General features: G+C 62.5%; 48 protein-coding genes and 2 tRNA genes (2 of these 50 running past the window's edge). 31 read left to right on the forward strand and 19 right to left on the reverse strand.

Annotated elements, in window-relative coordinates; genetic code table 11:
* Positions 1 to 586, reverse strand: partial view of a DNA repair protein RecN gene (recN, locus tag ACNFIC_RS23130; protein ID WP_138221482.1) — the beginning only. 1,088 nt of this gene lie to the left of the window's left edge; only the first 586 of its 1,674 coding nucleotides appear in the window; its start codon is at positions 584 to 586; its stop codon lies off the left edge, out of view.
* 183 nt (positions 587 to 769) lie between these two features.
* Between recN and grpE the strand changes: the two genes are divergently transcribed.
* The 8 genes from grpE (at position 770) to ACNFIC_RS23170 (ending at position 11,227) form a co-directional block, all read left to right on the forward strand.
* Entirely contained in the window at positions 770 to 1,324 is a 555-nt protein-coding gene (gene grpE / locus ACNFIC_RS23135; protein ID WP_138221481.1) for a nucleotide exchange factor GrpE, read from the forward strand.
* Between the two features lie 101 nt (positions 1,325 to 1,425).
* Entirely contained in the window at positions 1,426 to 3,351 is a 1,926-nt protein-coding gene (dnaK, locus tag ACNFIC_RS23140) for a molecular chaperone DnaK (RefSeq protein ID WP_138221480.1), read from the forward strand.
* Positions 3,352 to 3,560: 209 nt separating this feature from the next.
* A complete protein-coding gene (dnaJ, locus tag ACNFIC_RS23145) occupies positions 3,561 to 4,685 on the forward strand; it encodes a molecular chaperone DnaJ (RefSeq protein ID WP_138221479.1) in 1,125 nt (374 codons plus the stop codon).
* A 13-nt stretch (positions 4,686 to 4,698) separates the two neighbouring features.
* Complete coding sequence (gene dapB / locus ACNFIC_RS23150; protein ID WP_416782185.1) at positions 4,699 to 5,505, forward strand: 4-hydroxy-tetrahydrodipicolinate reductase; 807 nt, start codon at positions 4,699 to 4,701, stop codon at positions 5,503 to 5,505.
* Between the two features lie 360 nt (positions 5,506 to 5,865).
* On the forward strand, positions 5,866 to 7,002 hold the full coding sequence (carA, locus tag ACNFIC_RS23155; RefSeq protein ID WP_138221477.1) for a glutamine-hydrolyzing carbamoyl-phosphate synthase small subunit: 1,137 nt from the start codon (positions 5,866 to 5,868) through the stop codon (positions 7,000 to 7,002).
* A 106-nt stretch (positions 7,003 to 7,108) separates the two neighbouring features.
* On the forward strand, positions 7,109 to 10,330 hold the full coding sequence (gene carB, locus ACNFIC_RS23160; RefSeq protein ID WP_138221476.1) for a carbamoyl-phosphate synthase large subunit: 3,222 nt from the start codon (positions 7,109 to 7,111) through the stop codon (positions 10,328 to 10,330).
* Entirely contained in the window at positions 10,327 to 10,809 is a 483-nt protein-coding gene (gene greA / locus ACNFIC_RS23165; protein WP_171031007.1) for a transcription elongation factor GreA, read from the forward strand. Before carB ends, greA begins: the two co-directional genes overlap by 4 nt.
* Positions 10,787 to 11,227 (forward strand): MFS transporter, encoded by a 441-nt coding sequence (locus tag ACNFIC_RS23170; protein ID WP_138221475.1) that lies wholly within the window; start codon positions 10,787 to 10,789, stop codon positions 11,225 to 11,227. The genes greA and ACNFIC_RS23170 overlap by 23 nt, the downstream gene beginning before the upstream one ends.
* A 127-nt stretch (positions 11,228 to 11,354) precedes the next feature.
* Here the strand turns inward: ACNFIC_RS23170 and ACNFIC_RS23175 are convergent, their stop codons facing one another.
* Positions 11,355 to 11,663, reverse strand: coding sequence for a YhbY family RNA-binding protein (locus ACNFIC_RS23175; RefSeq protein ID WP_138221474.1), 309 nt, complete (start codon positions 11,661 to 11,663; stop codon positions 11,355 to 11,357).
* A 102-nt stretch (positions 11,664 to 11,765) separates the two neighbouring features.
* Between ACNFIC_RS23175 and rlmE the strand changes: the two genes are divergently transcribed.
* From rlmE to ACNFIC_RS23255, 16 genes are all read left to right on the forward strand, one after another.
* Positions 11,766 to 12,392, forward strand: coding sequence for a 23S rRNA (uridine(2552)-2'-O)-methyltransferase RlmE (gene rlmE / locus ACNFIC_RS23180; protein ID WP_416782189.1), 627 nt, complete (start codon positions 11,766 to 11,768; stop codon positions 12,390 to 12,392).
* Between the two features lie 201 nt (positions 12,393 to 12,593).
* On the forward strand, positions 12,594 to 14,501 hold the full coding sequence (gene ftsH, locus ACNFIC_RS23185; RefSeq protein ID WP_138221472.1) for an ATP-dependent zinc metalloprotease FtsH: 1,908 nt from the start codon (positions 12,594 to 12,596) through the stop codon (positions 14,499 to 14,501).
* 8 nt (positions 14,502 to 14,509) lie between these two features.
* Entirely contained in the window at positions 14,510 to 15,361 is an 852-nt protein-coding gene (gene folP / locus ACNFIC_RS23190) for a dihydropteroate synthase (protein ID WP_416782191.1), read from the forward strand.
* A gap of 16 nt (positions 15,362 to 15,377) precedes the next feature.
* Complete coding sequence (gene glmM / locus ACNFIC_RS23195; protein ID WP_138221470.1) at positions 15,378 to 16,718, forward strand: phosphoglucosamine mutase; 1,341 nt, start codon at positions 15,378 to 15,380, stop codon at positions 16,716 to 16,718.
* 66 nt (positions 16,719 to 16,784) lie between these two features.
* The gene (gene tpiA / locus ACNFIC_RS23200; protein WP_416782193.1) at positions 16,785 to 17,540 is read left to right on the forward strand and encodes a triose-phosphate isomerase; all 756 of its coding nucleotides are present in this window, start codon (positions 16,785 to 16,787) and stop codon (positions 17,538 to 17,540) included.
* A gap of 4 nt (positions 17,541 to 17,544) precedes the next feature.
* On the forward strand, positions 17,545 to 17,937 hold the full coding sequence (secG, locus tag ACNFIC_RS23205) for a preprotein translocase subunit SecG (protein WP_138221468.1): 393 nt from the start codon (positions 17,545 to 17,547) through the stop codon (positions 17,935 to 17,937).
* A gap of 21 nt (positions 17,938 to 17,958) precedes the next feature.
* A tRNA-Leu gene (locus ACNFIC_RS23210) sits at positions 17,959 to 18,044 on the forward strand.
* Between the two features lie 99 nt (positions 18,045 to 18,143).
* Positions 18,144 to 18,220: transfer RNA gene (locus tag ACNFIC_RS23215), tRNA-Met, on the forward strand.
* 129 nt (positions 18,221 to 18,349) lie between these two features.
* Positions 18,350 to 18,808 carry a ribosome maturation factor RimP gene (gene rimP / locus ACNFIC_RS23220; protein ID WP_171031009.1) on the forward strand — a complete coding sequence of 153 codons (459 nt, stop codon included), beginning with the start codon at positions 18,350 to 18,352 and terminating at the stop codon, positions 18,806 to 18,808.
* A 59-nt stretch (positions 18,809 to 18,867) separates the two neighbouring features.
* Positions 18,868 to 20,349 (forward strand): transcription termination factor NusA, encoded by a 1,482-nt coding sequence (nusA, locus tag ACNFIC_RS23225; protein WP_138221467.1) that lies wholly within the window; start codon positions 18,868 to 18,870, stop codon positions 20,347 to 20,349.
* A gap of 27 nt (positions 20,350 to 20,376) precedes the next feature.
* Positions 20,377 to 22,917 (forward strand): translation initiation factor IF-2, encoded by a 2,541-nt coding sequence (gene infB / locus ACNFIC_RS23230; protein WP_138221466.1) that lies wholly within the window; start codon positions 20,377 to 20,379, stop codon positions 22,915 to 22,917.
* Between the two features lie 117 nt (positions 22,918 to 23,034).
* Positions 23,035 to 23,433 (forward strand): 30S ribosome-binding factor RbfA, encoded by a 399-nt coding sequence (gene rbfA, locus ACNFIC_RS23235; protein ID WP_138221465.1) that lies wholly within the window; start codon positions 23,035 to 23,037, stop codon positions 23,431 to 23,433.
* A gap of 3 nt (positions 23,434 to 23,436) precedes the next feature.
* A complete protein-coding gene (gene truB / locus ACNFIC_RS23240) occupies positions 23,437 to 24,354 on the forward strand; it encodes a tRNA pseudouridine(55) synthase TruB (protein ID WP_138221464.1) in 918 nt (305 codons plus the stop codon).
* Between the two features lie 150 nt (positions 24,355 to 24,504).
* Positions 24,505 to 24,774, forward strand: coding sequence for a 30S ribosomal protein S15 (gene rpsO / locus ACNFIC_RS23245; RefSeq protein ID WP_138221463.1), 270 nt, complete (start codon positions 24,505 to 24,507; stop codon positions 24,772 to 24,774).
* Positions 24,775 to 25,022: 248 nt separating this feature from the next.
* A complete protein-coding gene (gene pnp, locus ACNFIC_RS23250; protein WP_138221462.1) occupies positions 25,023 to 27,128 on the forward strand; it encodes a polyribonucleotide nucleotidyltransferase in 2,106 nt (701 codons plus the stop codon).
* A gap of 345 nt (positions 27,129 to 27,473) precedes the next feature.
* Positions 27,474 to 27,824: a BON domain-containing protein gene (locus ACNFIC_RS23255; RefSeq protein WP_138221461.1), complete on the forward strand. Its 351-nt coding sequence runs from the start codon at positions 27,474 to 27,476 to the stop codon at positions 27,822 to 27,824.
* A gap of 192 nt (positions 27,825 to 28,016) precedes the next feature.
* Here ACNFIC_RS23255 and ACNFIC_RS23260 read toward each other — a convergent pair whose 3' ends face one another.
* The 13 genes from ACNFIC_RS23260 to dksA all read right to left on the reverse strand — a co-directional run bounded on the left by ACNFIC_RS23260 (position 28,017) and on the right by dksA (position 46,683).
* The gene (locus tag ACNFIC_RS23260; protein ID WP_416782196.1) at positions 28,017 to 30,953 is read right to left on the reverse strand and encodes a DUF748 domain-containing protein; all 2,937 of its coding nucleotides are present in this window, start codon (positions 30,951 to 30,953) and stop codon (positions 28,017 to 28,019) included.
* A 79-nt stretch (positions 30,954 to 31,032) separates the two neighbouring features.
* Positions 31,033 to 31,902 carry an oxygenase MpaB family protein gene (locus ACNFIC_RS23265; RefSeq protein ID WP_416782198.1) on the reverse strand — a complete coding sequence of 290 codons (870 nt, stop codon included), beginning with the start codon at positions 31,900 to 31,902 and terminating at the stop codon, positions 31,033 to 31,035.
* Between the two features lie 40 nt (positions 31,903 to 31,942).
* The gene (gene acs / locus ACNFIC_RS23270; protein ID WP_416782200.1) at positions 31,943 to 33,877 is read right to left on the reverse strand and encodes an acetate--CoA ligase; all 1,935 of its coding nucleotides are present in this window, start codon (positions 33,875 to 33,877) and stop codon (positions 31,943 to 31,945) included.
* Positions 33,878 to 34,138: 261 nt separating this feature from the next.
* Entirely contained in the window at positions 34,139 to 35,803 is a 1,665-nt protein-coding gene (pgi, locus tag ACNFIC_RS23275; RefSeq protein ID WP_138221457.1) for a glucose-6-phosphate isomerase, read from the reverse strand.
* A 185-nt stretch (positions 35,804 to 35,988) separates the two neighbouring features.
* The gene (gene panC, locus ACNFIC_RS23280) at positions 35,989 to 36,852 is read right to left on the reverse strand and encodes a pantoate--beta-alanine ligase (RefSeq protein ID WP_138221456.1); all 864 of its coding nucleotides are present in this window, start codon (positions 36,850 to 36,852) and stop codon (positions 35,989 to 35,991) included.
* Entirely contained in the window at positions 36,849 to 37,649 is an 801-nt protein-coding gene (gene panB, locus ACNFIC_RS23285; RefSeq protein ID WP_138221455.1) for a 3-methyl-2-oxobutanoate hydroxymethyltransferase, read from the reverse strand. Before panB ends, panC begins: the two co-directional genes overlap by 4 nt.
* 248 nt (positions 37,650 to 37,897) lie before the next feature.
* On the reverse strand, positions 37,898 to 38,380 hold the full coding sequence (gene folK, locus ACNFIC_RS23290; RefSeq protein WP_138221454.1) for a 2-amino-4-hydroxy-6-hydroxymethyldihydropteridine diphosphokinase: 483 nt from the start codon (positions 38,378 to 38,380) through the stop codon (positions 37,898 to 37,900).
* The gene (locus ACNFIC_RS23295) at positions 38,377 to 39,771 is read right to left on the reverse strand and encodes a polynucleotide adenylyltransferase PcnB (RefSeq protein ID WP_138221453.1); all 1,395 of its coding nucleotides are present in this window, start codon (positions 39,769 to 39,771) and stop codon (positions 38,377 to 38,379) included. Before ACNFIC_RS23295 ends, folK begins: the two co-directional genes overlap by 4 nt.
* Positions 39,772 to 40,524: 753 nt before the next feature.
* Positions 40,525 to 41,973: a sigma-54-dependent transcriptional regulator gene (locus ACNFIC_RS23300; protein ID WP_138221452.1), complete on the reverse strand. Its 1,449-nt coding sequence runs from the start codon at positions 41,971 to 41,973 to the stop codon at positions 40,525 to 40,527.
* Positions 41,974 to 41,977: 4 nt separating this feature from the next.
* On the reverse strand, positions 41,978 to 44,953 hold the full coding sequence (locus ACNFIC_RS23305; RefSeq protein WP_171031006.1) for a sensor histidine kinase: 2,976 nt from the start codon (positions 44,951 to 44,953) through the stop codon (positions 41,978 to 41,980).
* Positions 44,937 to 45,113: a hypothetical protein gene (locus tag ACNFIC_RS23310; protein ID WP_003250005.1), complete on the reverse strand. Its 177-nt coding sequence runs from the start codon at positions 45,111 to 45,113 to the stop codon at positions 44,937 to 44,939. The genes ACNFIC_RS23305 and ACNFIC_RS23310 overlap by 17 nt, the downstream gene beginning before the upstream one ends.
* Positions 45,114 to 45,281: 168 nt before the next feature.
* Positions 45,282 to 46,169 carry a tRNA glutamyl-Q(34) synthetase GluQRS gene (gluQRS, locus tag ACNFIC_RS23315; protein ID WP_416782203.1) on the reverse strand — a complete coding sequence of 296 codons (888 nt, stop codon included), beginning with the start codon at positions 46,167 to 46,169 and terminating at the stop codon, positions 45,282 to 45,284.
* 64 nt (positions 46,170 to 46,233) lie between these two features.
* Positions 46,234 to 46,683, reverse strand: a complete 450-nt coding sequence (gene dksA / locus ACNFIC_RS23320; protein WP_138221449.1) for an RNA polymerase-binding protein DksA — start codon at positions 46,681 to 46,683, stop codon at positions 46,234 to 46,236.
* Between the two features lie 213 nt (positions 46,684 to 46,896).
* Here dksA and ACNFIC_RS23325 point away from each other — a divergent pair, with 213 nt between their 5' ends.
* Positions 46,897 to 48,069, forward strand: coding sequence for a pyridoxal phosphate-dependent aminotransferase (locus tag ACNFIC_RS23325; RefSeq protein ID WP_138221448.1), 1,173 nt, complete (start codon positions 46,897 to 46,899; stop codon positions 48,067 to 48,069).
* Positions 48,069 to 48,782 (forward strand): DNA/RNA nuclease SfsA, encoded by a 714-nt coding sequence (sfsA, locus tag ACNFIC_RS23330; RefSeq protein ID WP_138221447.1) that lies wholly within the window; start codon positions 48,069 to 48,071, stop codon positions 48,780 to 48,782. The genes ACNFIC_RS23325 and sfsA overlap by 1 nt, the downstream gene beginning before the upstream one ends.
* Here the strand turns inward: sfsA and ACNFIC_RS23335 are convergent.
* Positions 48,772 to 49,089 carry a Rieske (2Fe-2S) protein gene (locus tag ACNFIC_RS23335; RefSeq protein ID WP_416782206.1) on the reverse strand — a complete coding sequence of 106 codons (318 nt, stop codon included), beginning with the start codon at positions 49,087 to 49,089 and terminating at the stop codon, positions 48,772 to 48,774. The genes sfsA and ACNFIC_RS23335 overlap by 11 nt on opposite strands.
* Positions 49,090 to 49,233: 144 nt before the next feature.
* On the opposite strand from ACNFIC_RS23335, the gene ACNFIC_RS23340 reads away from it, so the two are divergent.
* Genes ACNFIC_RS23340 through ACNFIC_RS23355 form a run of 4 tightly spaced genes read left to right on the forward strand, consistent with a single transcriptional unit; the run spans position 49,234 to position 52,825 of the window.
* Positions 49,234 to 50,118, forward strand: coding sequence for a heme/hemin ABC transporter substrate-binding protein (locus ACNFIC_RS23340; protein ID WP_138221445.1), 885 nt, complete (start codon positions 49,234 to 49,236; stop codon positions 50,116 to 50,118).
* 50 nt (positions 50,119 to 50,168) lie between these two features.
* Complete coding sequence (locus ACNFIC_RS23345) at positions 50,169 to 51,152, forward strand: FecCD family ABC transporter permease (RefSeq protein WP_416782218.1); 984 nt, start codon at positions 50,169 to 50,171, stop codon at positions 51,150 to 51,152.
* Positions 51,152 to 51,919, forward strand: coding sequence for a heme ABC transporter ATP-binding protein (locus tag ACNFIC_RS23350; RefSeq protein WP_138221443.1), 768 nt, complete (start codon positions 51,152 to 51,154; stop codon positions 51,917 to 51,919). The genes ACNFIC_RS23345 and ACNFIC_RS23350 overlap by 1 nt, the downstream gene beginning before the upstream one ends.
* A gap of 12 nt (positions 51,920 to 51,931) precedes the next feature.
* The gene (locus tag ACNFIC_RS23355; protein WP_416782209.1) at positions 51,932 to 52,825 is read left to right on the forward strand and encodes a ChaN family lipoprotein; all 894 of its coding nucleotides are present in this window, start codon (positions 51,932 to 51,934) and stop codon (positions 52,823 to 52,825) included.
* A 170-nt stretch (positions 52,826 to 52,995) separates the two neighbouring features.
* Here ACNFIC_RS23355 and ACNFIC_RS23360 read toward each other — a convergent pair whose 3' ends face one another.
* From ACNFIC_RS23360 to ACNFIC_RS23370, 3 genes are all read right to left on the reverse strand, one after another.
* Positions 52,996 to 53,274 (reverse strand): TfoX/Sxy family protein, encoded by a 279-nt coding sequence (locus tag ACNFIC_RS23360; RefSeq protein WP_138221441.1) that lies wholly within the window; start codon positions 53,272 to 53,274, stop codon positions 52,996 to 52,998.
* A gap of 163 nt (positions 53,275 to 53,437) precedes the next feature.
* Positions 53,438 to 53,785 carry a pentapeptide repeat-containing protein gene (locus ACNFIC_RS23365; RefSeq protein WP_138221440.1) on the reverse strand — a complete coding sequence of 116 codons (348 nt, stop codon included), beginning with the start codon at positions 53,783 to 53,785 and terminating at the stop codon, positions 53,438 to 53,440.
* Between the two features lie 88 nt (positions 53,786 to 53,873).
* Positions 53,874 to 55,436, reverse strand: a complete 1,563-nt coding sequence (locus tag ACNFIC_RS23370; protein WP_416782212.1) for an AAA family ATPase — start codon at positions 55,434 to 55,436, stop codon at positions 53,874 to 53,876.
* A gap of 118 nt (positions 55,437 to 55,554) precedes the next feature.
* On the opposite strand from ACNFIC_RS23370, the gene mrcB reads away from it, so the two are divergent.
* Positions 55,555 to 57,549: the 5' portion of a penicillin-binding protein 1B gene (gene mrcB / locus ACNFIC_RS23375; RefSeq protein WP_138221438.1), read on the forward strand. It continues 327 nt past the right edge of the window; 1,995 of the gene's 2,322 nt are visible here — the first part of the coding sequence; its start codon is at positions 55,555 to 55,557; its stop codon lies beyond the right edge, outside the window.

Consider the following 57,549-nt stretch of genomic DNA (forward strand, 5'->3'; position numbering starts at 1 on the left):
CTTCGAGCTGGTAGCTCAGCAACTGGTGACGAGCACGTTGCTCGTCGCCAGCGTTGCTCAGGCGCTCGAGCTCCTGGCGCGTCTGGTTCCAGCGCTTGGCGGCCAGTTGTACCTGGCGGGCCAGGTCAATGGCGCCAGCGTATTCGTCCAGCAGGCGGCGGTGCGTGTCGGTTTTCAGCAGCGACTGGTGCTCGTGCTGGCTGTGGATGTCGATCAGCAGTTCGCCCAGTGCCTTGAGGTCGCCCAGCGGGCAGGGCGTGCCGTTGATGTAGCCGCGGCTGCGGCCCTCGGCGGTGATGACTCGGCGCAGGATGCACGGGCCGTCGCTTTCGAGGTCGCGCTCGGCGAGCCAGGTATGGGCCTCGGGGATGTCGATCAGGTCGAACGTGGCGAGGATGTCCGCCTTGTCTGCGCCGGGCCGCACTACGCCGCTGTCGGCGCGATCGCCCAGGGCCAGGCCCAGGGCGTCGAGCATGATCGACTTGCCGGCCCCGGTTTCGCCGGTGATTACCGACATGCCGCGGGCGAGTTCGAGGTCGAGGTGTTCGACGATGGCGTAGTTGCGAATGGACAGGTGCAGCAGCATGAGGGCGGCTCCCGGAAGCTTGGGTCTGGTTATTTATACAGTGGTTTGCAGTTGGCTGACAATGCCCGTCGGGCGAATATGGAAATGCACTTGCCCCCTTGAAGCTGGTTTTTCCGACCCCATATAGCCGGCAAGACATGGCGGGCGTGGCCCGCACCCCAGAAATTGCGAAGGAGAAACCCGATGGCTGACGAACAGCTGGATGAGAAGAACCTGAATGCCGAAGAAGCCGGTGCCGGCACTGCCGATGCTCGCGTTCTGGAGCTCGAGGAGCAGCTGGCCGCGGCCAAGGATCAGTCCCTGCGCGCCGCCGCCGACCTGCAGAACACCCGTCGGCGTGCCGAGCAGGATGTCGAGAAGGCCCACAAGTTCGCCCTGGAGAAGTTTGCGGGCGACCTGCTGCCGGTCATCGACAGCCTTGAGCTGGCCCTGGCCCACTCCAGCGCCGACGACGAGAACGTGAAGAAAATCCGTGAAGGTGTCGAACTGACCCTGAAGATGTTCCAGGACACCCTCAAGCGCTACAACCTCGAAGCCATCGACCCCCATGGTCAGCCGTTCAACCCCGAGCATCACCAGGCCATGGCCATGCAGGAAAACGCCGAGGTCGAGCCGAACAGCGTGTTGAACGTGTTCCAGAAGGGCTACCTGCTCAGCGGTCGTCTGCTGCGCCCCGCGATGGTGGTGGTCAGCAAAGCGCCTGCGGCGCCGCAGCCTTCTATCGATGAAAAGGCTTGAAATCCTTTCGGGCATCCCCATCTAGGTGTCAAGCCTTCAAGTATTACCGCAGTTGGCCAGTGACGCCGCTGTGAACACATTCAAGTTTCGGGAGAGTTAACATGGGCAAAATCATCGGTATCGACCTGGGGACCACCAACTCGTGCGTCTCCATCCTGGAAGACGGCAAGGTCAAGGTCATCGAGAACGCCGAAGGCGCGCGTACCACCCCTTCGATCATCGCCTACGCCAACGATGGCGAGATTCTGGTCGGTCAGTCGGCCAAGCGTCAGGCTGTGACCAACCCGCACAACACCTTGTTCGCGGTCAAGCGTCTGATCGGTCGTCGTTTCGAAGAAGACGTCGTACAGAAAGACATCAAGCTGGTGCCTTACAAAATCGTCAAGGCCAGCAACGGTGACGCTTGGGTTCAAGCCAGCGGCAAGGACATGGCACCGCCGCAGATCAGCGCCGAAGTGCTGAAGAAAATGAAGAAGACCGCCGAAGACTACCTCGGTGAGTCGGTCACCGAAGCGGTCATCACCGTGCCGGCCTACTTCAACGACAGCCAGCGTCAGGCCACCAAGGACGCCGGTCGCATCGCCGGTCTGGACGTCAAGCGCATCATCAACGAGCCGACCGCCGCTGCACTGGCCTATGGCATGGACAAGGCCAAGGGCGACCACACCATCATCGTCTATGACCTCGGTGGTGGTACTTTCGACGTTTCGGTCATCGAAATCGCCGAAGTCGACGGTGAGCACCAGTTCGAAGTACTGGCCACCAACGGCGACACCTTCCTGGGTGGCGAAGACTTCGACATGCGCCTGATCGACTACCTCGTGGACGAGTTCAAGAAAGAGTCCGGCATGGACCTGAAGAACGATCCGCTGGCCCTGCAGCGCCTGAAAGAAGCCGCTGAAAAAGCCAAGATCGAGCTGTCCTCGGCCCAGTCGACCGACGTCAACCTGCCGTACATCACTGCTGACGCAACCGGTCCGAAGCACCTGAACGTGAAGATCTCCCGCGCCAAGCTGGAGTCGCTGGTCGAAGACCTGGTTCAGCGCACCATCGAGCCTTGCCGCATCGCCCTGAAAGACGCCGGCATCGACGCCAGCAAGATCGACGACGTGATCCTGGTCGGTGGCCAGACCCGTATGCCGATGGTGCAGAAGGCCGTGGCTGACTTCTTCGGTAAAGAAGCCCGCAAAGACGTCAACCCGGACGAAGCCGTCGCCATGGGTGCTGCCATCCAGGGCGCCGTTCTGGCCGGTGATGTGAAAGACGTACTGCTGCTGGACGTCAGCCCGCTGACCCTGGGTATCGAAACCATGGGCGGCGTGATGACCCCGCTGATCGAGAAGAACACCACCATCCCGACCAAGAAGTCGCAGGTGTTCTCGACCGCTGACGACAATCAGGGCGCCGTGACCATTCACGTGCTGCAAGGCGAGCGCAAGCAAGCGGCGCAGAACAAGTCGCTGGGCAAGTTCGACCTGGCTGACATTCCGCCAGCGCCGCGCGGTGTGCCACAGATCGAAGTAACCTTCGACATCGACGCCAACGGCATCCTGCACGTCAGCGCGAAGGACAAGGCCACCGGCAAGTCGCAGTCGATCGTGATCAAGGCCAACTCCGGTCTGTCGGACGAGGAAATCGAGCGCATGGTGCGTGACGCCGAGGCCAACGCCGAGGAAGACCGCAAGTTCGAAGAACTGGCTGCTGCTCGTAACCAGGGTGACGCGCTGGTTCACTCGACCCGCAAAATGGTCGCTGATGCCGGTGACAAGGTCACTGCTGAAGAGAAAACCGCGATCGAAGCGGCTGTGGTTGCCCTGGAAGCCGCTGTCAAAGGCGATGACAAGGCCACCATCGACGCCAAGGTCGAGGAGCTGTCCAAGGTCTCGGCGCCGGTTGCCCAGAAGATGTACGCCGAGCAACAGGCTGAGCAGCCGCAGGGCGGCGCCCAGCAGGCCGAGCCTGAAGCCAAGCACGACGACGTGGTTGACGCCGAGTTCGAAGAAGTGAAAGACAACAACAAGCAGTAATCCCTGCCTGTTGTCGGCCAGTTCAGTGGCATTTGCCGCTGAACTGGTAGGATGTCGCCGCGCGGGGGCTTGCTCCCGCGTTGGCGTGTCTGGAACACGAGAATTTTTACAGCATCTGTCTGGGCGCATTCGCGTATGGCGGCAGGTGTTGGCGGCACGGCGCGACAGCTGCGCGCCGGTGCCAAACACCCCAAGAGTGCAAATGACCTATGTCCAAACGTGATTTTTATGAGGTGCTGGGTGTCGAGCGCGGCGCCAGCGAGGGCGACCTCAAGAAGGCCTACCGCCGTCTGGCGATGAAGTACCACCCGGACCGCAACCCGGGCGATAAAGAGTCCGAAGACAAGTTCAAGGAGGCCAACGAGGCCTACGAAGTGCTGTCTGACGCGGGCAAGCGCTCCGCTTACGACCAATACGGTCACGCCGGTGTCGACCCTAGTATGGGTGGCGGCGGTGCTGGCTTCGGCGGTGCCAACTTCTCCGATATTTTCGGTGATGTGTTCAGCGATTTCTTCGGTGGTGGTCGCGGTGGTTCGCGCGGTGGTGCCCAGCGTGGCAGCGACCTGCGCTACACCCTTGAGCTGAACCTCGAAGAGGCTGTGCGCGGTACGACGGTCAGCATCCGCGTACCTACGCTGGTCAACTGCAAGCCGTGCGATGGCTCCGGCGCCAAGAAAGGCTCCACGCCTTCCACGTGCCCGACCTGTGGCGGTATCGGCCAGGTGCGCATGCAGCAAGGCTTCTTCTCGGTGCAACAGACCTGCCCGCGCTGCCATGGCCAGGGCAAGATCATCACCGACCCGTGCACGTCGTGCCACGGTGAAGGTCGTGTCGAGGAATACAAGACCCTCTCGGTCAAGGTGCCAGCGGGTGTCGATACTGGCGACCGCATTCGCTTGTCCGGTGAAGGCGAGGCGGGTGCCCAGGGTGGCCCGACCGGCGACTTGTACGTGGTCATCAGTGTGCGCGAGCACGCGATCTTCCAGCGCGACGGCAAGCACCTGTACTGCGAAGTGCCGATTAGCTACACCGACGCAGCCTTGGGTGGCGAGTTGGAAGTACCGACGCTCGATGGCCGCGTGAAACTGAAAATTCCCGAAGGCACCCAGACCGGCAAGCAGTTCCGTCTGCGCGGCAAGGGTGTGGCGCCGGTGCGTGGCGGCGGTGCGGGCGACCTGCTGTGCCGCGTTGCGGTCGAAACGCCGGTCAACCTCAGCCGTCGCCAGCGCGAGTTGCTCGAAGAGCTGCGCGATTCGCTGGATGGCGACAGTTCCCACTCGCCCAAGGCCAGTGGCTGGTTCGAAGGCGTGAAGCGCTTCTTCGGCGATCTTTGACAAGGAACAGGCTATGCGACGTATTGCAGTGATGGGCGCCGCCGGGCGCATGGGCAAGGTGCTGATCGAGGCGGTTCAGCAGCAGGCGCCGAAGGCCGGCCTGACCGCCGCCATTCATCGCCCCGACAGCACCCTGGTAGGTGCTGACGCCGGTGAGCTGGCAGGTCTTGGGCGAATCGGCGTGCCGATTGTCGATGATCTGGCCAAGGTGGTCGACGAGTTCGACGTGCTGATCGATTTCACGCACCCGTCGGTCACCCTGAAAAACCTCGCGTTCTGCCGCAAGGCTGGCAAGGCGATGGTCATCGGTACCACCGGTTTCAGTGCCGAAGAGAAGCAGTTGCTGGTGGAGGCGGGCAAGGAGATCCCGATCGTCTTCGCGGCCAACTTCAGCGTGGGCGTCAACCTGTGCCTGAAGCTGCTGGATACCGCTGCCCGTGTGCTGGGTGATGAGGTGGACATCGAGATTCTCGAAGCGCATCACCGGCACAAGGTCGATGCGCCATCGGGCACGGCCCTGCGCATGGGGGAAGTGGTGGCCCAGGCGCTGGGGCGTGACCTGCGTGAAGTGGCGGTCTATGGTCGTGAGGGGCAGACGGGTGCTCGTGAACGGCAGACCATCGGCTTCGCTACGGTGCGGGCGGGCGACGTTGTGGGTGATCATACCGTGCTGTTCGCTGCCGAAGGCGAGCGCGTGGAGATCACCCATAAGGCTTCCAGCCGCATGACCTTCGCCAAGGGTGCGGTGCGTGCTGCGCTGTGGCTGGAGGGGCGTGAGCCTGCGCTGTATGACATGCAGGATGTGCTTGAGCTGCACTGATGCCGCCTTGCTGCGCAGCCCCTGTAGGAGCGGCCTTGTGCCGCGAAGGGAGCGCGTAGCGGTCCCAGGATTTGCGCATCACGCAAGATTGCCGGGGCTGCTTCGCAGCCCTTTCGCGACACAAGGCTGGCCGCTCCTACAGGGGCATGTCGCGCAGGCCTGTCGCATTCATGTGTTTTAGAGACACATATGCGGTAGACCCAAAAGGCACTTTTCTGTAAGCTACAGCTTTAGTGTGTCCACTAAAAGCGCGCAGCGAATTGAATTCAGCACATGAAAGCGGGGTGACGTGTCCATACGTCACTCCGCTTTTTTGCAACCTGCGATCGCCCTTTCATGCTTGATTTACGGGAGGTCTTCTTGACAAAGCCAGCCATACTCGCCCTTGCCGACGGCAGTATTTTCCGCGGTGAAGCCATCGGTGCCGACGGTCAGACCGTTGGTGAGGTGGTATTCAACACCGCTATGACCGGCTACCAGGAAATCCTTACAGACCCTTCCTATTCGCAGCAGATCGTCACCCTGACCTACCCGCACATCGGCAACACCGGCACCACGCCGGAAGACGCCGAGTCGAACCGTGTCTGGTCCGCCGGCCTGGTCATTCGTGACCTGCCGCTGCTGGCCAGCAACTGGCGTAACACCCAGTCGCTGCCGGAGTACCTGAAGGCCAATAACGTGGTTGCCATCGCGGGCATCGATACGCGTCGCCTGACCCGTATCCTGCGTGAGAAGGGCGCTCAGAACGGCTGCATCCTGGCCGGTGACGACATCACCGAAGAAGCCGCCATCGCCGCTGCGCGCGCCTTCCCGGGCCTCAAGGGCATGGACCTGGCCAAGGTCGTCTCCACCAAGGAGCGCTACGAGTGGCGCTCCAGCGTGTGGGAGCTGAAAACCGACAGCCACCCGACCATCGACGCTGCCGATCTGCCATACCACGTCGTTGCCTACGACTACGGCGTCAAGCTGAACATCCTGCGCATGCTGGTTGCCCGTGGCTGCCGCGTGACCGTGGTGCCGGCCCAGACGCCAGCCAGCGAAGTGCTGGCGCTGAATCCGGACGGCGTGTTCCTGTCCAACGGCCCTGGTGACCCCGAGCCGTGCGACTACGCGATCCAGGCGATCAAGGACGTGCTCGAGACCGACATTCCGGTCTTCGGTATCTGCCTGGGTCACCAGCTGTTGGCCCTGGCCTCCGGCGCCAAGACCATGAAAATGGGTCACGGCCACCACGGTGCTAACCACCCGGTCCAGGACCTGGACACCGGCGTGGTCATGATCACCAGCCAGAACCACGGTTTCGCTGTCGACGAAGCCACCCTGCCGGGCAATGTCCGCGCCATCCACAAGTCGCTGTTCGACGGCACCCTGCAGGGTATCGAGCGTACCGACAAGAGCGCGTTCAGCTTCCAGGGCCACCCTGAAGCGAGCCCAGGCCCGACCGACGTCGCGCCACTGTTCGATCGTTTCATCGATGCCATGGCCAAGCGCCGCTGAGCATCCTGCATCAAGGCCCCGGGGCGGCCCACGCCGCGCCCGGAAGCGCCTGACCCAGATTGTTCAAGACGGCTTGCCGACTGACCCGCGGATTTGAGTGACAACCATGCCAAAACGTACAGACATTAAAAGCATCCTGATTCTCGGCGCTGGCCCGATCGTGATCGGCCAGGCCTGCGAATTCGACTACTCCGGCGCCCAGGCTTGCAAAGCCCTGCGCGAGGAGGGTTTCCGCGTCATCCTGGTGAACTCCAACCCGGCCACCATCATGACCGACCCGGCCATGGCCGATGCCACCTACATCGAGCCGATCAAGTGGCAGTCGGTGGCCAAGATCATCGAGAAAGAGCGTCCAGACGCTGTCCTGCCGACCATGGGTGGCCAGACCGCGCTGAACTGCGCCCTGGACCTGGAGCGCCACGGCGTTCTGGAAAAGTTCGGCGTCGAAATGATCGGTGCCAATGCCGACACCATCGACAAGGCCGAAGACCGCTCGCGCTTCGACAAGGCCATGAAGGACATCGGCCTGGAGTGCCCGCGCTCCGGTATCGCCCACAGCATGGAAGAGGCCAATGCGGTCCTCGAGAAGCTCGGCTTCCCGTGCATCATCCGTCCGTCCTTCACCATGGGCGGCACCGGTGGTGGTATCGCCTACAACCGTGAAGAATTCGAAGAAATCTGCGCCCGCGGTCTGGACCTGTCGCCGACCAAGGAACTGCTGATCGACGAATCGCTGATCGGCTGGAAGGAATACGAGATGGAGGTGGTCCGCGACAAGAAGGACAACTGCATCATCGTCTGCTCCATCGAAAACTTCGACCCGATGGGCGTGCACACTGGTGACTCGATCACCGTGGCACCGGCACAGACGCTCACCGACAAGGAATACCAGATCATGCGCAACGCCTCGCTGGCGGTGCTGCGTGAGATCGGTGTCGAGACCGGTGGCTCCAACGTGCAGTTCGGTATCTGCCCGAACACTGGTCGCATGGTCGTGATCGAGATGAACCCGCGTGTATCGCGTTCGTCCGCCCTGGCATCGAAAGCCACCGGCTTCCCGATTGCCAAGATCGCTGCCAAGCTGGCGGTCGGCTACACCCTCGACGAGCTGCAGAACGACATCACCGGCGGCCGTACCCCGGCGTCCTTCGAGCCTTCGATCGACTACGTCGTCACCAAGCTGCCACGCTTCGCCTTCGAGAAATTCCCCAAGGCCGACGCCCGCCTGACCACCCAGATGAAATCCGTCGGTGAAGTCATGGCCATCGGCCGGACCTTCCAGGAGTCCCTGCAGAAAGCCCTGCGCGGTCTGGAAGTCGGTGCCTGCGGCCTGGACCCGAAAGTCGACCTGGCCAACCCGGAAGCCGCCAGCATCCTCAAGCGCGAACTGACCGTGCCGGGCGCCGAGCGTATCTGGTATGTCGCCGATGCCATCCGTTCGGGCATGACCATCGAAGCGATCTTCGAACTGACCGGTATCGACCTGTGGTTCCTGGTGCAGATGGAAGATCTGATCAAGGAAGAAGAGAAGGTCAAGACCCTGGCCCTGTCGGCGATCGACAAGGACTACATGCTGCGCCTCAAGCGCAAGGGCTTCTCGGACCAGCGCCTGGCCAAGCTGCTCGGCATCACCGACAAGAACCTGCGTCGCCACCGCCACAAGCTGGAAGTGTTCCCGGTCTACAAGCGCGTCGACACCTGCGCGGCCGAGTTCGCCACCGACACCGCCTACCTCTACTCCACCTATGAGGAAGAGTGCGAGGCCAACCCGTCGACCCGCGACAAGATCATGATCCTGGGTGGCGGCCCGAACCGTATCGGCCAAGGCATCGAGTTCGACTACTGCTGCGTGCACGCAGCCCTGGCGCTGCGTGAAGACGGTTACGAGACCATCATGGTCAACTGCAACCCGGAAACTGTCTCCACCGACTACGACACCTCCGACCGCCTGTACTTCGAGCCGCTGACCCTGGAAGACGTGCTGGAAGTCTGCCGCGTCGAGAAGCCGAAGGGCGTGATCGTCCATTACGGCGGCCAGACCCCGCTGAAACTGGCCCGCGCCCTGGAAGAAGCCGGCGTACCGATCATCGGCACCAGCCCAGACGCTATCGACCGCGCCGAAGACCGCGAGCGTTTCCAGCAGATGGTGCAGCGCCTGAACCTGCTGCAGCCGCCAAACGCCACCGTGCGCAGCGAAGAAGAGGCCATCAATGCCGCAGGCGGCATCGGCTACCCGCTGGTGGTGCGCCCGTCGTACGTGCTCGGTGGTCGCGCCATGGAGATCGTCTACGAGTTGGACGAACTCAAGCGCTACCTGCGTGAAGCGGTTCAGGTCTCCAACGACAGCCCGGTCCTGCTCGACCACTTCCTCAACTGCGCCATCGAGATGGACGTGGATGCGGTCAGCGACGGCACCGACGTGGTGATCGGCGCGATCATGCAGCACATCGAGCAGGCCGGTGTTCACTCCGGTGACTCGGCATGCTCGCTGCCGCCTTACTCGCTGAGTCAGCAGGTGCAGGACGAAGTCCGCGTCCAGGTCAAGAAGATGGCCCTGGAGCTGGGCGTTGTCGGTCTGATGAACGTGCAGCTGGCCTTGCAGGGCGACAAGATCTACGTGATCGAAGTCAACCCGCGCGCCTCGCGTACCGTGCCATTCGTCTCCAAGTGCATCGGCACCTCGCTGGCGATGATCGCCGCGCGCGTCATGGCTGGCAAAACCCTGAAGGAACTGGGCTTCACCCAGGAAATCATCCCGAACTTCTACAGCGTCAAGGAAGCCGTCTTCCCGTTCGCCAAGTTCCCAGGTGTTGACCCGATCCTCGGCCCTGAGATGAAATCCACCGGTGAAGTCATGGGTGTGGGCGACAGCTTCGGTGAAGCGTTCGCCAAGGCCCAGATGGGGGCCAGCGAAGTTCTGCCAAGCGGCGGCACTGCGTTCATCAGCGTGCGTGACGACGACAAGCCACAAGTGGCTGGCGTTGCCCGCGACCTGATCGCCCTGGGCTTCGAAGTAGTCGCCACGGCTGGCACCGCCAAGGTGATCGAAGCGGCCGGCCTGAAAGTGCGTCGTGTGAACAAGGTGACCGAAGGTCGTCCGCATGTGGTCGACATGATCAAGAACGACGAAGTGTCGTTGATCATCAACACCACCGAAGGCCGCCAGTCGATCGCCGACTCGTACTCGATTCGCCGCAATGCGCTGCAACACAAGATTTACTGCACCACCACCATTGCGGCCGGTGAAGCCATCTGCGAAGCGCTGAAGTTCGGTCCTGAGAAGACCGTTCGTCGCCTTCAAGATCTGCATGCAGGACTCAAAGCATGAGCATTACCAAGTACCCGATGACCGTCCAGGGCGCGCGCGCCCTGGAAGAAGAGCATCTGTTCCTGAGCAAGACCGAACGCCCGCGCCTGAGCCAGGCGATTGGTGAAGCCCGCGAGCTGGGCGATCTCAAGGAAAACGCCGAGTACCATGCCGCCCGTGAGGAGCAGGGCATGGTCGAGGCGCGTATCCGCGATATCGAAGGCCGTCTGCAGAACTCGGTGGTGATCGACGTCACCACCATCGCGCACACCGGCAAAGTGATTTTCGGGACCACCGTGGACCTGGAAAACACCGAGACGGGCGAGCAGGTGACCTACCAGATCGTTGGCGAGGACGAGGCCGACATCAAGAAAGGCAAGCTCTCGGCCAGTGCGCCAATCGCACGCGCCATCATTGGCAAGGAAGAGGGCGATACCGTTGTCGTCAAGACGCCAAGCGGCACGGTCGAGTACGAGATTGTCGAAGTCAAGCACATCTGACCGACGCCTGCGGGCGCCTTCGCTCGAGGGTATCCTCTGGCAGCTGGCCCAGGTGTTCTGGGTCGGCGGCCTTTGGGTGTTCCACGTGGGGCTGGTGCCGGCGCTGAAAGTCAGTGGTCTTGCACCGTTGCTGGTGCATGACGTGGCCGCGCAGATCGACCGCTGGTTGATCGGCGTGGCGATGCTCGGGCTATTGACTCAGCTGGCGGTATTGGCGAGGGTCGATGGCCTGACGGCCTGGTGGCGGCAATTTCGCGGCCAGATGCTGTTGCTTGGCTTTGGTGCCTGTGTCGGGTACTACACGCTGCGCTACGGGATTTCCGTAGGGGAGCGTTGGCAGATGTTCTGCTTCCTGGTGTTGGGCTTCTCCGGCATCGTGCTGGTGGCCCAGCCGGTCCCGGTCAGGGCGCGGCGCTAGTCCAGACTTGACGCGACCCTTGTAGGAGCGGCCTTGCGCCGCGAAAGTCAGCCTTGCAGTAGATGCAGCCGGGGCCGCTTGGCGGCCCTCTCGCGGCACAAGGCCGCTCCTACAGGGAGCGTGTCCGTTACTTGTAACGGTGGATATTGGACAGCTGTTTGTTCGGCTGTGGGTTCTTGCGGTAGATCAGCGCTTTCTTGCCGATGGTCTGCACCAGCTCGGCGCGGCCGACCTTGCACAGTTCGGCAATCGCGGCAGCGCGCTCTTCACGGTCTTCGGAACGGATTTCGACCTTGATCAGCTCGTGATCGACCAGCGCCCGTTCCAGTTCGGCGACGACGCCTTCGTTCAAACCATTGCCCGCGACGATCAGAACCGGTTTCAGGTCATGACCAATGGACTTGTATTGCTTCTTCTGCTCGTTGTTGAGCGGCATAATCTGACCCTTTTCGTCTGATTCTGTAAAATTGACGGGCATTTTACCCGAGGGCCTGTGGCTCCGCCCAGTCAATCACGACGCATATCATCGAGGTGCCCCGTGGTACAACGTTCCAAAAGCAGCGCAAACTGGCTGCGCGAGCATTTCAACGACCCCTTCGTCAAACAGGCGCAGAAGGACGGCTACCGTTCGCGCGCCAGCTACAAGCTCCTGGAGATCCAGGAAAAGGACAAGCTGATCCGTCCTGGCATGAGCGTGATCGACCTCGGCGCCGCGCCTGGGGGGTGGTCCCAGGTGACCAGTCGTCTGATTGGTGGGCAGGGCCGTTTGATTGCCTCTGACATCCTGGAGATGGACGCAATCGCCGACGTGACCTTCATCCAGGGCGATTTTACCCAGGACGAAGTGCTCGCCCAGATTCTCCAGGCGGTGGGCGATTCGCACGTGGACCTTGTGATTTCCGACATGGCCCCCAATATGAGTGGTACGCCCGCAGTGGACATACCGCGGGCGATGTTCCTTTGCGAGCTCGCGCTCGACCTGGCAACCCGTGTACTGCGCCCTGGTGGCGACTTCCTGATCAAGATCTTCCAGGGTGAAGGTTTCGATGTGTACCTCAAGGAGGTACGGGGCAAGTTCGACAAGGTGCAGATGCGCAAGCCGTCGTCTTCGCGGGACCGCTCCCGCGAACAGTACCTGCTGGCCCGCGGTTTCAAAGGGGTGTAAGCGGTTTTGCGGGGCGCCCGATAGTTATTTCCAATCGGCTGCCGCGTCAGGATCGTCCGAACTTCGTGTAGTCTAGCTTTCACAAAGGGTTACAGACGGTGCCTGCGGCTGCGTAGGTAATGTAGTAAGTTAGGGCGATGAATATCATGCGAGGCACGGCTGCGTCGTGCGCCGGCCTCAGAGGGTAGCGAATTGAACGACATGGCAAAGAATCTGATCCTGTGGTTGATCATCGCCGCCGTCCTGGTGACGGTGATGAACAACTTCTCCAGCCCTAACGAGCCGCAGACCCTCAACTACTCCGACTTCATCCAGCAGGTCAAGGATGGCAAGGTCGAGCGCGTGACCGTCGACGGCTACATCATTACCGGCAAGCGCACCGACGGCGACAACTTCAAGACCGTGCGTCCTGCCATCACCGACAACGGCCTGATCGGCGACCTGGTCGACAATCACGTTACCGTCGAAGGCAAGCAGCCTGAGCAGCAGAGCATCTGGACGCAACTGCTGGTGGCAAGCTTCCCGATCCTCGTGATTATCGCCGTGTTCATGTTCTTCATGCGCCAGATGCAGGGTGGTGCCGGCGGCAAGGGTGGCCCGATGAGCTTCGGCAAGAGCAAGGCGCGCCTGCTCTCCGAAGACCAGGTCAAGACGACCCTGGCAGATGTTGCCGGTTGCGACGAAGCCAAGGAAGAAGTCGGCGAGTTGGTCGAGTTCCTGCGCGATCCTGGCAAGTTCCAGCGCCTGGGCGGGCGTATTCCGCGTGGCGTGCTGATGGTCGGCCCGCCCGGTACCGGTAAGACCCTGCTGGCCAAGGCCATCGCTGGCGAAGCCAAGGTGCCGTTCTTCACCATTTCCGGCTCCGACTTCGTTGAAATGTTCGTTGGTGTCGGTGCCAGCCGTGTGCGCGACATGTTCGAGCAGGCTAAAAAGCACGCACCGTGCATTATCTTCATTGACGAGATCGACGCCGTTGGTCGCCACCGTGGCGCCGGCATGGGTGGCGGTCACGACGAGCGCGAGCAGACCCTCAACCAGCTGCTGGTCGAAATGGATGGCTTCGAGATGAACGATGGCATCATCGTCATCGCCGCGACCAACCGCCCGGACGTGCTCGACCCAGCGCTGTTGCGTCCAGGTCGTTTCGACCGCCAGGTGGTGGTTGGCCTGCCGGATATCCGTGGTCGCGAGCAGATCCTCAAGGTCCACATGCGTAAGGTCCCGATTGGCGAGAACGTCAACGCTGCTGTGATTGCTCGTGGTACGCCTGGCTTCTCCGGTGCTGACCTGGCCAACCTGGTCAACGAAGCGTCGCTGTTCGCCGCCCGCGCAAGCAAGCGCCTGGTGGAAATGAAGGAGTTCGAGCTGGCCAAGGACAAGATCATGATGGGCGCCGAGCGCAAGACCATGGTCATGTCCGAGAAAGAAAAGCAGAACACGGCTTACCATGAAGCCGGTCATGCCATCGTCGGTCGCATCGTTCCCGAGCACGACCCGGTCTACAAGGTGTCGATCATCCCGCGTGGTCGCGCCCTGGGTGTGACCATGTTCCTGCCCGAGGAAGATCGCTACAGCCTCTCCAAGCGTGCGTTGATCAGCCAGATCTGCTCGTTGTACGGCGGCCGTATCGCCGAAGAAATGACCCTGGGCTTCGATGGCGTCACCACCGGTGCTTCCAACGACATCATGCGCGCCAGCCAGATTGCCCGGAACATGGTCACCAAATGGGGCCTGTCCGAGAAACTCGGTCCGCTGATGTACGCAGAGGAAGAGGGTGAAGTGTTCCTCGGTCGCAGTGCTGCTAGCCAGCACGCCAGTGTATCCGGCGAGACCGCCAAGCTGATCGACTCGGAAGTGCGCGCGATCATCGATCAGTGCTACGCCACCGCCAAGCAGATCCTCACGGACAATCGTGACAAGCTCGACGCGATGGCCGATGCCTTGATGAAGTACGAAACCATCGATGCCGACCAGATCGACGACATCATGGCGGGCCGCACGCCACGCGAGCCGCGCGACTGGGACAATGATGCCGGCACTTCTGGCAATCAGGCTTCTGAGGGTGATCGTCCGGAGTCGCCGATCGGCGGTCCAGCGGCTCAACACTAAGGGCATCTATGACCTCTCAGCAGTACCCGACCCGGTTGCCTTGCGGCAGCCGGGTTCTTGATTTGTCCCGTACCCACGTCATGGGTATTCTCAACATCACCCCCGACTCGTTCTCCGATGGTGGGCGCTTCAGTCAGCGTGACGAAGCCCTGCGGCACGCCGAGGCGATGGTCGAGGCGGGCGCCACGCTGATCGATGTGGGGGGCGAGTCAACCCGCCCGGGCGCGCGGGCAGTGTCCCCTATCGAGGAACTCGAACGCGTCGCGCCTATCGTCGAGGCGATCAACAGTCGCCTGGATGTGATCATCTCCGTCGATACCTCGACGCCCGCAGTCATGCGTGAGTCGGCCCGCCTCGGTGCCGGCTTGATCAATGACGTGCGGGCCTTGGAGCGTGACGGTGCGCTGGATGCGGCAGCCGATACCGGCCTGCCGGTGTGTCTGATGCACATGCGTGGCGAGCCGGGTAACATGCAGGACGACCCGCATTACGATGACGTGACCGTCGAGGTGGGGCGCTATCTGGAACAGCGCATGGCTGCCTGTGCGGCGGCTGGCATTGCTGCCGAGCGCATCATCCTCGACCCGGGTTTCGGGTTTGCCAAGAACCTGGCGCATAACCTGAGCTTGTTCAAGCACATGGAGTCGCTCTATCGACTCGGACGGCCGCTGCTGGTGGGTGTCTCGCGCAAGAGCATGATCGGTCTCACCTTGAATCGCCCGGTCGACCAGCGCCTTTATGGCAGCCTAGCCCTGGCGGCGCTGGCCATGACCAAGGGTGCCAGCATCCTGCGCGTGCACGACGTGGCCGAAACCGCCGACGTGGTGCGCATGATCGCAGCGGTGCAGGGCGCCGAATAAGAACACTGGAGTTCCTATGAGCAGAAAATACTTTGGCACCGATGGTATCCGTGGCCGCGTTGGCCAGTACCCCATCACCCCGGACTTCATGCTGAAACTCGGCTGGGCCGCAGGCATGGCCTTCCGCAAGCAAGGCAATTGCCGCGTACTGGTGGGCAAGGACACGCGAATTTCCGGCTACATGTTCGAGTCCGCCCTGGAGGCGGGCTTGTCCGCAGCAGGCGCCGACGTGATGCTGCTCGGCCCGATGCCGACACCTGCTATCGCCTACCTCACCCGGACCTTCCATGCCGAGGCCGGTATCGTCATCAGTGCTTCGCACAACCCGCACGATGACAACGGCATCAAGTTCTTCTCCGGGAATGGCACCAAGCTGCCCGACGAAGTCGAGCTGATGATCGAGGAACTGCTCGACCAGCCGATGAATGTGGTCGAGTCGAGCAAACTGGGCAAGGTTTCGCGTATCAACGATGCCGCCGGTCGCTACATCGAGTTCTGCAAGAGCAGCGTGCCTACCAGTACTAATTTCGAAGGCCTGAAGATCGTCGTGGACTGTGCCCATGGCGCGACCTACAAGGTCGCCCCGAGCGTGTTTCGCGAGCTGGGTGCCCAGGTCACGGTGCTCAATGCCGCGCCTGATGGGCTGAACATCAACGAGAACTGTGGCTCGACCCATATCGAATCCCTGCAAGCCGCCGTGTTGGTGGGGCATGCTGACCTTGGTATCGCCTTCGATGGCGATGGCGATCGGGTGCTGATGGTCGATCACACCGGCGCTATCGTCGACGGCGACGAACTGCTGTACATCATCGGCCGCGACCTGCACGACCGTGGCAAGTTGCAGGGCGGCGTGGTCGGCACGTTGATGAGCAACCTGGGCCTGGAGCTGGCATTCAAGGAGCTGGATATCCCGTTTGTGCGTGCCAAGGTAGGCGATCGCTATGTGATGGCCGAGCTGCTCGAGCGTGAGTGGTTGCTGGGTGGCGAGAATTCTGGGCATGTAGTGTGCTGCAACCACACCACCACGGGCGATGCGATCATCGCCGCGTTGCAGGTATTGATGGCGCTCAAGCGCCGTGGCGATACCCTGGCCCAGGCTCGTCAGGGGGTGCGCAAGTGCCCGCAGGTGCTGATCAACGTGCGCTTCGAGGCAGGCAAGAGCGATCCGTTGGAAAACCCGCGGGTCAAGCAGGCCAGTGCCCAGGCTACCGAAGATATGGCGGGCCGTGGGCGCGTGTTGTTGCGCAAATCCGGGACCGAGCCGCTGGTGCGGGTAATGGTCGAGGGTGACGACGAAAGCCAGGTGCGTGGCCATGCCGAAGCCCTGGCCAAACTGGTCGCGGAAGTTTGTGCCTGAAAGAGGCTTGCCAGCGCAGATCGGGTTGGGTAAGATCTGCGCCCACTTTGACCGACGAGGTAAAGCATGCGTCGCCCCATGGTAGCTGGTAACTGGAAAATGCACGGTACCCGCGCCAGCGTCGCTGAGCTCACTCGTGGCTTGGGCGAAATGCCCATTCCTGGCGGTATCGAAGTAGCGGTGTTTCCACCGGCCTTGTTCATCAACGAAGTTGTCGATGGGCTCAAAGGCAAGGGAATCATCGTAGGCGCACAGAATTCTGCCGTATTGCCCGAAGAGGGCGCGCTGACAGGTGAAGTTGCACCGAGTCAGTTGGCTGAAGTCGGTTGTAAGTTGGTGTTGATTGGTCACTCTGAGCGTCGCCAGATTATTGGTGAAACCGAGGAAGTGCTGAATCGCAAGTTTGCAGCCGCACAAAAAAGTGGTTTGACGCCAGTGCTCTGTGTAGGGGAAACTCTCGAAGAGCGTGAGGCAGGCAAGACGCTAGAAGTTGTAGGGCGTCAACTAAGCAGTGTTATCGACGCGTTCGGTATCAAGGCTTTTGCCAATGCAGTAATTGCCTATGAGCCTGTATGGGCCATCGGTACAGGTTTGACGGCCTCGCCCCAGCAAGCCCAGGATGTGCATGCAGCCATCCGTAAGCAGCTGGCAGCGCAGGACGCCGAAGTTGCCGGTAACGTGCAGCTTCTCTACGGCGGCAGCGTGAAGGCGGCCAATGCGGCCGAACTGTTCGGCATGCCGGATATCGATGGGGGGCTCATTGGTGGAGCGTCCCTGAACGCAGACGAATTCGGTGCAATTTGTCGCGCCGCAGGAAACTGAACAAATGCTGGAAACAGTCGTAGTTGTTTTTCATCTGTTGGCGGCGTTGGCGCTGGTTGTTATGGTGCTGCTGCAACAGGGTAAAGGTGCGGAAGCAGGTGCATCTTTCGGCGCAGGTGCTTCAAATACTGTGTTCGGAAGCCAAGGTTCCGCTACCTTTTTGAGTAAAGTTACTGCTATACTTGCTGCCACTTTCTTTTTGACTGCACTTGGGTTAGGATACTTCGCCAAGCAGCAGGCTCACCAGCTCACTCAAGCTGGTCTGCCAGATCCAGCAGTGCTGGAAGTCAAAGAGCAAAAGCCGGCAGTCAATGATGATGTACCGGTGCTCCAGCAGCAGAAGAGCGAAGCCACCCAATCCGGTGACGTACCTCCTCCGGCGAAAGAGCAGCAGTAACGGGTTTCAAGAAGTAGTATTGCCGAGGTGGTGGAATTGGTAGACACGCAACCTTGAGGTGGTTGTGCCCATAGGGTGTAGGGGTTCGAGTCCCCTTCTCGGTACCAATTGAAGCATGAAAGCCCGCTTTGAGCGGGCTTTCTTGCAGGTGGAGGTTAGATTGACCCTGTAGGGGGTTCGGTCTTATACTTTCGCCCCAGCTTTGTCGCGGGGTGGAGCAGCTTGGTAGCTCGTCGGGCTCATAACCCGAAGGTCGTTGGTTCAAATCCAGCCCCCGCAACCAGCTTCAGCAGAGCCCCTTTTCAGGGGCTTTTTGCTAGCCGACAGTTTTCGGCGCCGTTGTCCAACGGCGCTTTCAGGGATGGGCGCTTGGCCCATTTTTTATTTGCACAGCATGCACGAGGGGGTTCAGGTGTCGAGCAAGCTAGAACAGTTGCAGGCCTTGTTGGCCCCGGTGGTCGAGGGGCTGGGCTATCAGTGCTGGGGGATCGAATACGTTTCCCAGGGCAAACATTCGGTATTGCGCATCTATATCGATAAGGAAGACGGCATTCTGGTGGACGACTGCGAAGCGGTCAGCCGTCAGGCCAGCGCCATCCTGGATGTGGAAGATCCGATCAGCAGTGAATATACCCTCGAGGTGTCCTCTCCAGGCATGGATCGCCCGCTGTTCACTCTGGAACAGTTTGCCTCGCATGCCGGCGAACAAGTGAAGATCAAGCTGCGCACGCCTTTCGAAGGGCGTCGTAACTTCCAGGGCCTTCTCCGTGGTGTGGAGGAGCAGGATGTGGTGGTCCAGGTGGACAACAACGAGTTCCTGCTGCCGATCGATTCGATCGACAAGGCCAATATTATTCCCAGTTTTGACTGAGACGTGCCGGGCCCGGCGGATGTTTCGGGTCCAATGGCTTGCGCAAGGCGAGGCGTACGATGAGCAAAGAAGTACTGCTGGTTGTTGAATCGGTATCCAACGAGAAAGGTGTACCGCCCGGCGTCATTTTCGAAGCGCTGGAAGTGGCACTGGCTACTGCAACCAAGAAACGTTTTGAAGACGAAGTCGATCTGCGTGTGGAAATCAACCGCCACACCGGTAGCTACGAGACCTTCCGTCGCTGGACCGTGGTCGACGAAAACGACCTGGATGATCCGGCGATCGAGACCTGGCTGGCCAAGATCCAGGATACCCACCCGGATGCCAAAATCGGCGACGTGATCGAAGAAAAGATCGAGTCGATCGAATTCGGTCGTATCGCCGCCCAGACCGCCAAGCAGGTCATCGTGCAGAAGGTTCGCGAAGCCGAGCGTGCCCAGGTGGTCGATGCCTACCGTGAACGCGTGGGCGAGATCATCTCCGGCACCGTGAAGAAGGTCACCCGCGACAACGTCATCGTCGACCTGGGCAACAACGCCGAAGCGTTGCTGGCCCGTGAAGACATCATTGCGCGTGAGACTTTCCGTGTCGGTGTGCGCTTGCGTGCGCTGCTCAAGGAAATCCGCACCGAGAACCGCGGTCCGCAGCTGATCCTGTCGCGTACCGCGCCACAGATGCTGATCGAGCTGTTCCGCATCGAAGTGCCGGAAATCGCTGAAGGTCTCATCGAAGTCATGGCCGCTTCCCGTGATCCGGGATCGCGTGCCAAGATCGCCGTCCGCTCCAAGGACAAACGCATTGACCCGCAAGGCGCCTGCATCGGCATGCGGGGGTCGCGTGTCCAGGCCGTATCCGGTGAGCTGGGTGGTGAGCGTGTGGATATCGTCCTGTGGGACGAGAACCCGGCGCAGTTCGTCATCAACGCCATGTCGCCGGCAGAGGTTGCCGCGATTATCGTTGACGAGGACGCCCATGCGATGGACATCGCCGTTGCCGAAGACAATCTGGCCCAGGCGATTGGCCGTGGCGGTCAGAACGTTCGTCTGGCTAGCCAGCTGACGGCCTGGACCTTGAACGTGATGACCGAGAAGGACATCCAGGCCAAGCAACAGGCTGAAACCGGCGACATCCTGCGCAATTTCATCGAAGAACTGGAAGTCGACGAGGAGCTGGCACAAGTGCTGGTCGACGAAGGCTTCACCAGCCTCGAAGAAATTGCCTACGTACCGTTGGAAGAAATGCTCAACATCGATGGCTTTGACGAGGACATCGTCAATGAGCTGCGCGCTCGTGCCAAGGACCGCTTGTTGACCAAGGCCATCGCTACCGAAGAAAAACTGGCAGACGCCCATCCGGCCGAAGACCTGCTCTCTCTCGAGGGCATGGACAAGGACCTGGCGGCGGAACTGGCGGTGCGCGGCGTGGTTAACCGCGAAGACCTGGCCGAGCAGTCGATCGACGATCTGCTCGACATCGACGGCATCGACGAAGAGCGTGCCGGCAAGTTGATCATGGCCGCCCGAGCCCACTGGTTCGAGTAATTAGGCGCGGCCTGAGGAGAGAAGTGCATGACGCAAGTCACGGTGAAAGAACTGGCCCAAGAGGTCGAGGCACCGGTAGAGCGCCTGCTGCAGCAGATGCGTGAGGCAGGTCTGCCGCACACCGACGCCGGTCAGGTAGTGACCGACAATGAGAAGCAGACCCTGCTGACTCATTTGAAGAGCAGCCACAAAAGCAAGGCGGAAGAGCCGCGCAAGATTACCTTGCAGCGCAAGACCACCAGCACGCTGCGTGTCGCCGGTAGCAAAAGCATCAGCGTAGAAGTACGCAAGAAGAAAGTATTCGTGCAGCGCAGCCCGGAAGAGATCCAGGCCGAGCAGAAGCGCGAGCTGGAAGAGCGCCGCGCCACCGAGAACGCCGAGCGCGAGAAGGCTGACGCCGACGCTCGCCAGCGTGCCGAAGAGCAGGCGCGCCGTCAGGCGGCTGAAGCACCGGCCGCTGCGCCTGCGCCGAAGGCCGAGCCTGCGCCTGCCCCTGCCGCTCCGGTAGTCGAGGCTCCGGTGTCCGAAGACGCCGCAGCCCGTGCTGCCGAGCGCAAGAAGGACGAGACCCGCCGCAACGAAAGCCGCAGCCGTGATGATGATCGTCGCGGTGGTGGCCCGGCAGCCGCTGGTCGCGGCGATGCGCCGCGCATGTCGGTCAAGGTCAAGGTCAAGGAGAAGGAAAAGGCTCCGACTCCACGCGCTGCGCCGCGTACCACCGATGAAGAAAGCGACGGTTTCCGTCGTGGCCGCGGTGGCAAGAGCAAAGCCAAGAAGCGCAACCAGCACGGCTTCCAGAACCCGACCGGTCCAGTCATCCGTGACGTGACCATCGGCGAGACCATCACCGTTTCGGACCTGGCACAGCAGATGTCGGTCAAGGGCGCTGAAGTCGTCAAGTTCATGTTCAAGCTGGGCACCCCGGTGACCATCAACCAGGTTCTGGACCAGGAGACCGCTCAGCTGGTCGCCGAGGAACTGGGCCACAAGGTCACCTTGGTCAGCGATACCGCCCTCGAAGATTCGCTGGCCGAATCGCTGAAGTTCGAAGGCGTGAGCGAATCCCGTGCGCCGGTCGTGACCGTCATGGGCCACGTTGACCACGGTAAGACTTCGCTGCTCGACTACATCCGTCGTGCCAAGGTTGCCGCAGGCGAAGCCGGTGGTATTACCCAGCACATCGGTGCCTACCACGTGGAAACCGACCGCGGCATGGTCACCTTCCTCGACACCCCTGGTCACGCTGCGTTCACCCAGATGCGTGCCCGTGGTGCCAAGGCGACCGACATCGTCATCCTGGTGGTGGCGGCGGACGACGGCGTGATGCCGCAGACCCGCGAAGCCGTTCAGCACGCCAAGGCTGCCGGCGTACCGCTGGTGGTCGCGGTGAACAAGATCGACAAGCCGGGTGCCGACCTCGATCGTATCCGCAACGAACTGTCCGTCGAAGGCGTGACCTCCGAGGACTGGGGTGGTGACACTCCGTTCGTCAAGGTTTCGGCGAAGATGGGTACCGGTGTCGACGAGCTGCTCGAAGCGGTCCTGCTGCAAGCCGAGATCCTTGAACTCAAGGCCACTCCAACCGCGCCTGGCCGTGGTGTCGTGGTCGAGTCGCGCCTGGACAAGGGCCGCGGCCCGGTTGCCACCATCCTGGTTCAGGACGGCACCCTGCGTCAGGGCGACATGGTCCTGGTCGGCTCCAACTATGGCCGCGTGCGCGCCATGCTCGACGAGAACGGCAAGCCTGTGAAGGAAGCTGGCCCGTCGATCCCGGTCGAGATCCTCGGCCTGGATGGCACCCCGGACGCCGGTGACGAGCTGTCGGTAGTGGCTGACGAGAAGAAGGCCCGTGAAGTGGCCCTGTTCCGTCAAGGCAAGTACCGCGAGGTCAAGCTGGCCCGTGCTCACGCTGGCAAGCTGGAAAACATCTTCGAGACCATGGGTCAGGAAGAGAAGAAGACCCTCAACATCGTCCTCAAGACCGATGTGCGTGGTTCGCTCGAAGCGCTGCAGGGCTCGCTCGGCAGCCTGGGCAACGACGAAGTTCAGGTACGCGTGATCGGTGGCGGCGTCGGTGGTATCACCGAAAGCGACGCCAACCTGGCACTGGCCTCGAACGCGGTGCTGTTCGGCTTCAACGTGCGTGCCGATGCCGGTGCGCGCAAGATCGTCGAGCAGGAAGGTCTGGATATGCGTTACTACAACGTGATCTACGACATCATCGAAGACGTCAAGAAGGCCCTGACCGGCATGCTCGGCAGCGATGTTCGCGAGAACATCCTGGGTGTGGCCGAAGTGCGTGACGTGTTCCGCTCGCCGAAGTTCGGTGCCATCGCTGGCTGTATGGTCATCGAGGGTACCGTGTACCGCAACCGTCCGATCCGCGTACTGCGCGAGGACGTGGTGATCTTCGAAGGCGAACTCGAATCGCTGCGTCGCTTCAAGGACGACGCCTCCGAAGTGCGTAACGGCATGGAGTGCGGTATTGGCGTCAAGAGCTACAACGACGTCAAGGTCGGCGACAAGATCGAAGTCTTCGAGAAAGTCCAGGTGGCTCGTACCCTGTAAGGGTGAGCCCGTTGCCAGCCCCCGTAGTAGGGCGGTTGGCAGCGCCTCTGTAGGTAGCGCCCGGTCAGGCCCACAGCTTGACCGGGCGTTTGCCGCTTTAAGTTACAGGTAGCAAGAATGGCAAAAGAATATAGCCGTACCCAACGCATCGGCGATCAGATGCAGCGTGAGCTGTCCGAGCTGATCCGCCGTGAAGTCAAAGACCCGCGTGTCGGCCTGGTGACCATCACCGCCGTAGACGTCAGCCGTGACCTGGGCCACGCCAAGGTGTTCATCACCGTGATGGGCCAGGAAGCTGCCGACGCGGTGCCGCAAACCCTCAAGGCCCTGACCAGCGCCGCCAGTTTCCTGCGCCTGCACCTGGGCCGGGTGATGCAGCTGCGCAGCGTGCCACAACTGCATTTCCACTTCGACGAGAGCGTTAGCCGTGGTGCCCACCTGTCGGCACTGATCGAGCGTGCAGTCGCCGAAGACCGTCTGCACAAGGATGCCGACAAGCCGGACGCCGAGGAGTAAGCGGTGGCCCAGGTCAAACGTATTCGCCGCAACGTCAGCGGCATCATCCTGCTCGACAAGCCGCTGGGCTTCACCTCCAACGCTGCGCTGCAGAAAGTGCGCTGGCTGCTCAACGCGGAAAAGGCCGGCCACACCGGCAGCCTCGATCCGTTGGCCACCGGCGTGCTACCGCTGTGCTTCGGTGAGGCGACCAAGTTCTCGCAGTACTTGCTCGATTCCGACAAGGGCTACGAGACGGTCATGCAGCTTGGCCAGACCACCAGTACCGCAGATGCTGAAGGTGAAGTGCTGCAGACCCGCGAGGTGACCGTTGGTCGCGCCGACATCGAGGCGGTGATTCCGCGTTTTCGCGGTGAAATCCTCCAGGTCCCGCCGATGTACTCGGCCCTCAAGCGCGATGGCCAGCCGCTGTACAAGCTGGCACGTGCAGGAGAGGTAGTGGAGCGCGAGGCGCGTTCTGTTACTATTGGACGCTTGGAACTGCTGGAGTGCGAAGGCACCCGTGCACGCCTGTCGGTAGGTTGCAGCAAAGGCACCTATATCCGCACCCTGGTGGAGGATATCGGTGAGGCGTTGGGTTGTGGTGCCTACGTCGCCGAATTGCGCCGGACCCAGGCAGGCCCCTTCGCGCTGGCACAGACCGTCACGCTCGAAGCGTTGGAGCAAGCCCACGCCGAAGGTGGCAACGAAGCGCTCGATCGCTTCCTGCTGCCCTCTGACAGCGGGTTGCAGGACTGGCCACTGGTGGTATTGTCCGAGCACAGCGCGTTCTACTGGCTGCACGGCCAGGCCGTACGTGCGCCGGATGCGCCGCAGTTCGGCATGGTCCGGGTACAGGATCACAATGCTCGCTTCATCGGTATCGGTGAAGTGAGCGAAGACGGGCGCATTGCGCCACGTCGACTGATTCGGTCGGAATGACCGAAACCGCAGGGCGAGGTCAACGCTTTGCCGTGCGGAATCGAGGATGGCTGTCAGTAGGCACGGTCATTTCTCTTTTTATTAATACAGGGATTCAGTCCCTGGCCTATTGGACCCCGCTCGCGGGATCCGTTTATCAGGAGAAGCCTCATGGCCCTCAGCGTCGAAGAAAAAGCCCAGATCGTTGCAGACTATCAGCAAGCCCAAGGCGACACCGGCAGCCCGGAAGTTCAGGTTGCCCTGCTGACCTTCAACATCAACAAGCTGCAAGGCCACTTCAAGGCCAACGAAAAAGACCACCACTCCCGTCGTGGTCTGATCCGTATGGTCAACCAGCGTCGTAAGCTGCTGGATTACCTGAAGGGCAAAGACGCCACTCGTTACAGCGCCCTGATCGGTCGCCTGGGCCTGCGTCGCTAATAGCGGCTTGGCCAGTGGTGTTGCATGGCGTGTCGCAATCTTCGGGAGTGTTGCCTGGCAACGCTGCCGTTGGACACGCCACGCGATCTGCGAGGTTGGCAGCCTGGTTAGCCGTGCGGTTCATCCGCTCGGCGCCAGGCTCCCAGCCTCGTGTTGTATCTGGACGGTCAATGGAGCCGATACTCCGTTCTGCCCAAGAATTCGCAAGAACCAGTTCCCCCAAGAGCCACTGAAAAAGGTAGGAAACCGTGAACCCGGTAATCAAGACTTTCCAGTTCGGTCAATCGACCGTTACTCTCGAAACGGGCCGCATTGCCCGTCAGGCGACCGGCGCAGTGCTGGTCACCGTCGATAACGACGTCACCGTGCTGGTGACCGTGGTCGGTGCCAAGCAAGCCGATCCGGGCAAGGGCTTCTTCCCGCTGTCCGTGCACTACCAGGAAAAGACCTACGCTGCCGGCAAGATCCCTGGCGGCTTCTTCAAGCGTGAAGGCCGTCCTTCGGAAAAAGAGACCCTGACCTCGCGCCTGATCGACCGTCCGATCCGTCCGCTGTTCCCTGAAGGCTTCATGAACGAAGTGCAGGTCGTCTGCACCGTCGTTTCCACCAGCAAGAAGACCGATCCGGACATCGCTGCGATGATCGGTACCTCGGCGGCCCTGGCGATCTCCGGCATTCCTTTCGAAGGCCCGATCGGCGCTGCCCGCGTTGCCTTCCACGAAAGCACCGGCTACCTGCTGAACCCAACCTACGAGCAACTGCAGGCGTCGAGCCTGGACATGGTCGTTGCCGGTACCGAGTCGGCTGTATTGATGGTTGAATCGGAAGCCCAAGAGCTGACCGAAGACCAGATGCTGGGCGCCGTACTGTTCGCCCACGACGAGTTCCAGGCCGTGATCAAGGCGGTCAAGGAACTGGCTGCCGAAGCCGCCAAGCCGGTCTGGGACTGGAAACCGGCCGTTGCCAACACCGAGCTGTTCAACGCCATCCGCGCGGAGTTCGGCGAGGCTGTTTCCCAGGGCTACACCATCACCGTCAAGGCCGACCGCTATGCGCGCCTGGGCGAGCTGCGCGACCAGGCGGTCGCCAAGTTCTCCGGTGAGGAAGGCCAGCCTTCGGCTGCCGAAGTCAAAGAAATCTTCGGCGAAATCGAATACCGCACCGTTCGCGAAAACATCGTCAACGGCAAGCCGCGTATCGACGGCCGTGACACCAAGACCGTGCGTCCGCTGAACATCGAAGTCGGTGTGCTGCCGAAAACCCACGGTTCGGCCCTGTTCACCCGTGGCGAAACACAGGCGCTGGTGGTGGCTACCCTCGGTACCGCACGTGACGCACAGCTGCTCGACACCCTGGAAGGCGAGAAGAAAGATCCGTTCATGCTGCACTACAACTTCCCGCCGTTCTCGGTGGGCGAGTGTGGTCGCATGGGTGGCGCCGGTCGTCGTGAAATCGGCCACGGCCGTCTGGCCCGTCGTTCGGTCCAGGCCATGCTGCCTGCCGCCGACGTGTTCCCGTACACCATCCGCGTGGTTTCGGAAATCACCGAATCCAACGGTTCCAGCTCCATGGCCTCGGTCTGCGGTGCCTCGCTGGCCCTGATGGACGCGGGCGTACCGATGAAGGCGCCGGTTGCCGGTATCGCCATGGGGCTGGTCAAGGAAGGTGACAAGTTCGCCGTTCTGACCGACATCCTGGGTGATGAAGACCACCTGGGCGACATGGACTTCAAGGTAGCCGGTACCGCCAAGGGCGTCACCGCGCTGCAGATGGACATCAAGATCAACGGCATCACCGAAGAGATCATGGAAATCGCCCTGGGCCAGGCCCTGGAAGCGCGCCTGAACATCCTCGGTCAGATGAACCAGATCATCGGCCAGTCGCGTACCGAGCTGTCGGCCAACGCTCCAACCATGATCGCGATGAAGATCGACACCGACAAGATTCGTGACGTGATCGGCAAAGGCGGCGCTACCATCCGTGCCATCTGCGAAGAAACCAAGGCTTCGATCGACATCGAAGACGACGGTTCGATCAAGATCTTCGGCGAAACCAAAGAAGCGGCGGACGCGGCCAAGCAGCGCATCCTGGGCATCACCGCCGAGGCTGAGATCGGCAAGATCTACGTCGGCAAGGTCGAACGCATCGTCGACTTCGGCGCCTTCGTCAACATCCTGCCGGGCAAGGACGGTCTGGTGCACATCTCCATGCTGAGCGATGCTCGCGTCGAGAAAGTCACCGACGTGCTGAAGGAAGGCCAAGAAGTCGAAGTGCTGGTATTGGACGTGGACAACCGCGGCCGTATCAAGCTGTCGATCAAGGACGTTGCCGCTGCCAAGGCATCGGGCGTCTAAGCCTCCAAAGGCTGCAAAGCAGGACCCTGCGGGGTAATGTGAGTCAGTTAAGCCAATGGGGCCGCTTTGCGGCCCCAACTAATGCAACAAAGGCTTAGCTGACGGGCATTACCCTACGGGGTCCTTTTTTATGCCTGTGTTTTTATCTGGCGGACTTGCATCCTGCACGCAGGAAATTGCCAAGGCTTGCAAAATGCACGATTCGCGCGTGTTCGATTTTAGCGTAAGTCATTGTTTTTAAAGGATTTAAGCGAAGCGGAAAAGCTGGCACAGGCCGTGCAACATCCCTGTTATCTGACGCCATCTACTTTGGCGCAGACCTTTCGAACAACAGGAGTGACTCACATGAAGAAGTTCGCCATTGCTGCCGCTACTGCTACCGCTCTGACCCTGACCATGGCTAACGCGGCATTCGCCCAGCAGTCTACCCAGGCCCCGATGCAACTGGCGGCCGGTGAGGTGACCAAGGCCAAGGAAGCCACCTCGGATACTTGGATCACCACCAAGGTCAAAGCTGATTTGTTGACCGAGAAGGGTATCCCAGGCAGCGACATCAAGGTTGAAACCAACAAAGGTGTGGTGTCCCTCTCCTCTGATGTAGCTGTCACCGATGCACAGAAAGAGATGGCTGTGGCCATCACCAAGAAGATCAAGGGCGTGCAGGCCGTTTCGGCTGATGGCCTGAAGTCCGAATAAGGAATTTCCCGTCGGCCAAAAGGACTTGGCCACCTATTTAGGGCTGCTACGCAGCCCATCGCGACACAAGGCCGCTCCTACACCGACCGCTTAAGCCAATTGCGGACTTTGTAGGAGCGGCCTTGTGCCGTTATGGGGTGGGCAACGGCTCGCTTGACCATTTATCGCCGGGCGTTCCCCGGCGATAAGTGGTTATTCTGCGTCCAGGTGCAGCGGTGTGACGACCCGGCCATCACGCTCGGGCTGGCCGAGTGCGGCGTCGATGAAGTACACCCGGTCGTCTTCCAGCTGGCCCTTGTCGACCAGGTAGTCCTTGATGCTGCTGGCCCGTTCCTGACCAAGGTTGCGTAGCAGAGGAGCACTCTCTGCCCAGGACTTGATGACGGCCTCGCGCAGCTTGGCGCTGCGCTCGTCACGCCCGAGTTTTTCCCATTGGGGTGGCGGCTGCTGTTTCAGGCGGCTGCGGTAGATGCCTTCGAGCATGGCCGGTTTGTCACTGTCTTCGACCACCAGCAGCGAAGGGTTGGCCGGCACTTTGTCGCCACGGCGCTGCAGAATCTTGTACCAGGTGGCCTGGTATTCACGCTCCAGGCGTTGCTCGGCGATCAGTGGGCCGTCACTGGCCTGGGCCGCAGTGCCTTCGATTTCCAGGCGCAGTTGTGGACGCTCCTTTAGCGCAGAAGCCAGTTTGTCCAGGGCGGCCTGGGCATCCGGAGCCAGGTCACTGGAGCCTGGGGCGAACGAGACGGTGCCGAGGTCCTCGGCGCCACCACCGGATACCAGCCCACCGATGAACTTGAACGGCGCCTGCGCCGCGCGCAGCACCAGGTTGCGCAGGGTTTGCCAGACGATTGGCATGACGCTGAATTGCGGGTTGTTCAGGTCGCCGGAAATCGGCAGCTCTATCGAGATCTTGCCCTCGGTATCCTTGAGCAGAGCAATTGCCAGGCGAATCGGCAGGTCCACGGCATCCGGGCTGTCGACCTTTTCACCCAATTGCAACTGCTCGACTACCACCTTGTTCTGTGCCTTGAGCTGGCCGTTGGTGATCAGGTAGTGCAGGTCGAGGTTCAGCCGCCCCTTGCGAATGCGGAAACCCGCGAACTTGCCGGAGTAGGGGGTCAGCGTGGTCAGCTCGACGCGCTTGAAGCTGGTGGCGATATCGAGGCTGGCCAGCGGATTGAACGGGTTCAGTGCACCTTTGATGGTGACCGGTGCATAGCGGTCCACCTTGCCCTTCACATCGACTTTGGCCGGCAGCGGCTTGCGGTTGTCGATGGTGCCGATCTGGCCATTGAGCTGCTGCACGGCGGTGGCGAAGTTCGGGGTCAGGGTCAGGTCGGCGAAGTTGGCCGAACCGTCCTTGATGTCGATCTGCCCGATGTGAATACCCAGCGGCCTGTCCGCGCGCGTGCTCGCCGCAGGCTTGGATTGGGCGGCAGACGCTCCGGCGGGTTGTGGGATCAGCAGGTCATCGACGTTGGTGGTACGGTCTTCGTTGATGATGAAGCGGGCGTAGGGCTGCGACAGGGTAACTTTGTCGATCGACAGCGCGTCGCCATGCACGTACGACAAGCCATCGACGTTGACCTGTTGCCATTTGACAAAGTCGCGGTTCTTGATGGTGTCCAGCGTGTGCAGCTGATTGACCTGGGCCTTGCCGGTAATGGCGAAGGCCAGTGGGGCGGTGTTCTTCAGGTCTACCTTGAGGTCGCTGGAGAGCATGCCGCTGCGCAGCTCCAGGCGGATGAACGGGCTGATATAGGCCTGGGCTACGCGTAGGTCGATGTCACGCGTGGCAACGTCGAGCTTGGCGGTCACCGGGGCCAGGTTGACTTCGCCTGCCGCTTGCAGCTTGCCTTGCCTGCCCACACCGGTATCGAGCTTGAGCTTGAAGGGTGACTGGTTGAGGCTGTCGAAATTCTGCAGGTCCAGGTTGAGTGGACCGACATCCAGTGCCACGGGCTCTTTCTGGCTACGGTCGGCCAGATGGATCAGGTAGTTGCGCGCCTGCACGTCCTTGAGCAGCACCTGCCAGGGTTTGCTCGGCTGCTTGGCGGCTTTTTCCTTGTCGGTTGGTTCGGCGGCGGCGGGCTCGGCCTTTTCCTTCGGCGTGGCCTTGGCCGGTTGGCTGGCGAAGAGCTTCTGCCAATCGAGTTGGCCGTCTTTTTCAAGGGCTGCCCAGGTTTCCAGTTTTTCGCTGCGTACCTTGCCGACGGTCACTAGCTGCTTGGCCAGGTCGATGGAGGTTTCGCTGACATCCAGGCTGGCCAGGCGTGCCAACGGGCGCCCGTCGGGGGCATTGATGGCAAACGGCGCGACGCGCAGCGATACGTTGTCGAGCAACAGCTCGGTTTCTTTGGCGAGGTTGATCTTGTAGTGGCTGTCGAGGCTGAGCATGCCGTCGTCGAGCACCAGCGGCACGGCATCGCGCACATAGGGCCAGAACAGTTTCATCTTGCCATCGGTGATCTTCAGTGTGCCTTCGGAGGCGATCGGCGCCAGACTCAGGGTGCCGGCCCAATCGATGCGCCCGCCATTCGGGCCATTGGCCACCAGGGTCATGTCGGCGTTGTCGTCGGGCAGGGTGCTGAGGTTCTTCAGCTCCAGGTTCAGCGAGTCGTAGAGGAATTCGATGGGCTCGCTCGGGCGCAGGTCTTCGAAGTGCAGGTAGCCTTCGCTGAGCTTGATGCTGCCGATGCGCAGCGGGAAAGGGTCGCTGGGCGGCTCGTCGGCCTTGGGTTCGCTGGCGGGCAGCTTGAACAACTGGGTCAGGTTGAGGCTACCGTCCTTGGCGAACAGCAGCTCTGTACGCGGCTTGTCCAGCTCCACCGCGTCCAGGTGCAAGGCTTTGGTCCACAGGCTGTCCAGGGACAGGTTGGCGTACAGGCGTTCGAAGCCCACCTGTTCCTTGCCCGGCTCGCCGATCTGCAAGCCCCAGAGCGTCAGCTCCAGGCTGAATGGGTTGAGTTCGATGCGTTGCAGGTGGGCAGGCACTGTGGCGTACTGCGCAAGCTGCTGGTTGGCGATGCGCAAGGCGATGCCGGGAAGAATGAGGAAGCCGAGCAGGCTGTACAGGGCCACGAGGGCTAGCAGTGCGCCAACGGCGCGGGTCAATCCTTTGGGCATGTGTCGCATCGTCTGTATCAGGCTGGTGAGCTTGGAGTATGGCACGTTAAACGGGTTCCGCTGAGGCCACCAAAATACCTTATTCAAGGCCCATGCGGCGTCTGGCGCGGTGCGCCGAGCCATCACGCATGGCCCAGCGCAGCAACTGGGCCGTCTGGGCCAGGCCCAGGCGTACCATGCGCCGCTGCAACGGTGCCTGCGTCAGGCCGAGCATCTGTGCGGCCCAGTCCGGCAGCAGGTCGACCCCGGCCTTGAGCATCAGTTTGCCCACTGGCTGCGCCATGCGGCTGGGTGCCGGCGCTTGCAGCAGGATGTCGATCACCTCAAGGCTACGCGCATCGCATTGCAGTTGTGGGCGCATACGCTGCAGATACGCCTCGACTTCAGCGCAGGAGCGCGGCACGTCGCGCGCGCCCAGGCGTTCGGCGATCAGGGCGATTTCGTTGTAGTAAGCGTCCTGCCTGGCGCGCGGCAAGGCGGGGTTGCGATAACGCAGGTGGGCGGCGAGAAAACTGCTGACTTCTGCCACATGCACCCAGGTCAGCAGATCGGGGTCGCTGGCCGCGTACGCGCGCCCATCGGGGGCGATGCCGACTACTTGCAGGTGAATGCTGCGCACCTTGTCGATCAGCCATTCGGCGTCGCGGGTCGAGCCGAAGGTCGTACCGGAGATGAACTGGCTGGTGCGGCGCAGGCGCCCGAGCAAGTCCTGGCGGAAATTCGAATGATCCCACACGCCCGCCAGCGCCAACGGATGCAGCAGTTGCAGCATCAACGCACTGATGCCGCCGACCAGCATGCTGGGAAAGTCGCCGTGCACCTGCCAGCTGATGCTCTGCGGGCCAAACAGGCCTGGGTCGCCTTTGGGCGACTCCAGATCGAGCTGGCCGAGGGCCAGGCCGGTAAGGCTCATGACCTGGGTTTCGATGCGACGGCGTAGAGCTTCCATGGCGGCCTTGCGCTGAGGCGGCCGCCGAGGGGGCCGCAGGTTAGGTGTTGAGGCGCTTGTCGATCAGGTCCTGGACAACGCTGGGGTCAGCGAGGGTCGAGGTATCTCCCAGGTTGTCCAGTTCGTTGCAGGCGATCTTGCGCAGTATACGCCGCATGATCTTGCCCGAGCGGGTCTTGGGCAAGGCCGGCGCCCATTGAATCAACTCCGGCTTGGCGAAGCTGCCGATCTCCTTGCTCACCAGCGCCAGCAGCTCGGCCTTTAGCGCATCGTCCGGGGTTACGCCGTGCATCGGGGTGACGAACGCATACACGCCCTGGCCCTTGAGATCGTGGGGGTAACCGACCACGGCTGCTTCGGCGATGCGCGCGTGCAGCACCAGCGCGCTTTCTACCTCGGCGGTACCGATGCGGTGCCCGGAGACGTTGATCACATCATCGATGCGCCCGGTGATCCAATAGTCGCCGTCGGCATCGCGGCGCGCGCCGTCGCCGGTGAAGTAGTAGCCGGGCAGGGGTTTGAAGTAGGTGTCGACCATGCGCTGGTGATCGCCATAGACGCTGCGGATCTGCCCCGGCCAACTGGCTTTGATCGCCAGCAGTCCGGTGCCTGGCCCTTCGATGAGCTTGCCTTGATCGTCCAGCAGCACCGGTTGCACGCCGAACATCGGCTGCGTGGCGCAACCGGGCTTGAGGCGTGGCGTGCCGGGCAGCGGGGTGAGCATGATGCCGCCGGTTTCAGTCTGCCACCAGGTATCGACAATGGGGCAGCGCTGCTGCCCGACGGCCTCGAAATACCATTCCCAGGCTTCCGGGTTGATCGGCTCACCGACGCTGCCCAACAGGCGCAGGCTAGCCCGCGAGGTGCTTTGCAGTGGCGCTGCGCCTTCACGCATCAAGGCGCGCAAGGCCGTCGGCGCGGTATAGAAGATGTTCACCTGATGCTTGTCCACCACCTGCCAGAAGCGCGAGGTATCAGGGTAGTTGGGCACACCCTCGAACATCAGCGAGGTCGCACAGTTGGCCAACGGGCCGTAGACGATATAGCTGTGGCCGGTGACCCAGCCCACGTCAGCGGTGCACCAGAACACCTCGCCGTCGCGGTAGTCGAACACTACCTTGAACGTCATCGTGGCGTGCAGCAGGTAGCCGCCGGTGGTGTGCAGCACACCCTTGGGCTTGCCGGTGCTGCCGGAGGTATAAAGGATGAACAGCGGGTCTTCGGCTTCCATGGCTTCGGGCGGGCAGTCCTCGTCGGCCTGTTGCGTGGCCTCGTGGTACCAAAGGTCGCGGCCCTCGCTCCAGGCGATGTCGCCACCGGTGCGCTTGACGACCAGTACGCTGCTGACCGCCGGGCAACTGGCCAGGGCCTTGTCGACATTGTGCTTGAGTGGCACGCGCTTGCCGCCGCGCACGCCTTCGTCTGCGGTAATCACGGTATGGCAGTCGGCGTCGAGGATACGGTCACGCAGCGCGTCGGGGGAAAAACCGCCGAACACCACCGAGTGGAGGGCGCCGATGCGCGTGCAGGCGAGCATGGCGTAAGCGGCTTCGGGGATCATCGGCATGTAGATGCACACCCGGTCGCCTTTTTTCACGCCACGCGCCTTGAGCGCGTTGGCCAGGCGGCATACCTGGCGGTGCAGTTCGCGGTAGCTGATGGCCTTGCTGTCGCCCGGCGCATCGCCTTCCCAGAGCAAGGCGGTTTGCTCGCCGCGCAGGGCGAGGTGGCGGTCGATGCAGTTGTAGCTGACGTTGAGCTGACCACCGTCGAACCAGCGTGCCTTGCCCGTATTCAGGTCGCATTGCTGCACGCTCGACCAGGGTTTGATCCAGTCCAGGCGTTTGGCCTGCTCGCCCCAGAATGTGTCGGGATCGTCGATGGACTGGCGATAGAGGCGTTGGTAGTCGGCGTCGGTCAGTTCGGCGGCCTGGCAGGTGGCCAGGGCTTGCGGGTAGTTGCGGATATCGAACATGGCGAGTGGTCCTGCTCTTGTTAGGGGCGAGGGACTGCAACGGCTATTCGATGGACAGTGTAGAAGGTGGGTGTGTTCCTGAAAGCACTGTGATCGTGTGATCAGCGCGTACCCTGTGGGAGCGGCTTTAGCCGCGAAGCAGACGACGCGGTGGATGGCACCGGCTTTGCCGGTGTTCGCGGCTGAAGCCGCTCCCACAGGCCAGTGCAAATCAGCGATTTATTTGCAGGTCCGTGAGGGCGGCGGTGCATCAGCTCGATATCAGCCGCGGTGACGCCCGCGGAAGTAGTTGATCAGGCCCTGGGTCGAGCCATCTTCGGCGCTGTCTTCCAGGCTGCCGACCAGGCGCTGGTAGACCCCCTTGCCCAACTCCTTGCCCAGTTCCACGCCCCATTGGTCGAATGCGTTGATACCCCAGATCACGCTCTGCACGAATACCTTGTGTTCATACATCGCCACCAGCGCGCCCAGACGACGTGGGCTGATGCGCTCGACCACCAGGGTGTTGCTCGGGCGGTTGCCCGGAATGACCTTGTGCGGTGCGAGCTTGGCGATATCGGCTTCGTTCAGGCCCTTGGCGCGCAGCTCGGCTTCGGCTTCCTCACGGGTCTTTCCGAGCATAAGCGCCTGGCTTTGCGACAGGCAGTTGGCGTACAGCCACTGGTGATGGTCGGCCACCGGGTTGAAGCTGACCACCGGTACGATGAAGTCGGCCGGGATCAACTGCGTGCCTTGGTGCAGCAGCTGATGGTAGGCATGCTGGCCGTTGCAGCCGACGCCGCCCCAGATCACCGGCCCGGTGTCGGTTTTGACCGGGCTGCCATCTTGCAGCACGCTCTTGCCGTTGGACTCCATGTCCAGTTGCTGCAAGTGCTTGGTGATATTGCGCAGGTAGTGGTCGTAGGGCAGGATCGCATGAGCTTGGGCACCCCAGAAGTTGCCGTACCACACCCCCAGCAGGGCCAGCAGTACCGGCATGTTCTTGTCGAACGGCGCGGTCTGGAAGTGCTGGTCCATGGTATAGGCGCCGGACAGCAGCTCCTTGAAGTTGGCGGTGCCGATGGCCAGGGCGATTGGCAGGCCGATGGCCGACCACAGCGAGTAGCGCCCCCCCACCCAGTCCCACATCGGGAAGATGTTCTCTTCGCGGATGCCGAAGGCCACCGCTGCGGCCTTGTTGCTCGACACGGCAATGAAGTGGCGATACAACTCGGCTTCCGAACCGCCCTGGGCCAGATACCAGGTACGCGCGGCCATGGCGTTCTTCAGGGTCTCGAGGGTGTTGAACGACTTCGACGAGACGATGAACAGGGTGGTTTCGGCGCGCAAGTTGGCCGACAGCTCATGGAATTCACTGCCGTCGATATTGGCCAGGTAGTGGCAGCGTACGCCGCGCTGGGCATAGGGCAGCAGGGCCTCGGAAACCAGCTCGGGGCCCAGGAACGAGCCACCGATGCCGATGTTCACCACGTCGGTGATTGGCTTTTCGCTGTAGCCGCGCCACAGGCCATCGTGGATGCGCCCGACCAGTTCGGTGATCTGGTTGAGTACCTTGTGCACGTCGGGCATCACGTTGACGCCGTTGACGCTCAGCTTGTCGCCGACCGGGCGGCGCAGGGCGGTGTGCAGCACTGGGCGGCCTTCGGAGGCGTTGATGATCTCGCCGCTGAACATCGACTTGATGGCGTCGCCCAGTTCGACTTCAGTGGCCAGGTTGACCAGCAGCTCGCGGGCTTTTTCGTCGATGAGGTTCTTCGAGTAGTCGAGGAACAGCCCGCAGCAGCTCAGGGAAAATTGTTCGAAGCGCTTGCTGTCGGCGGCGAAGGCTTCGCGCATGCTGAAGCCCTGCATGGCGTCGCGGTGTTGCTGAAGCGCCTGCCAGGCAGGCAGCGCCGTCACATCGTGGGGTGTACGGTAATACGCCATTGCGGATGGTTTCCTTGGTGCATGGTCAGGCTATGACACTGGCAACCTTTGCCAGTTGCAAGCTGCTCATTATAGGCATTGGTCGCAAGGCGGGAATGGCCAGGGTGAGGCGGCGGATGAAATTTTCCTGCCAGCTGGCGCGATCAGTGTAGGCGCGGCACGCGGCCGCGCCTACACGGTGTACCTCAGGCGGTCGGGGCTGCCAGGTGCAGGTACAGGTTGTCGATCAGGCGCGTGTTACCCAGGTACGCGGCCGCGATCACCACCAGGTCACGGTCATCGAGTTGCGCCGGGCGCAGGGTCAGGGCATGGCGCACTTCCAGGTAGTCCTTGCGAAACCCTGCGGCCTCCAGATGCGCCTGGCCCTCGGCAAGCAGCGCGTCGAAGTCGCGTCGGCCATGGCGGATCGCTTCGGCGATGCTGCCCAGTACGCGGTACAGTGCAGGCGCGGCAGCACGCTGTTCTGCGCTTAGGTAACCATTGCGCGACGACAGCGCCAGGCCGTCTTCGGCACGCACGGTCGGCTCGCCGATGATCTGGATCGGCATGTTCAGGTCGCGCACCATCGCGCGGATCACCGCCAGTTGCTGGAAGTCTTTCTCGCCGAACACCGCCAGGTCGGGCTGGACCATGTTGAACAGCTTGCTGACCACGGTCGCTACACCCTCGAAGTGCCCTGGGCGGCTGGCGCCGCACAGGCCTTCGGACAACTGTGGCACGCTGACCCGGGTCTGTACGGCCATGCCGTCGGGGTACATTTCTTCGACGCTGGGGGCGAACAGCAGGTGGCAGCCGGCCTGGAGCAGTGTTTCCTGGTCGGCGGCGAGGGTGCGTGGGTACTTGTCGAGGTCTTCGCCGGCACCGAATTGCAGCGGGTTGACGAAGATGCTCGCCACCACGAAGTCGGCACGTTGGGCGGCCTTGGTCACCAGGGCGGCATGCCCGCTGTGCAGGTTGCCCATGGTCGGCACGAAGCCGATGCGCTTGCCCTCGCCTCGGGCGCGCGCCACGGCAGCGCGCAGTTCACGGACGGTCTTGACGGTATTCATGCGCTGAACCCATGTTCGCTGGCGGGGAAACTGACGTCCTTCACAGCCTGTACGTAGGCCGCCAGGGCACTCTGGATATCGGGTTGGCCGTGCATGAAGTTCTTCACGAATTTCGGCACGTGGCCACTGAGCGACAGCCCGAGCATGTCGTGCAGCACCAGCACCTGGCCATCGGTCGCGCTGCCTGCGCCGATACCGATGACCGGAATGCCTACCGCCTGGGTGATTTCGGCGGCCAGCTCGCTGGGCACGCATTCGAGCAGCAGCATCGCTGCGCCGGCCTGCTCCAGGGCGATGGCGTCGGCGCGCATCTGCCGCGCCTGGGCTTCCTGGCGACCTTGGACCTTGTAGCCGCCAAGCACATTCACGGTCTGTGGCGTGAGGCCCATATGCGCACAAACCGGTACACCACGCTCGGCTAGCCGTCCAATAGTGTCGGCCAACCACGCTGCACCCTCGATCTTGACCATGTGCGCGCCTGCGCGCATCAGTTGGGCGGCGTTGGCGAAGGCGTGTTCGGGGGTGGCGTGGGCCATGAACGGCAGGTCGGCGAGGATCAGTGCACCTGTGTTACCACGTTTGACGCAGGCGGTGTGGTAGGCCATGTCGTCGTTGTCGACCGGCAGGGTGCTGTCATGGCCTTGCAGGACCATGCCCAGCGAGTCGCCCACCAGCAACACTTCGACGCCGGCTGCGCTGGCGGCCTTGGCGAAGGTGGCGTCATAGCAGGTCAGCATGGTGATTTTTTCACCCTTGGCCTTCAGGCCATTGAGGGTGGTCAGGGTTACTTCAGGCATGTAGGGGCATCCTCGTTCAGGCGCTGTGAAAGACGACTGCGTACAACGCGTGTATTCATCAATCGGAGCGGCACATCATCGTTGTGATGTTCGGGCACAGGTCCGTCCGGGCCTAAATGGGTGATAGCGGCGGGTTGGTGCCGCGGGACGCTTATAGTCGTGAGCGAGGTGGGGGAAGTCAATGACCCTGTTACCGCATTGTTACGGCAGGGGTGTTACTGGCGTTACCGCTGTCTGAAACGCCCGAATTACAGGCGTTCCAGGCCGACGAACGGGCAGTCTTGAAGCATTTGCGCGAGACTGCGGCCATCGGCAAGGCGGAAGCTTTCCGGGACCAGCTCGGCAAGCGGGTAGAGCACGAACGGGCGGGCATGCATGTGGTAGTGCGGCACTTTCAGGCGCGGCAGGTCGATGACCTGGTCACCGAACAACAGCACGTCGAGGTCCAGCGTACGCGGGCCCCAGCGCTCTGCGCGCACACGGCCCTGGTCGTTTTCGATGGCTTGCAGGGCGTCCAACAGGGCCAGTGGCGCGAGCGCGGTGTCGATCGCGGCCACCGCGTTGGTGTAACGCGGCTGGCCCGGCAACAGCGAGTCGCTGGTGTACAGCGCCGAGGCCGCCACCAGGCGGCTGCCTTCGATCAGGTCGAGGGCCTGCAGGGCGCTGCGCAACTGTTCGGCCGGCGCATCGAGGTTGCTGCCCAGGCCGATGAAGGCTCGGGTGGTGTTCAATCCCAGGCCTGCTCGTCGTCACGCTTGCGTTTACTGCCACTGCGCTTGCGCTTGCGTGGACCGGTGCCTGGGGCGGCGGCCTCGTCACGGCTGCCCAGCTCGCGGATCATCTCGCGGCGTTCGCTGTCGTTGGCATCCTGGTAGTCGGTCCACCACTGGCCCAGCGCATCGGTCTGCTCGCCGGCGCTTTCACGCAGCAGCAGGAAGTCGTAGCCGGCGCGAAAGCGTGGGTTGTCCAGCAGCATGTCGGCGCGCTTGCCGCTGCGCCGTGGCAGGCGCTCCTGCATGTCCCAGATCTCGCGGATCGGCAGGGTGAAGCGCTTGGGAATCGCGATACGCTGGCACTGCTCGGCGATCAGGTCGTGAGCCGCGCCGTTCATGGCTGGAATCGGCGGCACGCCTTGGCTCTGCAAGTACAGCACGCGGCTTGGCAGGGCCGGCCACAGCAGGGCGGCGAACAGGAACGCCGGGGTCACCGGCTTGCCCTGCTTGACGCGCAGGTCGGTGTTGGCCAGCGCCTGGCTGATCAGGGTATGGGTGTAGGTCGGGCGCTCTTCCAGGGCATGGCTGCTGGCTGGGAAAAGGGGCTCGAACAGGTTCAGGTCGACCAGCATCTCGAAGGTGATCGCGCCCTGGCCGTTGAGGAACAGCTTGAGGCTCTCTTCGAACAGGCGGGCTGGCGGGATATCCCGCAGCATGCGCGCCAAGTCGCGGATCGGTGCTACGGTGTGCTTCTCGATGCCGAAGTCCAGCTTGGCGGCGAAACGCACGGCTCGCAGCATGCGCACCGGGTCTTCCTGGTAGCGGTGCGTCGGGTCGCCGATCAGGCGCAGCAGGCGGTTGCGAACGTCGTGGATGCCATTGGCGTAATCGAGGATGCGCTCGCTGACCGGGTCGTAATACAGCGCGTTGATGGTGAAGTCGCGGCGCTGCGCGTCTTCTTCCAGGGTGCCGTAGACGTTGTCACGCAGAATGCGGCCGCTGGCATTGTGCGAGGAGCGGTGGCTGTCGGCCTGGTCCTCGTCCGAGTGCGGCGCGCGGAAGGTCGCGACCTCGATGATCTCGCGACCGAAATGCACGTGGACCAGCTTGAAGCGCCGGCCGATGATGCGGGCATTGCGGAATTCGGCGCGCACCTGCTCTGGCGTAGCGCTGGTGGCGACATCGAAGTCCTTGGGCGTGATGCCCAGCAGCAGGTCGCGTACGCAACCGCCAACCAGGTAGGCCTCGTAACCGGCCGACTGCAAGCGCTCGACGATGCTCACGGCATGGCGGCTGAACTGGCTGCGTTGCAGCGAGTGCTGGCTCTTGTTGATCACTTCAGGCGTGGTGCGCCTGTGGTGTTGGCCCCGGACGGGCGGGCGGAAAGACTGGAACAGCTTCTTCAGCATGGGATGCACTGTTTGAAGGAATGTTCGGCCAAGGGTATGAGAATGGCCGCATGATGGGCGGGGATTCTAGCATTTACTGGGGGAATGGTGTAGGCGGTGTGCCAAGGGGCATCGCAGAGAGGGAGAAACGACATGGGGAGCCTAAGCTCCCCATCAAGTCGTTGTGTGCTCTTATTATTTTTTTGCTGGGCTTCTTGTTTTTGTTGAGTGCCCTGTTCACAAATCTCGAAGCTTGTGAACGACCCCCAAACCGGGGGTTAAGAGCAAACGGATTGCTTTGGTCGCCGAGATAATGCTGACCTTACGGTCCAATCAGTTCAGGTGCTGCTTTTAAGTGCAGTTTTTGTTGTTCTCTGCCTGATCGTGGGGCAAGCCCCAAACACAACTCCTCTCCAAAACAATCAGTTAGCTGCGCCTCCGCCATCTTGTTCTTATTGTGCGTGAGCCGTTTCGTCTTGTTCTTATTCTGAGTTGCAGTGCTTGTTATTGTTCTTGTGCCAAACATATAGCAGGTGCCGTGCCAACTTTTGAAAGTCCAATGAAACCGGGGGCTCTGGCGATTTTGACGGCTGTCGGTGCCGGGCAAATGTAGAAATTTCGTTACCGTACGCCTCGTGCGCTGTTACGCCGCAGGGCAGAGGTAACAGATTTTTGCGGGCGCTGGCTTGTGTTACCGGCGCCCAAACGCAGCGCGGGGCAAGGCGCGTCGGCGTACCGATGCGACTTGCCCCGCGCGAGGGACGTGGCGTTGTGTCAGTTGTCGCTGGTGGCGTTGCTCTTGCGACGTGGAATGCCCAGGCGCTGGCGGCGCTCCCACAGGCATTTGCGGCTTACACCCAGCTTGCGGGCCAGTTCCGTCTCGGTCATGTGATCTTGGTGTTCGAGTACGAAGTGCTGGAAGTAGTCCTCCAGCGACAGGTCCTCGGTGGGCTCATGGCTGGCATTGTTGGCGCCGCCTGCGGCCAACGGGGGCAGGTTGTCCAGGCCGTCGTCGTCCTCGAGGTCCGCCAGCTCGATGTCGATGCCCAGCAGGTCGGCGGAAATCTCCGCGCTCTCGCTGAGGATCACCGCGCGCTCCACGGCGTTCTCCAGCTCGCGCACGTTACCTGGCCAACTGTAGTGACGGATGGCCTGTTCGGCGTCGTGCGAGAAGTGCAGGTCGTCACGGCCAATGCGCGCGCTCTGGCGAGCCAGGAAGGCGCTGGCGATCTCCAACACGTCGCTGCCACGTTCGCGCAGGGCCGGCAACTTGAGGGCGATCACATGCAGGCGGTAATACAGGTCTTCGCGGAACTGGCCGGCCTTGGCGAGGTTCTTCAGGTCGCGGTGGGTCGCGGCGATCAGACGCACATCGACCTTTTGCGACTGCACCGAGCCGACCCGGCGAATCTCGCCTTCCTGCAACACGCGCAGCAGGCGGGCCTGCGCTTCGAGTGGCAGCTCGCCGATTTCGTCAAGGAACAGCGTGCCACCGTCGGCGGCTTCGACCAAACCGGCACGCCCGGCGCTGGCGCCAGTGAATGCGCCTTTTTCGTGGCCGAACAGTTCGGACTCGATCAAGGTTTCTGGAATCGCCGCGCAGTTCACCGAAATCATCGGTGCCTTGGCCCGCCGCGACAGGTTGTGCAGGGCCCGGGCCACCAGCTCTTTACCGGTGCCCGACTCGCCCTGGATGAGTACGTTGGAGTCGGTGGGCGCAACCTTGCGGATCTTGACGTACAGCTCCTGCATCGGTGCGCACGAGCCAATGATGCCGATCTCGCCGTTGGCGGCGGCCGGTGCGGGTTTTTCAGCAGCGGCCTTGCCATTGCTGGCGCGGGCTTCAGGGGCCGATCCTGGGGCCGGGGCGTTTTGCCGATCACGCAGGATGCGCGCCACCGCCTGAAGCATCTCGTCGTGGTCGAAGGGCTTGGCGATGTAGTCCACCGCGCCCATTTTCATTGAGTCCACGGCCGAGCGCAGGCTGGCATAGCTGGTCATGATCAGCACCGGCGTGCCCATGCCGAGCTTGATCAGCTCGGTGCCCGGTGCGCCAGGCAGACGCAGGTCGCTGACGATCAGGTCGAAGGTGGCAATGCTGAAGCGTTCCTGGGCTTCCTGCACCGAGCCGGCTTCGCTGACCTGGTACTGGTTGCGTTCGAGCAAGCGGCGCAAGGCCGAACGGATGATGGTTTCGTCTTCGACGATCAGAATGTGCGGCATTGATTCAATTCTCTCGACGGTCTCGAATTTCAGGGGACGTCGCTACGACATGCCGGGGCAGGGTCACGCGGATCCGGGTACCACGCTGGCGCTGGATATCGGCCGGGCTGTCGATGGTGATTTGCCCATAATGCTCTTCCACGATGGAATAGACCAGAGCGAGCCCCAGTCCGGTGCCTTCGCCTGGGTCCTTGGTGGTGAAGAAGGGCTCGAACAGGCGGTCCATGATGTTCTTCGGGATACCACTGCCTTCGTCTTCGACGATCAGGTCGATGGTGTGCTCGCTGCTTTCAGTGCGCACGCGCACGGCGCTGCCTGCGGGCGAGGCGTCGCGGGCGTTGGACAGCAGGTTGATGAGGACCTGGGCCAGGCGTTGGGGATCGCCCTCGACCCAGTGGTCCGGGTTGCACAGGTTGAAGAACTGCACTTCGAAATTGCGCCGGTTCAACGCCAGCAGGCCAATCGCGTCCTGCGCCACTTCGGCCAGGCACACCGGTTCTTCGCTGTTCTGCTGGCTGCCGCCGGCATGCGCGAAGCTCATCAGGGACTGAACGATGCGTGATACCCGCTTGGTCTGTTCCAGGATCTGGCTGGACAGCTCGATGATCTCGCCGTCGTCCTCGCGCTCTTCGCGCAGATTCTGGGCCAGGCACGCGATGCCGGTGATCGGGTTGCCGATCTCGTGGGCCACGCCGGCTGCCAGGCGACCAATGCTGGCCAGGCGTTCGGAGTGCACCAGCTTGTCTTCCAGTGCCTGGGTTTCGGTGAGGTCCTCCACCAGCAGCACCAGGCCGCTGTTACCGGGTGCCAGCGGCTCGTCGATGGCGGCCTTGTGCAGGTTCAGCCAGCGCGGCTGGCCGTCGAGGGCCAGGCGTTGCTTGTGCAGGTGCTCGTCGGGCAGGTTGATGAAACCTTGCAGCAGGCCGCGCCACGGGTCGGCGATGGTCACCAGGCGCGAGCCGACCACATGCTTGGCGGCGATGCCGGTCAGTTCTTCCATCGCTTTGTTCCACATCAGGATCTCTTGGTCCTTGGCCAGCGAGCACACGCCCATGGGCAGTTCCTGCAAGGTCTGGCGGTGGTAGCGGCGCAACGCGTCGAGTTCGGCGGCAAGGCCGGTCAGGCGCGAGTGGTAGTCCTCAAGGCGGCTTTCGATGAAGTGGATGTCCTCGGTAACGTAGTTTTCGTTACCGGACTTGTATGGCAGGAAGGTTTCGACCATGTCCTGGGCGACGCTTGGGCCCATCAGGCCGGACAGATTGGCCTCGATGCGATCGCGCAGACGGCGCAGGGCATAGGGACGACGCTCGTCGAAGGGCAGGTAGAGGTCACGCAGCGCCTGCTCGACCTCTTTCTGCGCCGCCTTGGCGCCCAGCGGTTTGGCCAGTTGTGTGGCGAACTCTTGCGGGGAAGCGGCATGCAGCTCACGGCGCTGCGGGCGACGCACGTTGTCCACCGCGCAGGCCTCGGCGGCACTGGCCTCTTCGCTGCTGGCGTTGGTGAACAGCGAGATCAGCGTGAACAACAGCACGTTGACTGCCAGCGAGCCGATAGCAGCCATGTGCCAACTGGTATCGTCGAGGACGTAGATCACATCCAACATGGGGATGTAGAAGCCCTGCAGGTTGCCCAGCAGCGGCAGGAGCATGGTCAGCATCCAGACCAGCATGCCGGCCAGCAGCCCGGCGATGAAGCCGCGTCGGTTAGCGGTCGGCCAGTACAGCACCGAAAGCACGCCGGGCAGGAACTGCAGGGTCGCGACGAACGCGACGATGCCCATGTTGGCCAGGCTCTGGTGATTGTTCTGGGTCAGGTAGAAGACGAAACCGGCGGTGATGATCGCCACGATTAATGCGCGGCGGGTCCATTTCAGCCAACGATAGATGTTGCCTTCGGCTGGGGGCTGGTAGAGCGGCAGCACCAGATGGTTCAGGGCCATGCCCGAGAGCGCGAGGGTGGTGACGATGATCAGGCCACTGGCTGCCGACAGCCCGCCGACGTAGGCCAGTAGCGCCAGGGCTTCGTTGTTGGCGGCAATCCCCAGTCCCAGGGTGAAGTATTCGGGATTGGTGCTTGCGCCCAGGCGTAGTCCGGCCCACAGCACCAGCGGCACGGCCAGGCTCATCAGCAGCAGGAACAGTGGCAGGCCCCAGCTGGCGCTGACCAGCGAGCGCGGGCTGAGGTTTTCGGTGAAGGCCATGTGGTACATGTGCGGCATGACGATCGCCGAGGCGAAGAACACCAGCAGCAGCGTGCGCCACGGGCCTTCCTGCAGCGGTGTGTGCAGGGCGGCGAGGGCAGTCTGGTTCTGTAGCAGCCACACTTCCAGCTCGTGGGGGCCGCCGAATACCCCATACAACGCGTACAGGCCGATCCCGCCGAGTGCCAGCAGCTTGATCACCGACTCGAAGGCGATGGCGAACACCAGTCCTTCGTGTTTTTCCCGGGTGGCGATATGCCGCGAGCCGAAGAAAATCGTGAACAGCACGATCAGCACGCAAAACGCGAATGCCACCCGTGCCTTGACCGGCTCGCCGGTCAGGATGCTGATGGAGTCAGCCACCGCCTGGATTTGCAGCGCCAGCAGCGGGAGCACGCCGATCAGCATGAAAATGGTGGTCAGCGCGCCCGCCCAGGTGCTGCGGAAGCGAAACGCGAGCAGATCGGCCAGCGAGGAGAGCTGGTAGGTCCGGGTGATCTTGAGGATCGGGTAGAGCAGCACCGGCGCCAGCAGGAAGGCGCCCGACACGCCCAGGTAGCAGGCGAGGAAGCCATAGCCGTACTGGTAAGCCAAGCCCACCGAGCCATAAAAGGCCCAGGCACTGGCATAAACGCCCAGCGACAAGGTGTAGGTCAGGGGGTGGCGGATGACTGCGCGCGGGATCAGTCCGCGTTCGCTGATCCAGGCCACGCTGAACAGCACCAGCAGGTAGGCGGCGCTGATCAGGATCATCTGGGTCAGGCTAAAGCTCATCGGCATCTCGTTGGCTCTGCAGGATGAAGGTGACGACGATCAGGATCAGCCAGAGCAGGTAGGGGCGATACCAGGCTCCGGTCGGCTCGATCCACCAGTCCATGATGGCCGGGGAGAACAGGTAGATCCCCACGACCAGAAGCAGGACCAAGCGATAGATATACATGTTGGCCTCGATGGTTAGGCGCTGCGGGCTTGGCGTTATTATTGGCGCAATTGGCGCAGGCGAGGTTAGCGGGAATCGCTACGCTTGGCCAAGGGTTTGAAATGTTTGGGCTTTTGATTGTTTGGCGGTGACGTGTGCGTGCAGGCCGGCGAACCGGCCGCTGCGGCCTCAGTGCAAATCCGCCTCGGGCACTGTCAGTTGCCGGGCAATACGCTCAGGCTGCCAGCGCTGGCGCGCCACCGCCAGTACTTCGGCGGGGCTGGCGCTTTGCAGCTGCGCCTCGGTCGTCTGGCCGAGGGCTCGCAGTGCCCGCAGCAACAGCGGCGTGGCCTGATCCGCCTCGAGCGGCGGCGAGCGGTAGGACTTGCCCAGTTTGTGCCCGTCCGGCTGGGTGATCAGCGGAATATGCAGGTAGCGCGGCTGCGAGAAACCCAGCAGCTCTTGCAGATAGAGCTGGCGTGGGGTGTTGTCCAGCAGGTCGGCGCCGCGCACGATATCGGTCACGCCTTGCCAGGCATCGTCCAGCACCACTGCCAGTTGGTAGGCGTACAGCCCGTCGCGCCGCTGGATGATGAAATCACCGATTTCGCGGCCCAGGTGTTGCTCGAAATGGCCCTGTACCCGGTCTTCGAAGCGGTAGATCAGCTCGGGGACCCGCAGGCGGATCGCTGCCCCTTCCCGTGGGTGCCCTGCGTTGCGGCACAGGCCTGGGTAGATCCCGGCATGCCCTTCCAGCTGCTTGCGCGAGCAGGTACAGGCGTAGGCCAGCCCCAGGTTGAACAAGTGATCGACCACCGCCGCATACGCGTCGTGCCGCTGACTCTGGCACACCACTTCGCCGTCCCATTCCAGGCCATAGCGCTCCAGGGTTTGCAGGATGGCGTCGCGTGCGCCGGGCATCTCGCGGGGTGGGTCGGTGTCTTCCAGGCGCAGCAGCCAGCGGCCACCCACGGCGCGTGCGTCGAGCCAAGAGGCGAGGGCGGCGACCAGCGAGCCGAAATGCAGGAAGCCACTGGGGGTGGGGGCGAAGCGTCCGATGTAGCGGGAGTCGGTCATGGGCTGCACAGCTATATAAATGAAAACGGGGCGCATGATGCGCCCCGTTCGGATGAGGAAAGGGTCAGCCTTTGCCGACGGTCTTTTCCTTTTTCTCCGCGATTTCCTTGCAGTCGAAGCACAGATCGGCGGTCGGGCGTGCCTCGAGACGGCGCAGGCCGATCTCGACGCCGCAGGAGTCGCACCAGCCGTAGTCGCTGTCCTTTTCCTTGATCTTGTCGAGGGTCTTGTCGATTTTCTTAATCAGCTTGCGCTCGCGATCGCGGTTGCGCAGCTCAAGGGCGAACTCTTCTTCCTGGCTGGCACGGTCGGCCGGGTCTGGGAAGTTGGCGGCTTCGTCCTTCATGTGGTCTACGGTGCGATCCACACTGACCATCAGCTCGCCTTTCCAGGCGCTGAGCAGTTTGATGAAGTGCTTTTTCATGGGCTCGCCCATGTACTCTTCACCCTTGGTCTCTACGTAGGGTTCGACACCGTACATGGTCTGGGCTTTTTGCTTTTCTACGGTGGACATGAATAGACCGCCTCTCACTCATCTGATCCAATGCGCAGGCTTGCTTCCATCTCCGGCACCCGCCGGCCCTGCGACTGCGAGCCGCCGAACTTACCAGATAGATCCGGGGTGCGCTACCCCGCGCTATGCCTGCTATTGACAGCGGCGTGAGCCGCACGTTCGCAGGTGCGCACGGGTAGAATCACCAGTCTAGACCCAAATGAGAGAAGGCCCATGGCTCAGCCACACAGCGCGCGCAGTCGCGCTATCGAACCCTTTCACGTCATGGCACTGCTGGCGCGTGCCAATGAATTGCAGGCTGCAGGCCATGATGTGATCCATCTCGAGATCGGCGAGCCGGATTTCACCACCGCTGCGCCCATCGTCGCCGCAGGCCAGGCTGCGTTGGCTGCCGGACACACGCGCTACACCGCAGCCCGTGGCCTGCCGGCGTTGCGCGAAGCCATCGCGGGCTTCTATGGTCAGCGCTATGGCGTAGACCTGGACCCCGAGCGGGTACTGATCACCCCCGGTGGCTCAGGCGCCCTGCTGCTGGCCAGCAGCCTGTTGGTCGATCCGGGTAAACACTGGCTGCTGGCTGACCCGGGGTATCCGTGCAACCGCCATTTCCTGCGCCTGGTCGAAGGCGGTGCGCAGTTGGTGCCGGTCGGACCGGAAGTCAACTACCAGCTCACCGCCGATCTGGTACAGCGCCACTGGGACAAGGACACCGTCGGCGCCCTGGTGGCCTCGCCGGCCAATCCCACCGGGACGGTGCTCGACCGCGAGCAGCTGGCCAGTTTGTCCCAGGCCACCCGTGAGCGGCATGGCCATCTGGTGGTGGACGAGATCTACCACGGCCTGACCTACGGTATGGACGCACCCAGCGTGCTGGAAGTGGATGACCAGGCGTTCGTCCTCAATAGTTTTTCCAAGTATTTCGGGATGACCGGTTGGCGTCTGGGATGGCTGGTCGCGCCACCTTCGGCAGTCGGCGATTTGGAGAAGCTGGCGCAGAACCTCTACATCAGTGCCCCGAGCATGGCCCAGCACGCGGCGTTGGCGTGCTTCCAGCCCGACACCTTGGCGATTCTCGAAGCGCGCCGCGCCGAGTTCGGCCTGCGTCGGGACTACCTGCTGCCAGCTTTGCGTGAGTTGGGCTTCGGCATCGCCGTCGAGCCTCAGGGAGCCTTTTATCTGTATGCCGATATCAGCGCGTTCGGCGACGATGCCTTCGCGTTCTGCCGGCACTTCCTGGAAACCGAACATGTGGCGTTTACCCCGGGGCTGGATTTCGGGCGCCATCAAGCCGGTCACCACGTTCGGTTTTCCTACACCCAGAGCCTGCCGCGCCTGGAAGAGGCGGTGCAGCGCATCGCCCGTGGCCTGCGCAGCTGGCAAGGCTGATGGAGTTCTTTCCAGCACTGGAACACGCGCGGCTGCTGCGCCGCTACAAGCGCTTTCTCGCCGACATCGAGCTGGCCAACGGTGAGCAACTGACCATCCACTGCCCTAACACCGGCTCCATGCTCAACTGCATGCGTGAGGGCGGGCAGGTGTGGTTCAGTCGCTCCACCGACCCCAAGCGCAAGCTGCCCGGCACCTGGGAAATCAGCGAGACGCCGCAGGGGCGCCTGGCCTGCGTCAACACCGGGCGGGCCAATGCGTTGGTGGAGGAGGCCTTGCGCGCTGGGGTGATCACCGAGCTTGCCGGGTTCACGGCGCTACGGCGTGAAGTGGCCTATGGCGAGGAGCGCAGTCGCATCGACTTCTACCTGACGTTCGAGGACGGCCCAGCGTATGTCGAGGTCAAGAGCGTCACCCTCGGTTATCCCGACACCGCTGTGGCGGCGTTTCCAGATGCGGTCACCCAGCGCGGTGCCAAGCATTTGCGTGAACTGGCGGCGCTGGCTCGACAGGGCATTCGTGCGGTGCAGTTGTACTGCGTGAACCTGACCGGCATCGAGGCGGTGCGACCGGCGGATGAGATCGATCCCGCCTATGCGCAAGCGTTGCGCGAGGCGGTGGCGCAGGGGGTCGAGGTATTGGCCTACGGCGCTCGCCTGGATGCCACCGGTATCGTCATCGACCGCCGCCTGCCGGTGCTGCTTACAGCATGAGCCAGATGCCTTGGCTGTCTTCGCGGCAGTCCAGGGCCTCCAGCCATTCGCCGGTGCAGGGGCCGGTGACGCATTCGCCGCTGGCAATGATGAATTGCGCACCATGGTGGGCGCATTGGATCAACTTGCCGCTGGCGTCGAGCACACCTTCGGCGTTCCAGTTCAGGGCGATGCCACGGTGCGGACAGCGGTTGCGATAGAGGTATACCGAGCCGTTGTGGCGCACGCCGAACAGTGACAAGTCGGCGACGGCGAATGCGCGGCTTTGACCTTCGGCGAGGGCGGCGCTGGGGCAGAGGTAGTGCATTAAAGGCTTCTTAATAGTGTGTGGCTTGACGCTTCAATGCGAACAATTATCAAATTGCCCGCATTCGCTGCGCCAGGCTGTCCATGGTGCGCAGTTACGTTGCCCGCCACAAGGCGTGCAGCCCGCCTTCTGCAAAGGAATTCGATGATGCGCCGCCCCTCTGCCCTGATTGTCTTGTGCGCCGGTCTGTTGCTGTCCTCCCACACGTTGGCTACCGAGCTGCCGCAACGCTGGGTCAGCGCCGGCGGCGCGTTGAGCGAGTGGATCAGCGCATTGGGCGGTGAGCAACGCCTGGTTGGCGTCGACACGACCAGTCAGCATCCCGAATCGCTCAAGGCATTGCCGAGCATTGGCTACCAGCGCCAACTTTCGGCCGAGGGCATTCTCAGCCTGCGCCCGGATGTACTGGTAGGTACTGAAGAAATGGGTCCGCCGCCGGTGCTGGCGCAGATCCGCAACGCCGGGGTGCGGGTCGAGCTGTTCTCCAGCAAGGCCGAGCTGAGCGCGGTGGACGACAACCTCAAGCACCTAGGGACGCTGCTGGGCAGTGAGCAGAAGGCGGGCGAACTGGCGGCTGACTATCGCCGCCAGCTGGATGCGCTGCACGCGCAGATCAAGCAAGCCCAGGCCGGGCAGAAGGCGCCGGGGGTGCTACTGCTGGTCGGCCATGCGGGCGCCAAGCCGCTGATCGCAGGGCAGGGCAGCTCGGGTGACTGGGTGCTGCGCCAAGCGGGCGGGCGCAACCTGGCCGACCACCAGGGCTACAAGAATTTCTCGGTAGAAGCCCTGGCCGCCCTGGACCCGGACGTGGTGGTGTTCTCCGACCGCGCCCTGAGTGGTGAGCAGGCGTTACAGGCACTGATCAAGGAAAACCCGGCGCTGGCCAGCAGCCGCGCGGTGCGTGAAAAACGCCTGATAGCGCTTGACCCAACCTTGCTGGTCGGTGGCCTGGGTCCTCGTCTGCCGGCTGCCCTGCATGTCCTGGCGGCCAGCTTCTACCCTGGCGCCAAGGCTCTGCTGAACCCATGAAGCCGCGGGTTCAGCCGCGTACGCTGTTCACCTGCCTGGTCCTGCTGTGCTTGCTGGCCGTATGGCTGTCGTTGGCGCTGGGGCCAGTCAGCCTGCCGTTGTTCGACACGCTGCGTGCCGGCGTGCGCCTGATCGGTGTACCGCTCGATGCCAAGGGGCTCGAACAGGCCGAGATGATCCTTGGCCAGATCCGCCTGCCGCGCACCTTGCTTGGCCTGGCGGTGGGGGCGGTACTGGCGCTGTCGGGCGTGGCCATGCAGGGGCTGTTCCGCAACCCGCTGGCAGACCCCGGTCTGGTGGGGGTGGCCAGTGGCGCTGCACTTGGGGCGGCGCTGGCGATCGTCGGCGGTAGCTGGCTGGGTGGTATGCCGGCGTGGTTCGCGCCTTACCTGTTGTCACTGTGCGCTTTCGTCGGTGGTTTGGGCGTGACCGCTCTGGTGTATCGCCTGGGCCGGCGTGATGGCCAGACCAACGTCGCCACCATGTTACTGGCCGGTATCGCCATGACTGCACTGGGCGGCTCGGCGGTGGGGTTGTTCAGCTACCTGGCCGACGACGCCACCCTGCGCACCCTGACGTTCTGGAACCTCGGCAGCCTCAATGGTGCCAGCTACCAGCGGTTGTGGCCCCTATTACTGGTGTCCGTCGCCGTGACCCTGTGGCTGCCGCGCCGTGCGCAGGCGCTCAATGCCTTGCTGCTGGGCGAGTCGGAGGCGCGTCATCTGGGCGTCGATGTCGAGGGGCTCAAGCGCGAACTGGTGTTCTGCACCGCACTTGGCGTTGGTGCGGCGGTGGCGGCGGCGGGGCTGATCGGCTTCATCGGCCTGGTGGTCCCGCATCTGGTACGGTTGGTGGCTGGGCCCGATCATCGCGTGCTGTTGCCGGCCTCGTTGCTGGCCGGGGGGACGCTGCTGCTGTTCGCCGATCTGATCGCCCGCTTGGCGCTGGCGCCGGCGGAGCTGCCGATCGGTATCGTCACGGCGTTCATCGGCGCGCCGTTCTTTCTGTTTTTGCTGGTGCGAGGGCGTAGCTGATGCTCGATGTCGAAAGCCTTTCGCTCACCCGGGGCACCACCGAGGTGTTGCACGGTATCCACCTGCAACTGCAACCGGGGCAGGTGCTCGGCGTGCTGGGGCCCAATGGCGCTGGCAAGAGCAGCTTACTCGGTGCGCTGTGTGGCGAGCTGACGCCTACCTCGGGCGAGGTGCGTCTGGATGGCCGCGCGTTGGGCGACTGGCCCGGCCAGGCGCGGGCCCAGCGCCTGGCGGTGCTGCCGCAGGTTTCCACGCTTGGATTTTCCTTCAGCGTCGAGGAAGTGGTCGGCATGGGGCGTCTGCCCCACGCCAGCGGCCAGGCCCGTGACCGCGAGATCGTCAGCGCCGCGCTGGCGGCGGCAGACGCTTCGCACCTGGCCGAACGCAGCTACCTGGCGTTGTCAGGCGGCGAGCGTCAGCGCGTGCATCTGGCGCGGGTGCTGGCGCAGTTATGGCCCGGCGAGCCCGGGACCACGCTGCTGCTCGACGAACCCACTTCGGCGCTCGACCCGCTGCACCAGCACACTACGTTGCAGGCGGTGCGTCGTTTTGCCGAGCGTGGCGCAGCGGTGCTGGTGATCCTGCATGACCTGAACCTGGCGGCGCGTTACTGTGACCATATCCTGCTGCTCGAGCAGGGTCGTTGCCACGCGCTGGATACCCCGCAGCGGGTGCTCACCCCGACCGCGCTGAAGGCTGTGTTCGGCATTGACGTCTTGGTGCAGCCGCACCCGGAGCGCGGCCATCCGCTGATCATCACCCGCTAGGAGCTTGCCGCAATGCGCTATCCGCTGTTGTCTGGTGTGTCGATCTGCCTGGCGCTGGCCTTGAGCGCTTGCCAAGCTCAACTGGCGCCGCTGCCGGTCTGGCAGAGCAGCGAAGGGCGCGACGATTCGCGCTTGGGGCAGATCCGCGACCTAGCCAGTGGTGAGTTGCTTAGTCCGGCGCAGCTGATACAGCGCCTGGCTGGTGCGCCGCGGGTGCTGGTTGGCGAGAAGCACGACAATCCCGATCAGCATGCCTTGCAGCTGTGGTTGTTGCGTGCGCTGGAGAGTCGTCGAGCGCAGGGCAGCTTGCTGTTGGAGATGCTGGAGCCTGAGCAGCAGCCGTTGGTCGATACGCTACAGGCCAATACGCCATTGCCGCCGGATCTGCCCAAGGCGTTGGATTGGGACGCGGGCTGGGACTGGGCGCTGTATGGGGCTATCGTACGGCATGCCATGCAGCAGCCTTATCCGTTGCTTGCCGCCAACCTCTCACCTGGCGAGATCCGCGAGGCCTATCGCTATCCGCAGCGTCCGGTGGGCGAGCGCTCCAACCAACCCAGAGTGCTTGAGGCGCTGCGCGAGCAGGTGCGCACGGGGCACTGCAACCTATTGCCGGAAAGCCAGGTGTCGGCCATGCTCGCGGTCCAGCAGCAGCGTGATCGGCGTATTGCCGAGCGCCTGCTGGCCGCACCACAGCCGGCGTTGCTGTTCACCGGCAGCTACCACGCACGCAAGGACCTGGGCGTGCCGCTGCACCTGGCTGATCTGGGGGCCGAGGGCGATACCGTGGTGGTGTTGCTGGCGGAGATTGGCGCAGAAGTCGAGCCGGGCATGGCCGACTTTGTCTGGTACACCGCAGCGCTGCCTGAACAGGATTATTGCGCGCAGCTGCGCAAGGGGCGTTGAATCGCGGGCAAAAAAAGACCCGCCCAATGGGCGGGTCAATAACCGTGATTAGCCTGATGAGGAGATAATCTGAGGCCCGAACCAGGGGCTTTCAGCTTATCCAACCAGTCTCGCGACCAGTTGTGATAATCATAACGATTCTCATTTAATCGTCAATGCCTTTTCCGAATTTATTTTTCGGCGCGTGGCGCGGGGCTTTTAGCGTCGAGTTGCTGGTTCAGTGCTTGCTTGCGTTCTTCTGGCAGATCGTTCCAGTGCATATCCAGCAAGGCCCCTTCGATGGCATACAGCAGCACTTTGGAAGCCCGGAATCCTCGCGTTCTCACGGCCTGATAGGCCCCCACCGCGCCCAGGCGACGAAGGTCCGACGCACTGTGGATGCCGACGGCGTGCAGCCATTGCGCGGAGGTCTTGCCAAGGTTTTTCAGGTGCTGCAATTCATCGTTCATCGAGCCTCCTTGCGATGGCTGAACGGGTCTTGTGGATAAATCGCGAGCAGGTCAGAAAGGAGTGTAGCGGGGCTTGGCGATTATGCGGCCTTTCGCCGGGGGCCGATGGGATAGCGGCACGCTGGGCCAGCTCGCCATGAGGCGACCTGGCCCAGCACTGCGCTTAACGAATTGTGCGATATCGCAGGCGGGTGCCGTATTTCACCGACATCAGAATCTCGTCGGCAGACAGTTCGGCCGGGAAATACGTACCGGAGATCTGCGCATGGGCAAGGCTGGCGCCTTCCAGACCATTGTCCCGCAGGTCCAGGCCCCGCAGGTCGGCGGCACGGAAGTAAGCATCGGTGAAGTCGATGCCGCGGGTGTCCAGTTCACGCAGATCCAGGCCGCGGAAGTCACCGCCACGAAAGTCGATGGCGGCGTACTGGGCTTTCTCGCGGTTGAAGGCGGCGATCTGTTCGTTACGCACCAGCGTGAACAGCACGTTGTCCAGCTGACGGGGTTGGTTCATGGCGGCGCCTCCTGTGTGGATGATGTCATTTTAATGCTATCGGCAGGGAGGCGCCGAATTTCAAGCGGGAACTGTCGACTGCTTCACGCTAGAGGCCCGGCAGGCGCTGGCGAATCTGCTCGATCACCTGGTCCATGCTGCTGCTGTGTTGCGTGTCGACAGGCGTGCACTGCTGCAGCTCCTGGGCATCCAGAGGCTCGCGGCTGGCCTGCTGGGCCTTGACCACCTCCAGCGTGGCATCCGATGGATCGACGTTTTCGACTTGGCGCTGCGCCAGCCAGCTGGTGATCACCGCTTCGGGCGCGTGGCAGTCGAGGATCAGGAACGGCACGCCGGTTTGGCTGGCAACTTCCGCCGCGGCCTGGCGTTGGGCGTGCTTGAGGTAGGTGGCGTCCAGCACCACCGGGAAACCGGCGCGCAGAATGGTCGTTGCCAGTTGGTGCAGGTGCGCGTAAGTGGCGGCGCTGGCCTCTTGGGCATAGATACCGGTTTGCAGTTGGCCGTTGGCCGCTGCTGGCTGCTCGCCGAACAGGCGCTTGCGTTCGACGTCGGAGCGTACGCGCACCGCGCCCAGCGATTCGACCAGGCGCATCGCGACATGGCTCTTGCCCACTGCCGACACGCCATGGGTGATGGCCAGCAGGCGCGAAGGGATGGCCGCGTAGCTTTCGGCCAGGTTGGCATAGTTGCGGTAGGTGCGCAGGGTGGTGGCGCGCTGCACGCCATCGCTGTCGGGCGACAGGCTGAACAGCGCGACCTTGGCACGCACCAGGGCCCGGTAGGCCTTGTAGAAGTTGAGCAGCTCCAGGCCTGCGTAGTCGCCGGTCAGCTCCAGGTACTGGCTGATGAAGCGGCGCGACAGGCACTTGAGACCACGGTCTTCGAGGTCCATGGCCAGGAAGGCAATATCGGCGTAGACGTCGGTCAGGCGGAACGGCTCGTTGAACTCGATGCAATCGAAGATCACCACCTTGCCGTCGATCAAGGTGGCGTTGCCCAGATGGATGTCACCGTGGCACTCGCGGATGAAACCATTGGCCTTGCGCGCTTCGAACAGCCCGTGCAGACGCTTGAAGCTGTCCTGGGCCCAGGCCTGGAGGTTGTCCAACTGTTGCAGGTCGGCGGCGTCGGTGAGGAACGGACGGATCTGCTCGAAGTTCTGCTCGACCGGCGCCATGACCGCGTCCGGGCTGCCCAGTGGATGATCCACCGGCACTTTCGGTGCTTGCAGGTGGAACTCGGCGATCTGCTGGGCCATCTGGTCGATGTGCCCGGCGTTCAGCTCGCCGTTGGCCTGCAAGGTGTTGAGCATCTGGCCTTCGGGGAACTGGCGCATCTTCAGCGCGTACTCGATTGCCACGCCTTCGCCGCCGATCTGCGGTGCTTCGGCGCTACCGGTGATCGGCAGCACCTCCAGGTAAAGGCCTTCTGTCAGGCGCTGGTTCAGGCGCAGCTCTTCGTTGCAGAAGTGGCCACGCTGTTCGAGGGTGGTGAAGTCGAGGAAGCCGAAGTTCATCGGTTTCTTGATCTTGTAGGCGTACTCGCCGGTGAGCAGTACCCAGGAAATGTGTGTCTCGATGAGCGTGAAGCCCTCGACCGGGTGCGGATAAAGGGCGGGGTTCTGCAGCGCGCTGATCAGGGCTTGGCTCACGGAGCATCCTTTTGGGAGTCAGGGAATTCGAATGCGCCATTATGGTCAATGGTGCCGTCCCTGCAAACAGCCGAGGGGCGTCTGCCTCCCTTTTACAAAGTGCGTATAATCCGCGGCCATGACTCGTACCCGAAATTCTCGCCCCTCCAAACAACGCCCGACCGGCCGCACACGCGCCTGGCTGGGCTGGGCCATCAAGCTCAGCCTGGTCGGTCTGGTCCTGATCGCCGGCTTCGCGGTCTACCTCGATGCCACCGTGCAGGAGAAGTTCTCCGGCAAGCGCTGGACGATCCCGGCCAAGGTGTATGCCCGGCCGCTCGAGCTGTTCGTTGGCCAGAAACTGAGCAAGAACGACTTTCTCACTGAACTCGATGCCCTTGGCTACCGCCGTGAAAGCACGGCCAACGGGCCGGGGGCCGCCTCGGTAAATGGCAATAGCATCGACATCAACACCCGTGGCTTCCAGTTCTACGAGGGCATGGAGCCTGCGCAATTCGTGCGCGTGCGGTTCTCCGGCGACTACGTGGCCGGGCTCAACGGCGCCAATGGCGCCAAGCTCGACGTGGTTCGCCTGGAGCCGCTGATGATTGGCGGGATCTACCCCAAGAACCTCGAAGACCGCATCCTGATCAAGATCGACCAGGTGCCGCCGTATCTGGTCGAAACCCTGATCGCCACCGAAGACCGCGACTTCTACAGCCATTTCGGCGTGTCGCCCAAGTCCATCGCCCGGGCAATCTGGGTCAACACCTCCTCGGGTGCCATGCGCCAGGGCGGCAGCACCCTCACCCAACAGTTGGTGAAGAACTTCTTCCTCACCAACGAGCGCAGCCTCAGCCGCAAGCTGACCGAAGCGATGATGTCGGTCCTGCTGGAGATTCACTACGACAAGCGTGAGATCCTCGAGGCCTACCTCAACGAAGTGTTCATCGGCCAGGATGGCCAGCGCGCGGTGCATGGCTTTGGCCTGGCCAGTCAGTTCTTCTTCAGCCAGCCGCTGCAGGAACTGAAACTGCACCAGATCGCTTTGCTGGTGGGCATGGTCAAGGGCCCGTCCTACTACAACCCGCGCCGTTACCCGGAACGTGCGTTGCAGCGTCGCAACCTGGTCCTGGACCTGCTGGCAGAGCAGGGTGTGGCGAGCCAGGAAGTGGTCGATGCGGCCAAGAAGATGCCGCTGGGCGTGACCAAGCGCGGCAGCTTGGCCGACAGCTCATTCCCGGCCTTCCTTGACCTGGTCAAACGTCAGCTGCGCCAGGATTACCGCGATGAAGACTTGACCGGAGAAGGGCTGCGTATCTTCACCAGTTTCGACCCGATCTTGCAGATGAAGGCCGAGACCGCCATGAGCGAAACCTTCAAACGCCTGGGCGGGCGCAAGGGCGCTGATGATGTGGAGTCGGCGATGGTCGTCACCAACCCGGAAACTGGCGAGGTGCAGGCCCTGATCGGTAGCCGCCAGGCGGGCTTCGCCGGTTTCAACCGTGCGCTGGATGCCGTGCGGCCGATTGGCTCGCTGGTCAAGCCGTCGGTCTACCTGACGGCACTGGAGCAACCGAGCAAGTACACCTTGACCACCTGGGTGCAGGACGAGCCGTTCTCGGTCAAGGGCGCCGACGGGCAAGTGTGGCGCCCACAGAACTATGATCGTCGGCCCCACGGCACCATCTACCTGTACCAAGGCCTGGCCAACTCGCTGAACCTGTCCACCGCCAAGCTGGGCCTGGAAGTGGGCGTGCCGAACGTGATCAAGACTATCGGCCGCCTGGGCGTGCAGGTGGACTGGCCGGCGTACCCGGCGATGCTGTTGGGTGCTGGCGGTATGTCGCCGATGCAGGTCGCGACCATGTACCAGACCATCGCCAATGGTGGCTTCAATACTCCCATGCGCGGGATCCGCAGTGTGCTCACCGCTGAGGGCGAGCCGCTCAAGCGCTACCCGTTCCAGATCCAGCAGACGTTCGATCCGGGTGCCATCTATCTGGTGCAGAACGCCATGCAGCGGGTGATGCGTGAAGGGACCGGCCGCTCGGTGTACAACGTATTGCCAAGCTCGCTGACCCTGGCGGGCAAGACCGGTACCAGTAACGACTCGCGCGACAGCTGGTTCTCG

The organism is Pseudomonas sp. NY15463 (assembly GCF_048068415.1).
Taxonomy (GTDB): Bacteria; Pseudomonadota; Gammaproteobacteria; order Pseudomonadales; family Pseudomonadaceae; genus Aquipseudomonas; species Aquipseudomonas mosselii_C.

What these genes read in the sequence shown, in the direction of transcription:
- panC (WP_138221456.1), bottom strand. Translation starts at nt 36,852, where the DNA reads ATGAATACCGTCAAGACCGTCCGTGAACTGCGCGCTGCCGTGGCGCGC.
- ftsH (WP_138221472.1), top strand. Translation starts at nt 12,594, where the DNA reads ATGGCAAAGAATCTGATCCTGTGGTTGATCATCGCCGCCGTCCTGGTG.
- dksA (WP_138221449.1), bottom strand. Translation starts at nt 46,683, where the DNA reads ATGTCCACCGTAGAAAAGCAAAAAGCCCAGACCATGTACGGTGTCGAA.
- panB (WP_138221455.1), bottom strand. Translation starts at nt 37,649, where the DNA reads ATGCCTGAAGTAACCCTGACCACCCTCAATGGCCTGAAGGCCAAGGGT.
- ACNFIC_RS23310 (WP_003250005.1), bottom strand. Translation starts at nt 45,113, where the DNA reads ATGTATATCTATCGCTTGGTCCTGCTTCTGGTCGTGGGGATCTACCTG.
- acs (WP_416782200.1), bottom strand. Translation starts at nt 33,877, where the DNA reads ATGTTCGATATCCGCAACTACCCGCAAGCCCTGGCCACCTGCCAGGCC.
- infB (WP_138221466.1), top strand. Translation starts at nt 20,377, where the DNA reads ATGACGCAAGTCACGGTGAAAGAACTGGCCCAAGAGGTCGAGGCACCG.
- carB (WP_138221476.1), top strand. Translation starts at nt 7,109, where the DNA reads ATGCCAAAACGTACAGACATTAAAAGCATCCTGATTCTCGGCGCTGGC.
- ACNFIC_RS23175 (WP_138221474.1), bottom strand. Translation starts at nt 11,663, where the DNA reads ATGCCGCTCAACAACGAGCAGAAGAAGCAATACAAGTCCATTGGTCAT.
- ACNFIC_RS23265 (WP_416782198.1), bottom strand. Translation starts at nt 31,902, where the DNA reads ATGGAAGCTCTACGCCGTCGCATCGAAACCCAGGTCATGAGCCTTACC.
- ACNFIC_RS23260 (WP_416782196.1), bottom strand. Translation starts at nt 30,953, where the DNA reads ATGCCCAAAGGATTGACCCGCGCCGTTGGCGCACTGCTAGCCCTCGTG.
- tpiA (WP_416782193.1), top strand. Translation starts at nt 16,785, where the DNA reads ATGCGTCGCCCCATGGTAGCTGGTAACTGGAAAATGCACGGTACCCGC.
- secG (WP_138221468.1), top strand. Translation starts at nt 17,545, where the DNA reads ATGCTGGAAACAGTCGTAGTTGTTTTTCATCTGTTGGCGGCGTTGGCG.
- greA (WP_171031007.1), top strand. Translation starts at nt 10,327, where the DNA reads ATGAGCATTACCAAGTACCCGATGACCGTCCAGGGCGCGCGCGCCCTG.
- ACNFIC_RS23360 (WP_138221441.1), bottom strand. Translation starts at nt 53,274, where the DNA reads ATGAACGATGAATTGCAGCACCTGAAAAACCTTGGCAAGACCTCCGCG.
- dnaJ (WP_138221479.1), top strand. Translation starts at nt 3,561, where the DNA reads ATGTCCAAACGTGATTTTTATGAGGTGCTGGGTGTCGAGCGCGGCGCC.
- folP (WP_416782191.1), top strand. Translation starts at nt 14,510, where the DNA reads ATGACCTCTCAGCAGTACCCGACCCGGTTGCCTTGCGGCAGCCGGGTT.
- dapB (WP_416782185.1), top strand. Translation starts at nt 4,699, where the DNA reads ATGCGACGTATTGCAGTGATGGGCGCCGCCGGGCGCATGGGCAAGGTG.
- ACNFIC_RS23355 (WP_416782209.1), top strand. Translation starts at nt 51,932, where the DNA reads ATGCGCTATCCGCTGTTGTCTGGTGTGTCGATCTGCCTGGCGCTGGCC.
- grpE (WP_138221481.1), top strand. Translation starts at nt 770, where the DNA reads ATGGCTGACGAACAGCTGGATGAGAAGAACCTGAATGCCGAAGAAGCC.
- nusA (WP_138221467.1), top strand. Translation starts at nt 18,868, where the DNA reads ATGAGCAAAGAAGTACTGCTGGTTGTTGAATCGGTATCCAACGAGAAA.
- ACNFIC_RS23255 (WP_138221461.1), top strand. Translation starts at nt 27,474, where the DNA reads ATGAAGAAGTTCGCCATTGCTGCCGCTACTGCTACCGCTCTGACCCTG.
- rpsO (WP_138221463.1), top strand. Translation starts at nt 24,505, where the DNA reads ATGGCCCTCAGCGTCGAAGAAAAAGCCCAGATCGTTGCAGACTATCAG.
- ACNFIC_RS23350 (WP_138221443.1), top strand. Translation starts at nt 51,152, where the DNA reads ATGCTCGATGTCGAAAGCCTTTCGCTCACCCGGGGCACCACCGAGGTG.
- pgi (WP_138221457.1), bottom strand. Translation starts at nt 35,803, where the DNA reads ATGGCGTATTACCGTACACCCCACGATGTGACGGCGCTGCCTGCCTGG.
- ACNFIC_RS23340 (WP_138221445.1), top strand. Translation starts at nt 49,234, where the DNA reads ATGATGCGCCGCCCCTCTGCCCTGATTGTCTTGTGCGCCGGTCTGTTG.
- ACNFIC_RS23335 (WP_416782206.1), bottom strand. Translation starts at nt 49,089, where the DNA reads ATGCACTACCTCTGCCCCAGCGCCGCCCTCGCCGAAGGTCAAAGCCGC.
- ACNFIC_RS23365 (WP_138221440.1), bottom strand. Translation starts at nt 53,785, where the DNA reads ATGAACCAACCCCGTCAGCTGGACAACGTGCTGTTCACGCTGGTGCGT.
- ACNFIC_RS23305 (WP_171031006.1), bottom strand. Translation starts at nt 44,953, where the DNA reads ATGCCGATGAGCTTTAGCCTGACCCAGATGATCCTGATCAGCGCCGCC.
- rbfA (WP_138221465.1), top strand. Translation starts at nt 23,035, where the DNA reads ATGGCAAAAGAATATAGCCGTACCCAACGCATCGGCGATCAGATGCAG.
- sfsA (WP_138221447.1), top strand. Translation starts at nt 48,069, where the DNA reads ATGGAGTTCTTTCCAGCACTGGAACACGCGCGGCTGCTGCGCCGCTAC.
- ACNFIC_RS23295 (WP_138221453.1), bottom strand. Translation starts at nt 39,771, where the DNA reads ATGCTGAAGAAGCTGTTCCAGTCTTTCCGCCCGCCCGTCCGGGGCCAA.
- ACNFIC_RS23300 (WP_138221452.1), bottom strand. Translation starts at nt 41,973, where the DNA reads ATGCCGCACATTCTGATCGTCGAAGACGAAACCATCATCCGTTCGGCC.
- gluQRS (WP_416782203.1), bottom strand. Translation starts at nt 46,169, where the DNA reads ATGACCGACTCCCGCTACATCGGACGCTTCGCCCCCACCCCCAGTGGC.
- ACNFIC_RS23325 (WP_138221448.1), top strand. Translation starts at nt 46,897, where the DNA reads ATGGCTCAGCCACACAGCGCGCGCAGTCGCGCTATCGAACCCTTTCAC.
- dnaK (WP_138221480.1), top strand. Translation starts at nt 1,426, where the DNA reads ATGGGCAAAATCATCGGTATCGACCTGGGGACCACCAACTCGTGCGTC.
- glmM (WP_138221470.1), top strand. Translation starts at nt 15,378, where the DNA reads ATGAGCAGAAAATACTTTGGCACCGATGGTATCCGTGGCCGCGTTGGC.